This window comes from Streptomyces sp. NPDC026394, from assembly GCF_055567735.1.
In genome coordinates, this window is sequence record NZ_JBVHPX010000007.1 from 342,694 (window position 1) to 398,032 (window position 55,339).

Sequence of the window (55,339 nt, forward strand, 5' to 3'; positions counted from 1 at the left end):
GGAAGGCTGAATGCGTGCGGCCGATGGCGTGTCCCGCGCGCGGCGCACCGCGCCCCCACTTTGACTCCGGATATGGGAACGACAAACAAGATCATCCGACGGTGTGCGCTGCGCCCCGCCGTCCTGCTCACCGCCGCCCTGACCAGCCTGCTCGGTCTGCTGGCCACACTCCTCGCACCGGCCGCCGGCGCGGAGCCCGACCGGGCCGGGCCACGCGGCCCGAACGTGTTCCAGGGCTGGGCGTTCGACACCTGCAAGACACCCTCGCTGAGCACCTTGGCGGCCTGGAAGGGCTCCAAGTACCGCGGCGTCGGCGTCTACTTCGGCGGGCGCGGCCGGGCCTGCCCCAACCAGCCCAACCTCACCCGGGACTGGGTACGCGCCGCCCACCGCGCGGGCTGGCGGCTGCTGCCGTTGTACGTCGGTTCCCAGGCGCCCTGCGTGGTCAACAAGCACAAGCGCAAGGTGACCATCGGCAGTGATCCGGTGCAGGTGGGCACCGGCGAGGCGCAGGACGCGGTACGCCGGGCCCAGGCGCTGGGCATCGCCCCGGACAGCGCGCTGTACCTGGACATGGAGGCGTACAACCTGCGCGACGCGGCCTGTACGCGTAAGACGCTGGAGTACATCCGCGCCTGGAACCGGGAGACGGTCCGCCAGGGCTACGTGCCCGGTTTCTACAGCAGTGCCGACTCCGGCGTACGGCACATCGAGCGGGCCCGGCGCGCCGGTACGCGCGACCTGCCGTCGGTGATGTGGTTCGCGCGGTGGCACTCCAAGCCGAACCTGTACGGCGAGCCCGAGATGTCCGCTTCGGCGTGGCGTCCGCACCGGCGGATCCACCAGTACGCGGGCAATGTCGCCGAGACGCACGGCGGCCGCAAGATGACCATCGACCGCAACCGGGTGGACGCACCGGTGGCCGTGATCCGGTAGGGCGGCGGTCCGGGAGGCCGGGCGGGGTTCCGGCGCGCGGGCGCCGGAGCTCTGACGAAAGGGGGACGGGCACCCTGAGGAGGGACGAGCGGCTGTCCGCCTTTAGGAGGTAGGGGGAACCCCACCCGTACAACTTGAGGGGGAGGGGGCATCGGCACCTGTGGGCGATCCCTCGCGGTGTTCCGCGCTTCTAGCGTTGGAGCATGACCACGCCAGTGTGCACCAGCGCCTCCCGCGCCGCTGTGTTCCCGTCGTTCTCGTCGTACGTACGGGCCCGCGGGCCGGTGCTCTTGCGGACCGCCCGCTCGCTCACCGCCAACCCGAGCGACGCCGAGGACCTGCTGCAGACCGCGCTGACCAAGACGTTCGTGGCGTGGGAGCGGATCGAGGACCACCGGGCGCTGGACGGCTATGTGCGCCGCGCCCTGCTGAACACCCGCACCTCGCAGTGGCGCAAGCGCAAGGTCGACGAGTTCGCCTGCGAGGAGATACCCGAGCCCGACCCGGTGCCGGCGCCCGACCCGGCCGAGGCCCAGGTGCTGCGGGACGCGATGTGGCGGGCGGTGCTGCGGCTGCCGGCGCGGCAGCGCGCCATGGTCGTGCTGCGCTACTACGAGGACCTGAGCGAGGCGCAGACGGCGGAGGTGCTCGGGGTCTCCGTCGGTACGGTCAAGAGCGCGGTCTCCCGGGCCCTGGCCAAGCTGCGCGAGGACCCGGAACTGTCGGTGGCGGCGTAGCACCCGTTCGCTGCCGGCCCGCCGCCCCCGTACAGCCTCACACCAGCCGGACGGCGTCCCCCTGGCGCATCCGTCCCGGCCGTACGACCTGCGCGTACACGCCCGCGCACGGCTGCGGACCCATGGTCTCCATCGGCACCACCCGGTTGTGGCGCGCGGGTACCCGTAGCGCGTCCGGGTCGCGCGGCAGCCTGCCGTGCTCCAGCGTCGGTACGGCGCAGCGCGGTGTCCGGGCCACGACCCGGAGGGTGAGTTCGTCGCCGATGCGCAGTTCGCGGCCGGGCCAGTCGTTCTCGACGAAGCCGGCGGCCTCGGTACGGATCACGACGTTCGGGCGGTAGCGCTCGGCCTCGACGGTGGTGGCCCGGGGGCCGAGTTCGGTGATCCGGTCGAGCGTGGCGCGGGTGATCAGGTGCAGCGGCGCGTAGTCGAAGAAGGTGCCGGGCGGAGCCTGCGAGGCGATCTCCAGGGTCTCGTGCGCCACCTCGGCCGCCGCGCCGGCGGCCAGTACCTCTTCGGGGCGGGAGCGTTCCAGGGTGGCCTTCTCGGGCGGGGCGTCGGCGAGGGTGACGGACTGCCCGAGGTGGGCGGAGAGCGTACGGTCCACGTGCGCGTCGGTGGACCGTACGGTGCGGCCGGACGGCAGCGTGATCCGTACGGCACCGTCGATGATCTCGGCCCGCAACTTCAGCAAGTCGCGCCACAACCGTGGGTTCTTCGCGCTGGCGACCTGGCCGGACACCTGGTGCACCAAGGCGAGCGCACGGTCCCCCGCCAGCCCGCGGGCGTCCGCCGAAACGTCCGGAACCTCCTCACCCAGCAGCGATTTCACCGGATAGCGCCACAGCGTGGTCACCGTTCCCACCATCGTCCCCATACCTCCAGGCTGCCACGACCGTACGGCGCGAGACTCCTGATTTTCTGCTGCGGAGCGCGCGTAGCGCGTGGTAGGGGGTGGAGCGGCCGGGGCCACGGGCGGGGCTGGGTCCCTCCCCGACGCACCTGCTTGGAGAAATCAGCCCGACGGGGAGGGGCGCGTACGCCGAACCATGCCCTTGCGGTTTCGGTCCTGGAACGGCGACGCGCTGCGACCGTAGCGGTACGCGTCAGCCCGCCGCAAGGGTGCTACGGAGCATCATTGCCACTCGGCATAGGACAAAGCCCCTCCACCGTTTGGTGCGAGGGGCCTACTTGCTGGTCACGCGCCTTGCTTACGGTCGGTGATCGAATTCCCCGGCTTTGACGCCTGCGAGAAGTGCCGCAAACTTGCTCCGGTCGGCGACCGTTATGACGTTCGGTTCGTCACTCTCACGAATGAAGATCGCCTCTCCCCTCGTGGCTATCTCGACACAGTTCTCGCCCCCTGCTCCGGAGAACGACGACTTCTGCCACTGCTGTCCCATGCTTGGATGTCTCACAGTTCTCGCGCGATGTGATGGATGAGATTGCGGGATTCCTCGGTTCCGAGTGCTGCTCTCTCGGCGGTGTCGAGCAGGGCCCGGTACCGTTTCAATTCGACTTCGGCGTCCAGGAAGCGTCCTCCGAAAGCGCTGTCGATCTGAACCGAGTCCAGCCGTGGCACGACGCCGTTTGCGTACAGTACGGGCTGGGTGGCCTCGATGAAGTCTTCGCACGTGAACGGCAGCACTCGGACCTCCACGTTCGGCCACTCGGACACGGTGACCAGGTATTCGAGTTGGGCGCGTGCCACTTTGCGTCCGCCGAACCGCATACGCAGCGCCGCCTCGTGGATGACGGCGGTGAAGCGGGGCGGGGCGGCGCGTTCGAGGACGCTACGTCGGCGCATGCGGTACTCGACACGTGTGTCGATCTCGTCGGGCGGCAGGGCCGGAATGTGTCCGTGGTGGATGGCGCGCGCGTATTCCTCCGTCTGGAATATCCCCGGGATGTTCACCGACTGCATGGACCGCATGCGCGTCGCGTGGTGTTCCAGCTCGGCGATGTCCAGGAAGCCCGGCGCGAGCCGGCCGCGGTACTCGTCCCACCAGAACTGCCCTCGGTGTTCCGTCGCGATCACGCAAAGGGCGTCGATGAGCGCGGCGTCATCGCAGGAATAGAAGGTGGCGAGCCGGGTGAGGCGCTCGACCGAGACGCCGATCCGTCCGGCCTCGATGTGGCTGATCTTGGCCTGGTCGGTCGACAGCAGGCCGGCTGCTTCGCGTGCGGTCTTGCCTGCGGCCTCACGCATCTTCCGCAGCTCGGCACCCAAACGCGCCTGCCGTGCGGTCGGGTTGTCCCTCGCTGGCATGTCACCGTCCCCACTTTTCCTTGAGTCTGCCGTGCAACGGTGTCACGGGTCGACCAGTCGTCACCAGTATGAGTGGGCATCCTTGCTACGGAGCATGGTTGCCACTACCGTCCTTCTCAGTACCGCGCCACGCGTCGGATCGCCGAAGTGCAGTCACTCGCGCGCCCTTTGGGAGCGCACCTGGGGAGTGGCCAGGCCACGGCAGCGGGCAGCGCGCATCCTCGCGTTGGGAGACGTAGCCATGACTCTCGCACCCCCGAAACCAGCCCCCGCACCCCCCGTCGCACGCGACTCGTTCCGGTTCGATCTGCTCAACCGGGCCACCGCGCCGGGGATCGCCCGAGCCGTCGTGACCGACCTGATGACCCTGACCGGCAACGCCGAACTCGTCGACGACGTGCGCGTCTTGGTGAGTGAGCTGGTCACGAACGTACACCTGCACACCGACACGGCCGTCGTACGCCTCGACGTGACCGTGCACCCCACATCCGTACGCGTGGCCGTGTGGGACGACGCCCCGCGCAGCCGGCTCCTCAGCCTGCCCGCGCTGCTCGACGACGGGTCGGGGCGTGGCCTGCACCTGGTCGAAGCGCTGGCGTCGCGGTGGGGCGTGTACCGGCCCAACATCGACACCCGTCGGCGCAAGGGGGTGTGGTTCGCGCTCGACCGGGGCGGAAGAGGCGAAGCCGCTCTGCCCGACATGGCGAAGATGGCCTGATCGAGCCGTACCCCAGGAGCATGGCGGCACCCCCTCCGTACCGCTCACCGGCGGTGCGGAGGGCCGTCGGGCACCCGGACAACGGCCGAATCCGTACGGGCCGGGTAGTGACATACCGCGAGAAACACCAGGACAATCACCAGGAACTTACCCGCGCGTAACAGGCGCACCCTATGGGGAGGCTCCCGGTGCAGAGCACGATGCAAGACGTACCCCTGCTCGTTTCGAGGATCTTGACGCACGGTTCAACGATCCACGGGAAGGCCGAGGCGATCACCTGGACCGGTGACGGCGAGCCGCACCGCCGCAGTTACGCGGAGATCGGCGCCCGCGCCGCCCGGCTCGCCCACGCGCTCCGTGACGAACTGGGCGTCGACGGCGACGAGCGGGTGGCGACGCTCATGTGGAACAACGCCGAGCACTTGGAGGCGTACCTCGCCATCCCCTCCATGGGTGCCGTCCTCCACACGCTCAACCTGCGCCTCCCCGTCGAGCAGCTGATCTGGATCGTCCACCACGCCGCCGACCGCGTCGTCCTGGTCAACGGCACCCTCCTGCCGCTGCTGGCGCCGCTGCTCCCGCACCTGCCGACGGTCGAGCACGTCGTCGTGGCGGGGGCGGGCGACCGTTCCCTGCTGGAAGGCGTCCGGCCGCGTGTCCACGAGTACGAGGAGCTGATCGCCGGCCGTCCGGAGCACTACGACTGGCCGGAGCTCGACGAACGGCAGGCCGCCGCGCTCTGCTACACCTCCGGCACGACCGGCGACCCGAAGGGCGTGGCCTACAGCCACCGCTCTCTCTACCTGCACTCCATGCAGGTCAACAACGCCGAGGCGTTCGCCCTGGGCGGCAAGGACATCGCCATGCCGGTGGTCCCGATGTTCCACGTGAACGCCTGGGGCCTGCCGCACGCCTCCTTCATGGCGGGCGCCTCCCTGCTGATGCCCGACCGCTTCCTCCAGCCGGGCCCGATCGCCGAAATGATCGAGACGGTACGGCCGACCGTCGCCGCCGCCGTGCCCACCATCTGGCAGGGCCTGCTCGGCGAGCTGGACGCCACGAAGCGCGACGTCACCTCGCTGCGCAACGTCGTCATCGGCGGTTCCGCGTGTCCCCCGGCACTGATGCGCGCCTTCGAGGAACGCCACGGACTGCGCGTCGTACACGCCTGGGGCATGACCGAGACGTCCCCGCTCGGCTCGGTCTCGCACCCGCCGGCCGGCGTGAGCGGCGAAAAGGAGTGGGCGTACCGTGCGACGCAGGGCCGCTTCCCCGCCTCGGTGGAGGCCCGGCTGGTCGGCCCGGACGGCGAACACCTGCCGTGGGACCGGGAGTCGGCGGGCGAGCTGGAGGTACGGGGTCCGTGGATCGCGGGCGCGTACTACGGCGGCGCGGACGGCGCCGACCTGCGCCCCGAGGACAAGTTCAGCCCCGACGGCTGGCTGCGCACCGGCGACGTCGGCACGATCACGCCGGACGGCTACCTGACCCTGACCGACCGCGCCAAGGACGTCATCAAGTCCGGCGGCGAGTGGATCTCCTCGGTCGAGCTGGAGAACCACCTGATGGCCCACCCGGAGGTCGCGGAGGCCGCGGTGGTGGCCGTACCGGACGAGAAGTGGGGCGAACGGCCGCTGGCCGCCGTGGTGCTGCGGGAGGGCGCGAGCGCCGGTTTCGAGGAGCTGCGGACCTTCCTCGGCGGGCGGGTGGCGCGCTGGCAGCTCCCGGAGCGGTGGACGGCGGTGGCGGCCGTACCGAAGACCAGCGTCGGCAAGTTCGACAAGAAGGTGCTGCGCAAGCAGTACGCGGACGGGGAGCTGACGGTCACCCGGGTGGGGTGAGACGGGCGGCTGCCGGGCCGGGGGTCACCTGGGTGGACTGAGACGGCGGCGTACGCGTACGGGAGGGGGCGTCCGCGCGGGCGGCTCCGGGCCCGTACCCGCCGCTGCCGTACCGTCCCCCGGGGCCGGCTTCGCGTTGCGCAGGCGGATGCCGCTGAACCCCAGCGTGCTGGTGACCGCCGCGCTCCAGAAGCCCCGGAGGTTGTCGAGCACCCGGAGCTGGATCCCGGCGTCCCGGTGCAGCTTCAGCAGGTCGCCCACCGGTTCGGGCGGCCCGAGCGGTACGACGGGCTCCGTCGCCACGACCGCGCTCGGCACCGGTTCGCCGAACGGGCGGAAGGCGGCAGCCGGGAGGCGGTAGGCGAAGAGCTCGGTGGTACGCAGGCGGTCCAGCCAGTCGTACTCGATCACGTGCAGCCGCTCGCCGCCGCCCGGCCCGAGGAAGCGCGCGCGGTCCGCGGCGGACGTGCCCGGCACGCACCAGACCATGGCCCGCGGGCACTGGCGCGGGAACCAGTAGTCCGGCGCCCGGTCGGCGTCGACGGCCCAGACGTACGCCTCCTCCTGCCGGGCGGTCCTGGCGACGTGCGGCACGAACGTGCCGATCGTGGGGTCCTCCGAAAAGTGCAGGACTTCACCGGGGCGGGGGCGCATGGGGCGTTTCTACCGCAGGGCGGTGGCGGGCCGCCGGGCTTTTTCACGGCCGCCCGCCCCGGCGGCCCAGGCGTACGGGTTCCGCTCGGCCCGAAGCGGGCCGCTCAGTCCGAAGCGGGCCGCTCGGCCTGTGCCGGCCCCGTTCAGCCCGTACCGGCCCCGCTCGGCCCGTGTCGGACCGTACCGGCCCGCTCAGTTCGTGCCGGCCCCGCTCAGTTCGTGCCGATCTTGGCGAGCAGGTCGACGATCCGCGCCTGGACCTCCGAGCTCGTCGAACGCTCCGCCAGGAAGAGGACGGTCTCGCCCGCCGCGAGCCCCGGCAACTGGGCCGGGTCGAGGTCCGCCGACGTGTAGACGACCAGCGGGGTGCGGTTGAGCAGGCCGTTCGAGCGCAGCCAGTCGACGATCCCGGCCCGGCGGCGGCGTACCTGCATCAGGTCCATCACCACCAGGTTCGGCCGCATCCGGGTCGCGAGCGTCACCGCGTCCGCGTCCGTCGCCGCCCGCGCGACCTGCATGCCGCGCCGCTCCAGCGAGGCGGTCAGCGCCCCGGCGACGGCGTCGTTCTCCTCGGTCAGCAGGACACGCGGCGGGTGCTGCTCGCTGTCCCGCGGGGCGAGCGCCTTGAGGAGGACGGCCGGGTCGGCCCCGTACGCGGCCTCCCGCGTCGCCTGCCCGAGTCCCGCCGTCACCAGGACCGGCACCTCGGCCGCCACCGCCGCCGTACGCAGCGACTGGAGCGCGGTACGGGTGATCGGCCCGGTCAGCGGGTCGACGAACAGCGCCGCCGGGTACGCGGCGATCTGCGCGTCCACCTCCTCGCGGGAGTTGACGATGACCGGGCGGTAGCCGCGGTCGCACAGCGCCTGCTGCGTGGAGACGTCCGGGGCGGGCCAGACCAGCAGCCGGCGCGGGTTGTCCAGCGGCTCCGGCGGCAACTCGTCGTCCATCGGCTGCGGCTGCGGCTCGGTCACCTCGACGGCGCCGTTCGGGCCGTCCAGCGGCTCGGGGCCCTCGCTGCCCTCGTCGGGGGCGGAGACGGCGAAGGCGCGCCCCTCCGAGGTGTTCAGCAGGTGCTGCTGATGCGGTTGTTGTTGCTGGGGATGCTGCTGGGACTGCTGCGGGGATTGGGACTGGGGCTGTCCCGGCGCGTGGGTGCCGGGCTGCGGGTGCGGCCGGGCCTCGGCGGAGGAGGCGTCGGACGCGGCCGTACGCTCCCCCTCCTGCGGCGGCTGCGCCAGCTTGCGGCGGCGGCCCGAGCCCGCGGCGGGGGCGCCGGGTGCGGCGCTTCCGGGAGCGGGGGCGCCGGGTGCGGCGCCTCCGGCTGCGCCCGGTTGCTGCTGCTCGGCTCCGGCGAGCTGCTGCGAGAACGGCACGCCCTGCCCGAGCGTCCGCACACTGAACGCCCGCCCGTGGGAATGGCCCGCGGCGGGCCCGCCCGCCATGTCGTCACCCTCCGCCGTCTCCGGGGAGACGGGCGCGGGCATGGGCTGCCGGGGAGCGGCCGGGTCGGGTACGGGCGCGGCCGTGCCCTTCCCCTCCCGCGGTTCCTGCCCGGCGCCCTGCTCGGCCTCCACCGGGCTGGGGCGCCCACGCCGGCGCCCGGTCGGTGCGGGGGGCGCAGAGGGCGCGTCCGTGGCCGTCGGGGCGGTTCCCGGACCGTTCGTCGGAGCACTGCCGGGACCGGCCGTCGGCCCGCCCTCGACGGGGTGCGCCACCAGCCCCTCCGGACCGGCGACGAACGTACCCGTCGACTCCGAATCGGCCATCGCGGCGGCCGCCCGCTCCTCGGCGGCAGCGCGCCGCGCACGGCGCCGACCGGTCGGCTCGGGCCCCCAGCCACCCTCGGGCGCGCCCGGCCCGGGCACCGCACCGGCCGGGTCGCCGGCAGCGTCCGCCGTACCGGGACGCGCGCGACGGCGGCCCGTACCCGTACCTGCACTGGTACCTGCACCTGCACCTGCACCTGTGCCCGTGCCGCCCTGCGGGCCGTCGGCCGGTCCGGAATTCTGACCGGGCAGGACCGGCAACGCGGGCAGGGGGGACTGCGGAAGCTGGTCGGCGGCGGCGGGCGGCAGGGCGAAGGCCGAGTGCGCGGTACGGGCGGGGGCCTGCGCCTGGTTCGGGAAGGGGCGCTCGGCCGTGTCGGCCAGCGCCCTGCGCGCCCGGCGCCCGGACGGCGGAACCTGCCCCTGCCCCTGAGCCTGCGCCTGCCCTTGAGCCTGCGCCTGCCCTTGAGCCTGCGCCTGCCCCTGTACCTGCCCTTGGGCGTGCCCGGCCTGGGCGTGAACCGCCTGGCCCTGCCCCGGCCCCTGCCCCGGTCCGTGCTGCTGTCCTTGCCCGTGCTGCTGCCCCTGCGCCTGGCCCTGCGGGCCGCCGGTGGCGGCCGGGAGCGCGGCCCGTGCGGCTCCCTCCGGGCCGTCCTGCTGGAGCGGGCGCCGACCACCCGGCGGTACGACCTCGGCCCCGGCCATGCCCTGCGGCATCCCGGGCGCGCCGGGCATTCCCGGTTCCGCGCCGGGACGACCGGCGCCGCCCGCGCCTGCCCCACGTACGCCTGCGCCGGAACCGCCCGTGCCCTGAGACCCGGAGACATCCGCCTCACTACGGGCCCGGGGCACCTGACCGTGTCCGTTCCCGTTCCCGTGCCTGTTCCCGTTCGGGGCGCCGCTCTGGTTGCCGTTTCCGGGTGCCGCGGCGTCTTCCCCCTGCGACTGCTGCTCCGGCACGTCACCGTTCCGCGCCCGGCGCCGCCCGGTCGGCGTGCCCTCGGCCGCACCGTCCGTACGACCCGTACCGCTGCCCGCAGCACCGGGCGTACCGGGGCCGGTCGCCTCTCCTCCGGCCCGCTGCGCCCGCGCCTTCTGCCCCGGCGCCTCAGGCGTCCCAGGCACCCCAGGCGCCCCGGCCCCACCGGCCTGCCCCTGAACCGGCCCCCTGCCCTTGCCCTGGTCCTGTCCCTGCCCCTGCTGCTGCGTCCCCCGAGCCCGCTCGGCCGGCACCGGCATGACCGTCGTCTCGTTGCCCGTCACCTCGCGCGCCGGGCCCGCGGCGCCGGACACCGGCGCGCCACCGGCCGCCACCGGCACTTCGAGCACATACGCGCTGCCGCCCGCGCCCGGCACCTGGTGCGTCTGCAGCACACCGCCGTGCTGCCGCACGATGCCGCGCACGATGGGCGCGTGGACCGGGTTGCCGCCGCCGTACGGGCCGCGCACCTCGATCCGTACGACCTCGCCGCGCTGGGCCGCGGCCACCACGATCGTCGAGTCCCCGGAAGTGGCCTCGGAGCCGCTCCCGGCCTTGCCTGTGGCGTCCACGCCCGCGACATCCGCGATCAGGTGGGACAGCGCCTGCGCGAGCCGCTCCGCGTCCACCTCGGCGTCGATCGGCGGGGCGTGCACCGCGAACTGGGCGCGGCCCGGGCCGATCAGCTCGATCGCGCCCTCGACGCCGGCCGCCACGACCCGGTCGAGCGAGACCTTGGACCGCGTGAGCCGTTCGCCGCCCGCGTCCAGCCGCTGGTAGCTCAGCACGTTGTCGACCAGCGTCGTCATCCGCGCGTACCCGGCGGCCAGGTGGTGCAGGATCTGGTTCGCCTCCGGCCACAGCTGGCCGGCCGGGTCGGACGCCAGGGTGCCCAGCTCCGCCTTCAGCTCCTCCAGCGGGCCGCGCAGCGACTGGTCCAGTACGGCCAGCAGCTGTGTGTGGCGCGCCGCCAGCGCGTCGTAGGGACGCCGGTCGGTGAACGTCATCACCGCGCCGACGAGCTGGTCACCGTCGCGTACCGGCGCGGTCGTCAGGTCCACCGGGACGGACCGCCCGTCCTTGGCCCACAGCGCCTGGCCCCGTACCCGGTGCTTGCGCCCGGAACGCAGGGAGTCGGCGAGCGGCGTCTCCTCCCAGGGCAGCGGCGTGCCGTCCGCGCGGGAGTGGTGGATGAGCGGGTGCAGTTCCTTGCCGCCCAGCTCACTCGCCCGGTAGCCGAGGATCTGCGCGGCGGACGGGTTGACGAGGACGACCTTGCCCTCGGAGTCGACACCGACGACGCCCTCGGCGGCCGCGCGCAGGATCATCTCGGTCTGCCGCTGCTGGCGGGCCAGCTCGGTCTCGGTGTCGAGCGTGCCGGTCAGGTCCCGTACGACGAGCATCAGCAGCTCGTCGCCGGTGTAGCCGTTGCGGTGGTCGGCGTACGCGGCCTCGAAGGCGGACTCGTACGGGGTACGGCCGTCCTCCAGGTTCGCGCTGGTCACCTCGACCAGCAGCTCACGGCCGTCGGTACGCCGCGCCACCATCCGCGTGGGCTTCGTACGCGGGCCGTGTTCCTGCTCGTCGTGGCGCCGCATCGAGCCGGGGATGCGCTTGGAGTCGAAGGACGGCAGCAGGTCCAGCAGCCCGCGGCCCACCAGGGCGGTGCCCGGGGCCTCGAAGGTCTCCAGGGCGATGGCGTTCGCGTTGACGACCGTGCCGTTGCAGTTCACCAGCAGCAACGCGTCCGGCAGAGCGTCGAGTATGGCTGCGAGGCGAGCAGCGCCTCGGGATGGCCTGCTGCTCACGACGACGCTTCCTCCCTGCAGTTACCGCACCTTGCCGAGCCCGCCGCCACGTCCGCCGCGGGTCACTGGAAGGGAGTCTACGGGCACCGGATGGGGACGCGGAGACGGATGACGAGGAGGTAATGCCACGGGATTGTGCGACTCGTCGCACGCCCGACATGTGCCCCGCGTCCTGAACTGGCCCGCTTCTACGTCACGAAGCGACCGAGGGCAGCACCGGCACGAATCGGTTCCAGCGGCTGATCTCACATCCGTCGGCCCGGCTGAACTGGGCGTTGACCGGGCGTCCCGCCCACGTGCCGGTGATCCGCGCGGTGGCCGGTCCCCCGTACTGCATCGTGCACTTGCTGCCCTTCGGCACGCCCGCGAACAGGTCCTTGCCCCACCGCGACAGGCTGTCGAGCTTGGCGCAGGCGCCGCGCGCGTCGGTGTGGGTGCCGCGCGCCGGGTGGCAGTACAGCTCGTACGTACCGTTCGTGGCCGCCTTGCCGGAGTCGCTGACCGTGATCGTGAGGTGGTCGGAGGAGCGCGACAGGAGCGGGAGGGGCGCGGTGGCGGAGGGGGAGCCGACGGAGAGGTCGGCTGGGGTGGCAGGGGATGCGGGCGCGGCCGGGGCCGAAGCGGCGACCGGGGCCGTCAGAGCGAGGGTGGCGAGGGCGGCAGCGGTGGTCGTGGCAGCCGTGGCGAAGCGGGACAGCCGGTGGAACGGCATCGCGTACTCCAGAAGGTGCGAGGTACCGGGGCGGGACACGAGGTGCGAGGCGCAGGCGCGAGGTACGGGGGCAGGGCCACCGCTGCCGCCCTCACATCTCCGCAGCGTTTAACGCGCCGACGGGCCCGACGTTGCGCGCGGCTCGCCGCCCGCCGCGATGTTTGAACCCCGTTCGATTCGCGGGGCACTGATTCATGTGGAACGCCCTCGAACCACCCCGTAAAGGCCTTTGCCGGGCGGCCCGTCTGCCGAGTACCGTGGGGGTCGATTGGTGACAGCCCGCCGAGCTGTGCCATCATCTGGTCACGCCACATCGTGCTTGCGCGCGGTCGGGGTGTGTGGAGGCGTCGCCTAGTCCGGTCTATGGCGCCGCACTGCTAATGCGGTTTGGGTCTTAAAGCCCATCGAGGGTTCAAATCCCTCCGCCTCCGCTCGTTTCGTTCAGGCCCCGGTCACTCCGACCGGGGCCTGAACGCTTTTCTCCCCGGAAACAGCGCACGCCCACCACACGGGTCCCTCCGGTCCCCCTCCCGCGGGACCCTCCCGGCCCACCCTCGCCACACGTGACCTCCTCGGGCCGTCCCTCCCCACATAGGACCTCCCCGGCCCTTCCCTCACCACACGGGACCTCACCGGCCCCTCTCTCCGGCACCCCTCCCGCCCTCTCGCCACATGGGACCTCCCCGGCCCCTCCCCACCTGGCCGGAACGCTCCGGACGCGCAGCACGCTCCCGAGCGACCCTGTCCCCGTGACGCCCGAGCCCCGCCCTGAGCCGTGCCCCTCTCCCCCTCCCCCTCCTCCGTCCCCAGACCCCACCGCAACCCGCCGCTCCACCCACACAGCCCACACCACCCACACCCACGTCGCCGGCATCCCCTTCCCGGACTCCGCCCTGGCCGGAGAAGCCACCGAGCTGATCCGGAACACCACCGACGAGCTGATCTACCACCACTCCCGCCGGGTCTACCTCTTCGGCGCCCGGCACGGCCGCGAGCACAACCTGCCCTTCGACGCGGAAATCCTCTACATCGCCGCCCTCTTCCACGGCCTCGGCCTGACCGACCGGTTCCACGGCTCCCGGCAGCGCTTCGAACTGGACGGCGCCGACGAGGCCCGCCGCTTCCTGACTGCCCGCGGCGCCCCACCGGCCCGCACCCGCCTCACCTGGGAAGCCGTCGCCCTGCACACCACACCGGAGATCCCCCACCGCATGGCCCCGGAGATCGCTCTCCTCGCGGCCGGCTACGAACTCGACGTCCTCGGCATCGGCTACGACACCCTCCCGCCGGACACCCGCGAAGAGATCCTCACGGCCCACCCCCGCCCCGGCTTCAAGCGCCACATCCTCCGCGCCTACCACCGGGCCCTCGCCCACCGCCCGGAAACCGCCCGAGGCACCCCCCAGGCCGACGTCCTGACCCACCTCGATCCGGACCACACCCGTCCGGACTTCGTACGGATCCTCGAAGACTCCGCCTGGCCCGAGTAGCCCCCACCGCCCCACCTCCACCACGTTTCCGCAGGTCAGGGAGGGTGCCGTGATCGGATTTCGCCTCCCGGCGAGGTTCGTGTAATGTTCTTTCTGCAACGCCGACCGGCAAGAAAAACCGCCGGAAAGCCAAGCGCTCGTAGCTTAACGGATAGAGCATCTGACTACGGATCAGAAGGTTGCAGGTTCGAATCCTGCCGAGCGCACAGCAGGTCAGAGGCCCTGTCGAGTAATCGACAGGGCCTCTCGCTATGGGGTTGACGGCGGTCGTTGACGGCAACGCCTCCGGGGAAGCGGGCCAAACGTTTATGCGGCGGTCTCCGGCCCGTCGTCCTCATCCGAGTGACTGCCGTCACCCTCGTCCGCACGCAGGGCGTCACCGACGCGGCCGAAGGCCGTGCGCTGGGAGTCGAGCCGTACGAACGTGTAGATGTCCATGGTCACGCGGATGGAGCTGTGGCCCAGGACTTCCATGATCATGCGGGCATCGGCGCCCTGCTCGTGCAGCAGCGAGGCGCAGGTGTGCCGCAGGTCGTGAAAGCGCACCTTGCGGACGCCGGCCGCCGTGCACAGCGTCTCGAAGGAGCGGTTCAGGTTGCGCGGCTCGATGGGGGTGCCGTTGCGCGTGGTGAAGACCAGACCATGATCCGCTCCCTTCCACTTCTCACCGGCCGCCAGCTTGTCCGCTGTCTGCTGGGCGCGCTGTGCACGCAGGGCCGTGATGCACTCAGGGGGAAGGGCGACCCGCCGGGCCGAGCGCTGCGTCTTGGGAGCGACGAACAGCAGCTCACCCCCAACGCGCTGGAGAGCCTGCCGCACGGTGACGACACCCTCGCACAGGTCCACGTCGGACCACCGCAGCCCCAGCAGTTCGCCGCGCCGCAGGCCGATGCGCACCGCCAGTTCGTAGGCGGCCCACAGGCGGTTTTCCCGTGCTGCCGTCAGCAGCTTCCGTCCTTCCTGCGTGGTCAGCGGCTCAATCTCACGCTTTGTACCCATGCTCAGCTCCACATTCTTCGCCACATTGCGCGGCAACTCGTCTTCACGTACCGCGTGCTGGAGAGCTGCACGAAGCAGCACCAGGAGAAAGCGCACCGTTCGATCGGAGGGGTATTTCTTGCAGCACTTACCTATGGCGCAACAGCGTCGCTTGTGTTCGGGACGGTTCTTGTCTTTGTTCTGGGCGCAGCACTGGCACGTGTTCGCTGTCTTGACCAGGAAAGCCCGGATATCGCGGGCGGTGAGCCGAGCGACTTTCTTTTTGCCGATCGCCGGGGCGATGTAGTTTCGCACCAGCGATTCGTAGTTCACGTAAGTGGTTTTCCTTACCTTGACGCGTGCCACGTGCGTAAGCCAGTAGGTCAGGTACTCACCCAGCGTCATCTTGTTGGTGGCGACCGGAAGGCCCGTCTGAGAGTCGGCCTTCAAGCGCGTCAGCTTGTCATGGGCCTCGTCCCAGGTGCTGCCGTACACGCTCCGGCGCCGGTACGTCCCGTCTGTGGCCAGTACGTAGGCTGTCCCCTCCCAGCGTCCATCTTTCCGCTTGTAGATGCTTCCTTCGCCATTGTTGTTCTTCTTGGCCATCAAGCGGCCTGCCTTTCAGTCTGTGATGCGATGTATTCGAGGAGGGCGGACTGACTGATGCGTCGGCACCGGCCAATGGTGAAAGAGGCCAGTTCTCCCGAACGGATCAGGTTGTAGACCATCCATCGACTGACATGGAGTTGGTTGGCCACTTGGTCAACTGTCAGCAGAGGGGCGCTCACGTCGTCTCCCTTTCCTCGTAGCGGAATCGCCGCTCTTGCTCGATTTCGTGGCGTGTCTGTGCGGCTAGGAGTTCTTCGCCGGGGCGGTAGCCGGAGGAGAGGTAAGCCCATTCCGAGACGACGAGCGTGGTGTCTTCCTCGGGCTGGTCGCATTCGGTGTCGGAGCGGGCCTGTTCAGTTCGCCAGGCTTTGCGTACGTCGCGGAGAGCGCCGAGGGTGGTGGAGTAACGCCGGGACTTGGTGGAGAAGTGGCCGCGGAAGCCGAGCATGTGAGCCCACTTCCAGAGCTTGAGATTGGCGAACTCCGGGAGGTGACCGAGAGCCCAGGCAGTCCGGATCATCTGCCGTACGTGCTGCTGGACGCGGAGGTCCGAGAGGGGTTCGGCCTGCCCGGTGCCTTCGCACTCGGGGCACAGGTCGCGGAAGCCGTCGGGGCCGCGCAGGTAGCCGCGTCCGGCGCAGGGGGCGCAGAGCAATGAGCGATCCACGGTGCCGGTGTCCTCGGCGCTCTTGGTGGCGTACTTGGCCACGTATCCGGCGACGGCCTTGTCCGTGAGTTCGCCGTCTCCCAGGGCGGTGATCTCGCGGACGTCGAGGCGGTCACCCCAGCGAATTTCGCGGTCTCCGGTGTGGTCGGAGGAGACCGTAAGAACGGCGTTATGGGCGGCATCGGCGATGGCGAGCTGCAAGGCATCGACCGTGGCCCAAGCGGGCGGGGGCTCGTTGCTACCTTCGGGCCCGTCGAAGCGGATCACGGCGTGGAAGTGGACCAGGCCGCGCTTTTGGTACTCGGCGACCTTGGCGAAGGAGATGCGCAGGGCAGTGTTCAGGGCCTTTTGCGTCATGCCGAGATGCGCGGCCAGGGCACGGCGCAGGTAGGTGGTGAAGCGTGCCCACAGGGGACCTGCGTGCGCGTTCCAGAGCACGGCGCCGGTGTAGTCGTAGGTGCTGGGGTGCAGGGGCGTGCCCAGTTCGGGGGCGTCATCGGCGTGGTGGGCGCCGCAGGCGCAGGGGCGAGGCGTGCCGTGGGCGGTGGTGGGGCGGTTGTGGACGGGGCCGAAGGAGGGGGCGGTGAGGGTGGCGAAGACGCGGGGGTGGGAGCGGACGGAGTCGGGGACGCTCTTGCCGCCGGAAAGGCCGGCCTTGATCAGGTGATAGGTGTCGGCGGCGTAGACGCGCGAGCAGGCGGGGCAGCGGGAGGCGCGGCGGTTGCCGCATGTGGTCAGCAGGCGACCGGTGGGTTCGTGGGCGGTGTTGTAGGAGCGCAGAACGGTGCGGCTGGCGGCGTCGAGGGTGGTGGTATGGCCGACGAGGTTGACGGGTCGGGTGCACCCGGCGACCTGGCGGACTTGTTCGGTGACGCGGTCGAAGTTGTCGAGGTGGGCCAGTTCGATGAGGTCCCGCACGGCGAGGCTCTTCACGTGGTGCAGGTCGAGCAGGCGGGGCATGGAAGGCGTGTCCTTTCCGCTGAGGGGAGATGCCCCGGGCAGCACGAGGCGGGTGTGGTGCTGCCCGGGGCATGGCGGACCGAGCCCGGTCGGGCGAGGGGAGAGGAGAGATGCCGGGAGGCCGGCAGGAAGGTCAGGCCGTCAGGGCCTGGTGAGCGGCAGTGGCCAGCGGGAGACCGACACCAAGCCGGGCCTTGAGCTGGGCGGCCGTGATGGGCGCGTTGTGCTCGGCCTGGTGGGAAGCGGCAATCTTGCGCGCTTCCTCAAGCAGCGGAGCGGGCACCGAGGCAGGAGCCGCGGGGGCCGGAGCCGGGGCCGGAGTGTGTACCGGGGTGGGCGCGGAAATCGGGTCCGGAGTTGGGGCGGGTGCCGGGGTCGGCTCGGACGCGGTGGCCGGAGTTGCGTCGGTCTCTTCCGGAGCCGCGGTCGTTGGGGCGGTTTCGGCCGGAGCGGCAGCGGGTTCGGCGGCCGGGGCGGCGACGGTGTGGAAGTGGCGCAGGAGCTGCGGGCCGACTGCTCCCCAGCCGAGGAGGAGCAGGGGTGCGACCGAGTCCACGGCGGCGCGGCCCCAGTGGTGAGCGAGGAGGGGTTCGGCGATGTTGAGGGCCAGGGTCAGCAGTCCGGACAGGTGCATCAGCCGGGAGGCGGAGCGCATCTGTTCGGCGGGGATGCCGCGTAGGGCGAGATAGCGCAGGGCGACGAGGAGCCCGACTACGGACAGATCGACCATGGGGGCGATCAGCGGAGCGACCGGGGCGGGGACGCCCAGGCGCAGGGCCAGGGCCCAGACGTTGCCGAAGGAGAAGACGAACGCCAGGGCGGCGATGACGGCCATGACCACAGTGACCGTGCGCTGAGTGATTCGGTCTTCAGCCATGAGGGTTCACCTCCTTCCAAGCGCGTAGGCGTGCAGGAACGTTTCTGCGAACGGTCAGGCCGCGTTGGCGGCGTTGTGATTCCCCTTGGCGAGCAGGCCCCGCTGCGGGGAGCTGCCGGAGAGCTGTGCGGTCAGCAGGTCGGCCGGGTCGCGGGTCAGGTGCGCGGACTCCATCGCGATGCGCGCGGCGTCGGCTTCGGTGACGAACGGCGTACGGATGCGGGTGAAGCCGGGACGGCCCTGGTGCTGCATCACCGCCACACCGACGTAGGCCGGGTCTTGGAGGTTGATCGGATTGGCATCCGGCCAGTCGCGGATCGCCTCGCCCAGCGCAGCCACGGAGGCTTCGGCCGTCTTCTGCGCGAAGGACAGGCCCACCGGGCACACGTCCCGGATGAACGTGGGGATGGCATCGCCGGTGGTCTTCTGGGTGGTCAGGATGGTCAAGATGCCGACGCTGCGGCCCATCTTGACCAGTTCTTCGACCAGCCGGGCGTTTTCCGCCGCCAGCGCGGCGAGCTTCTTGGTCGTGGGATCGCTGCCCTTGTGCTCCCGGAAGTAGGTGTGGGCCTCATCGATGATCAGCACCGTCAGCGGCCACATCGCGGAGGGCCCGACGTGCCACATGTTCTTGGTGTTCAGCACCTCTTTCAGCGACAGCATGCGTGCTTCACGCAGCCTCACCAGCCGCTTGAACAGTTCGTTCGCTTCCTCCAAGTCGTTGCCGACGAATGCGAAGAGCCGATCGGCCACATCGGCGTAGTCGCCCACCTGGGAGGAAGTGACCTTTCCGTCTGCCACGGCGATCTGAATCGCAGGCGAGGGCGCACAGTCGCAGATCAGCCGGTTGACCAATGAGGACTTGCCGAAGCCGGGAAGGCCGGCCACGGTGACGCCGGGCACTTCCGCCAGGTCCACGGCGATGCTCTGGGCGTACTCATCCAACCCCAGTACCCATGAGGTCAGCTTCTGCGGGGGCTCACCGGACGGGATGTGCTCGGTGGGAGTGATGAGCGGATCGACGCGCACGCCACGGAGTACCACCCGCCCCGGGCCGTCGGGCATGACCGAGACCCGTTCACAACCCCAGGCGTCCGCCAGGTAGCGGGCAGCCTTCTGGAATTCCTCCAGGCCCACTTTGGGCAGGCAGTTGGCCTGCACCACGACCCCGTACGGGTCCGGCTTGACCTTCAACGTCGGGGTAAGGATGCGCGGCTGGAGAGGCTTGTTGCCGGTATTGGCTACCGAGGCGAACGCCGTCGGCGTCTTGTCCGTGACTGACAGGCCGCACATCCGTGCCAAGCGCTTCCAACCGCGCCGCACCCGTATCGCCTGACGGATGCTGGCCCGCATCGTCCGGTCCGCCGCGATATACCGGCCCAGCCACACCGAGGCCATTACCACCAACACGGCTACCCCGAACACCGCCGCTGCCATGGCGTACGAACCGAGTTCTTGCAAAGACATGCCTACCGCCGCTCACCGTAGAGAAGGGCCCACAAGGCCATATCGAGTTCGCCCCAGTCGAAGACGTTGGTGACCGCAGGGAAGCCGTGGGCGACCAACACGGCCGCCACGTCATGCGTCACCTGTGCACTGAACCGGGGGTCAGGGGTGGCGGCTGGGACCGGATAGGCCCGATCCCAGCCCGCAACGATGTCCCTCACTCGCCCGGCTCCCCGCCAACCGGGGCGTCGATGACCAGCTCACTAGCGCGGTAGGCCACACCCGAGGCCACCTGGCCGTTGAACAGGTTCGCCCACGGGATCGCCATCAGGTTCACCGCCTTGACCGGCATACCGGGCTTGAGGCCGTTGGGCAGGCCCGGCTGCGGCACGGTGACCTTCAGCGCCTCAGCGCGCTCGCCTTCCATCAGGAAGATCATCACCGTGGACAGCGGCGCACTGGTCTCCCGGTCCAGGGCGCGCTCTCCCTTCTCCTGGTCCGCCCACTTCGCCACGGGCAGGGCGCCCACCATGAGCAGGGTCTCGTCCGTCAGACCGACGCGGATGCTCGTACGAGCCATGTGCAACTTCCCTTCGTACGGCACCGCCGTGTGCGGTGCGCCGTACATCCATTTACACATAGCCCAGCTAGCTGAGTCAAGTCTGATATCCGGGATTGCCTAGCTAGGTGGGTGCTGCGAGGGCGTTTCCTGGGTTAGCAGGGCTATCGCGGGCTACCCTGAAGGCATGACGTCCCCGAGCCAGCACGACCCGCGCCCGCCCTATCAGCAGGCTGCGGAGGCCATCCGGCGCGACATTGAAACGGGCAAGCTCAAGCCCGGCGAGCAGCTGCCTTCGCATACCAAGCTGCAAGAGAGGTTCAACATCGCGAACATGACGGCGCGCTCCGCGCTGCGAGTGCTGCGCGAAGAGGGGCTGATCTACACCGTGCAGGGGCGCGGAAGCTACGTGGCCGACAGGCCCGGCGGGCGCGGTAGCGGCACCGAGGCGACCGGAGCAGGCGAGCACGCAGCGAAGAAGACGGTGACGGACTCGGAGGAAGGCCAACCCACCGAGTCCGTCACCGAAGCACTCCACGCGGTCCGTGACCAGCTCCGCGTACTGAACGCGGAATTCCAGGACCTGCGCAAGGAAGTGGACGCGCTGAAAGCGAAGCGAAGGCAGTCCTAGGCCGGCGCCTGGCCCTTGCGCAGCTCTGCCACGTCTTCCCGTACAGCCCGCATCTCGTTACCCACGCGTGTCGCCATCGCGCCCAGTTCCCGGATCAGAGCGAGCAGGTCTGCGTCCTGTCCGGCTGCCGAGAGCTTCGGTTCGTTCCCGTTCATCGTGCGCGTCCCCGCCTCGTACGTCATTTCCTCTTCCATCTCGGCCATCGCTCCCACGCCTACCGCCTGCTCACCGCACCGGGCCTTTGGGACAGCGGAAGCGGCACGACCGTCCCGCCGAGCACCGAGTAGCTGTGCTCCGTGCGGCATCGCTCGGCATCAGCGTGCGCCTTAAATGCGATGGGCATGGCAGCACTTCCCGTCGTGCGGCCTGTGCCGCTCCAGACGCCCACCCCCGCAGAAGAGATCTCCCACTCGCATCCCGCCTGACGCAACGTTTCTCCGACTGCTGCCGCATACACAGCCCCTTCCACGTCCCGAGCCGCACTCCGGCCCTTCTCTGACAAGCACATCACCGTTGTCGGACAGCCCCTTAAAAGAGCCCCCGCGATCGACCCCCGCTGCCGATTCGCGGCAGAGCCGGGCTATTTACCTGTCTAGGGGCCGGGGAAGCGGCTGCCGTGTGACCATGCGGGGCACCTTTCTTTCGGGGGCGTGCAACCGAAGCGGTATCCATGGTCCGAGCAATTGCCGGTTTCCCTAACCGGCGATCTCGTGGTATAAGCCCCCTCCCGTCGCCTAGAGCAAGAAGCCAGGCGATGGCAGATGTGGCCCGCGGCGCCCTCGTGTGACGTACAGCTCGGTGCAAAGTCCGCCCCTCCGGTAGTCGATGAACATCACTGGGGCCATCAAGTCATGGGAAGCGGGCACCTCCTGTGGGCGACGTTTCGGCGGACATAAGGGGAACCCAGAAGCGGGCGGATTGGGCACAAACCCCATGCGGCACCAGGCAAGTCAGACCTACGCGCAAGCCCGGACCGCACCCGCTCGAAATCGGTATGCAGGAACTCTCGCGCAAAGTGCCTGTGGATAAGTTTTGGCACCCAGTGGGACGAACTACCGCGAACCTATGCGACTCTGGCCGATGGGGTGTGAGTGACATGGATGAGGAGGCAACGGGGACACGCTCCGCGGCAGCAGCCAGAGCGGAGCAGCAGCCGAGCTGTTCAAAGTTTCTTTACTGGATCAAGGCGGCCCGCTACGCGGGCCGCGCGCGCGGGCGGCCCGTGGCCGCCAACGCTCCTGTCTACCGCCCCGCTTATGGCGGCCCCCCGCCGCTCAGCGCGCAAGGACGAGTAGCTGGCCGACAAGGCCCAGGAAGCAACCCGCCCAGCCCGGAGCGGCACCACCAGGCCAGCACCACGACAGCGAATCCCCGCAGCCACCACGACCAGGCGCACGCCCCCGGCAGCCAGGACAGGCCGATTCCGCGGTGACGCCACACGACCCACAGCCCAACCAAAAGCAGGGCAGCGTGGTACAGGCCGGAGGGGGCTCAGGTGACACACGTGACGGGTGCTCGCCACGCTGCGGGAATATCGTGGCTGACTTTCGGTGGCTAAGGTCCTTCCAGCGCAGCCACTAGCGTCCGCCGTCTCAACCAGCCGAAACAGTTCGACCACTCCTCTTTGTAGCCCGGATTCGTGCAGGGCTGGCCGAACGCGCGCACGACAACAGCCCCCGGTACCATCGGCACCAGGGTTCTGAACAGGAACTCTCCGACCGGACCGCCCCGCGTGCTGCCAGGCTCAGGGGTGGTCCGGTCTCTTGGTTACTGGCCGGCCTTTCCGGCGAGGCGGATCAGCGCGTAGGGCCACCGCCGACAATGCGGACGTTCCGCAGTTCGCGGTACAGGCGCGAAGCAAGCAACGCGCCTAGCCCCGGGTCGCCCATAGGCAAAAGAGCGTCCCGTTCGTGGGCCGACCAGCCGTCGGCGGTCAAGGTGTAGGGCGTACCGGAGAACCCCCACAAGCGAGGCGTCCTTACCCTTAGAACAACGAACTCCGTACGCGCGAGATGAGGACACTCGGCCATGGAGACGCGAGCATGGGGCTCGCACAGCGGGGGCATACCCGTCAACGCCCCCTCCGGCCATGTCGGAGGGTCGTAGGGCATTCGCCAGTCGAGGAACAGCCAGCCATCTTCGTTCCTCGACGCTGGCTCCCCGCAAACCTGGCACTTCATCGAATACATGGCGATGTACTGCCGGCCCGCGTGCATACTGTCGAAGATGGGGCGGCCAACACCAGGAGCTTGTTCCACCCGCCCCCACAGCACTCCATCACTGCCCGCACGGTCCTCCGGCCGCTCGATTCTGTAGCCGAGCCTCGGCCCGCGCCGCCCGAAGCGAATCACCAAGTCGCTTTCGTGACCGAGGCGTTCACCAGTCCACAAAGCGACATAGGGCACCATGGACGGTTTGTGCATACGGCACTCAGTCACTCGCGCCCTCCTGGTCGCCGACGACGGTAGAGGGCTCCGAGGCGTTATCCGTGCGAGCGACTGACGCCGGCGCGCTGTGCGCATCCACCGCACTCCCGACGATGAGAACGGGCGGCAGCAGGCCCAGTAGGCCCAGCACCGCGACGGCCAGGCCGGGGCGCGATGGAGTCTCCCGAACATGACGGCCGCTCACCGCGCACCCCCATCGCCGACCATCGCGCTCAAGGGGGCCCAGGTGAAAACTAGCTTTGCGCCATGGCGCTTGAGGTGGTCCAACTCTGGTGCGCGCAGGGGCAACGATGGTGACAAGGCATTGGGCCACCGCGTGAGGACCACATCAGCCTCACGCCGAGAGGCCATTTCCCGCACCCTCACCCAGCCGGGGCGCTTCTGAGGCTCCGGCTCCCCAAAGGTGTCGATGATCTCGGCGACGATCCGCAAGCGAAGCCTTTCGGCAACGCTGTGGCCTTCCTCAATCGCCCGCTGTTCAGCCAGGCCCGCAACCTCGCTGCAGCGCGTCGCGCAGATGTAGAGCACTGCCGAGGCCCCGGTGCCGGTCATCGTGAACCTCCCAAGCTGGAGGCGAAGAGACCGTGTGATGCACCGGGCCTGCATGGATGAACTGACCGCCCAATAGCCATGGAGTCAGCTTTGGTCCAGTCGCTGGGACGTTGGAACAACCGCCAAACCCCACTTCGGGACGTCCCGCGTCGGGTAGAACGTCCCTAGTGCCGTCCCCAGATGCAGGGAGAGACTGAGATGCCCAACGAGAGGCTACGTGCCGTCATGGCAGAGGGTGGCTGGACGTACGTCACCCTCGCGGACAAGGTCGAAGTCGATCCCAAGTCCGTTGAGCGATGGGTCAACCTGGGACGTACGCCGCGTCGAGCCACAGCCATGTTGGCAGCAGAGACGCTAGGAGAAGACGTGCACGCTCTATGGCCGGCCCTTCGCCAGGCACGCCCCGCCCGTGCGGTGAGCCCGGAACTCGTGGCGCTCTACGAGCAGCGGGCAGACATCCCTGTATCCGCCTTCGTGGACATGCTGGCCCAGGCCCACCGACAGATCGACGTTCTGGTGTACGCCGCTGTCTTCCTGCACGAGGCATACCCCCGACTCAACGATCTCTTGCGAGAGCGAGCGAACGCAGGCTGCGTGGTTCGAATCGCGGTCGGCGACGCGGACAGCGTCAACGTTCGGCAGCGTGGCGAGGAAGAGAAGTTTGGTCACGGGATCGAGTCCCGATGTCAGCTGGCCCTCATGCACTACCGCCCTCTCGTCGGGGTACCTGGCATCGAGGTGCGGACCCATGCCACCACGCTCTACAACTCGATCTACCGCGCGGATGACCAGGCAATGGTCAACGCTCACGTCTGGGGCGTGAACGCCTACGGTGCTCCGGTATGGCACCTACGGAGAAGCGGTGACGGCGGCATGTTCGACACCTACGCCAGCAGCTTCGACGCAGTATGGGCGACCGCCACACCAGTATGAGAGGGATGACCTTGGCGAGGACCGAGTACTACGATGACCCGAACGCCCCCAAGCCCAACAGCTTGGTGGTCGCGGCATCAGCCGTGGTCGTCAACGACGAGGGAAGCATCCTCCTCCAACGCCGACGTGACAACGACCTCTGGGCGCTGCCCGGAGGAGGTATGGAGATGGACGATTCGCTGCCGGGTACAGCCGTCCGGGAGGTAAAGGAGGAGACAGGGCTGGATGTGGAGATCACCGGGCTCGTGGGCACATACACCGACCCGCGCCACGTCATCGCGTACTCCGACGGGGAAGTGCGTCGGCAGTTCAACGTCTGCTTCACTGCCCGGCTGGTTGGGGGTGCACTCGCGATATCGGACGAGTCCACGGAGCTGCGGTTCGTTCGGCCAGAGGACATCGAGCAGCTGCCCATGCACCACACACAGCGCCTCCGGCTCCGACACTTCTTGGAGCACCGAGACGAGCCCTACCTCGGGTGATGCGGCGGTCAGCGCCACCAGATGTTGACGGCAACCGTGACGGCAACGGTGACACACACAGCCTGCCGATCACTGCCGGAGGCGTACGGACCGACTGGCCCAGCGGCCCCACTGCCGAGTCTTGCCCAAAGCTACGGATCAGAAGGTTGCAGGTTCGAATCCTGCCGAGCGCACAGCAGGTCAAAGCCCCCGCCGGGTTCTCCGGACGGGGGCTTTGTCGTGTCGTACGGCAGTGAAGGCCCGCGGTTGCAGTAATCCGTCGGTGTGGAGTCCTGCCCGCCCCCGTTTTTGGCCCGGTGGGCAGGGGGTGGGGGAACGATTTCCCTTTGGGGTGGGTGTGGCGTAGAGTCTGACGAACCGACGCGGGGTGGAGCAGCTCGGTAGCTCGCTGGGCTCATAACCCAGAGGTCGCAGGTTCAAATCCTGTCCCCGCTACTGCGAAGACCGGTCCGGCACGGAAACGTGCCGGGCCGGTCTTTTTTGCGTGGGCGCGCTCGGGTTACGGGGCGTCCGTGTAGTGCAGGGCCGGGCCGGTGGTGTGTGGGGCGAGGTCCGGGTGGAGGGCGAGGGTTTCCGGGTCGTAGTCGGGGGAGTTCTGGCGGCGGAAGGGGAGGGGCGGGGTCGAGGGCAGGTCCAGGAGGCGGGTGCGGAGGTGGGCGGCGATGTCCTCGTACGTGGTGGGGGACGTCCGGTTCGCCGAGGGGACGAGGAACGGTGGGGCCACGCTCATGCCCGTGTACCAGAAGGTGCCGTGGTGGAGGGGGAAGAGCAGGTCGTCGAGGTCACCGTTGACGCCGCGGGGGCCGATCGAGGAGGGGCGGGCGCCGGCGGTGACGACGGTCATGGCGCGCTTGCCGGTCAGCGGGCCGTCGCCGTAGCGGAGTGTCCGGCCGGTGGCGGGGTCGTTGATGCCGTACGCGAAGCCCCTGACGAAGACGCGGTCGAACCAGCCCTTGAGGATCGCGGGCATTCCGAACCACCAGAGGGGGAACTGGACGACGAGGGTGTCGGCCCAGGTGACCTTCTCCTGTTCGGCGCGGATGTCGGGGCTCAAGGTGCCGCTGGTGTAGGCGTGATGCGCGGCGCTGCTGATGTGGAGACGTTCCGTGGGGGAGTGGTCGAAGTCGTCGGCGCCGACGACCGGGTTCCACTTCATGGCGTAGAGGTCGGAGAGCTGGACCTCGTGGCCGTGGTCGCGCAGGGTGCGGATGCCTTCGGTCTTGAGGGAGCCGTTGAGGGAACGTTCCTCGGGGTGGGCTGCCAGCCATAGGACCTTCATGGGGGCTCCAAGGGAAGGGGGTGTTTTTTGGGGGTGGATCGATCTTCTGGTGGGGCGTGGGGGCCGGGCGAGTGGCCGGATGGCCAAGGTGTGTGAGGATCGGGCCATGGGTGTCTTCGCGGAGGACGGGCGGCATCGGGTCGCCGTACTGGTGCGACACGGCCTGCTGCCGATGGAGCTGGGAATCGTGCACCGGATCTTCGGGCAGGCCGAGACGGCCGACGGCCGGCGGTTGTACGAGGTGGTGACGTGTGCGCCGGAGCCGGGGGAACTCCGTACCGACGTGGATTTCACGGTCAATGTGCGGCACGGGCCCGAAGCCCTCGCGGAAGCGGACACGATCGTGGTGCCGGCCTCGCAGCAGGATTACGGGACGGACGAGGGGTGTCTGAGCGAGGCGGTGGCGCGGGCGGTGGCGCGCTTCCGTCCAAATGCGCGGGTGGCGTCGATCTGCACGGGGTCGTTCGTGCTGGCGGCGGCCGGCCTGCTGGAGGGGCGGCGGGCGACGACGCACTGGCGGTCGGCGGAGCAGTTCCGGCGGCTGTTCCCGGATATCGAGCTGGACGCGGATGTTCTGTACACGGATGAGGGGCGTGTGCTCACGGCGGCGGGTGTCGCTTCCGGGATTGACCTGTGCCTGCACATGATCAGGTGCGATCACGGAGCGGCGGTGGCCAATGAGGTGGCCCGCCGTACGGTCGTGCCGCCGCACCGGGAGGGCGGGCAGGCCCAGTTCATCCGCCGACCGGTCCCCGAACCGCAGTACTCCTCCACGGCCGCGGCCCGGGCCTGGGCGCTGGAGCACCTGGACCGGCCGGTGACCCTGCGGGAACTGGCGTCGTGCCAGGCCATGAGCGTACGGACCTTCACCCGGCGGTTCCGGGAGGAGGTCGGGGTCTCGCCGTTGCAGTGGCTGACGCAGCAGCGTGTCGAGCGGGCGCGGCAGTTGCTGGAGGAGACGGAATTGACCGTGGACCGGGTGGCGTCGGACGCCGGGTTCGGTACGGCGGCCTCGCTGCGGCAGCATCTCCAGGCTGCGATCGGCGTGTCGCCGAGTGCGTATCGCAGCACTTATCGGGGGGACGGTGGGGTGGAGGCGGGTGTCGGTACGTGAGTGAGGCGGCGGCGGGTGGCTGGTGGTGCACGGGGCCGAGTTGGGACGGGGACGAGCCGGGGCTTGGTTGGTGTGCCCCAGAGCGGGGTGTACGGCGGCGCAGCGCCCTGCCCGCCGGCAAGGCCCTGGCCTTCGCGGTGGTGGGTGAGCGGCGGTGCCTCGGGGTGCGGAGGGGCGCGCGGTGGACGGTCTGCCCGTACGGGGCGGTGATCGACGGCGGGCGCGCGCGGGACCAGTGCGCGGACTGTGCGCGGCTCGACCGTTCGCGGTCGGTGGCGGCGGACACGATGGCCGACGATCCGCGTACGTACGGCGTCTACCTGGCGTACTTCGGGCCGGGCCTGCTGAAGGTGGGGATCACGGCGGCCGAGCGCGGCGCGGCGCGCCTGGTGGAGCAGGGGGCGATCACGTACGCATGGCTGGGGTACGGGCCGCTGATGGCCGCGCGGCGGGCGGAGGCGCTGTTGGGCACCGCCCTGGACGTACGGGACCGGTTCGGCAAGACGGAGAAGCGGGTGGCGCGTACCGCGCTGCCGCCGGTGCCGGAGCGGGCTGCGGCGCTGGCCGGACTGCATGGCGCGGCGCGGGAGCTGGCGGGGTGGCCGGAGGCGCTGGAACCGGTCGCGTTCGCGTGGACGGACCATGCGGAGGTGTTCGGGCTGGATCGGATTCCGGCGGCGGGGGTCGGTGAGATCGCGGGATTGGCCGCGGGGGACGAGGTGGTGGGGACTGTGGTGGCCGGGGTGGGGGCTGATGTGTATGTGCGGGATGCCGGGGGAGCGGGAGGGGCCGGAGTGTTTGTGGTGGATGGGCGGTTGTTGGCGGGGTGGGAGTTGCGTGGTGCGGTGGATGGGTTGGGCGGGGGCAGAGTGACTACGGCGAAGGTGCGGGCGGCCGGGAAAGAAGAGGCGGGTGGTGTGGAAGGGGCGCAGGGGAGTTTGTTCTGAGGGGGGAGGGGCCGGGTGGGAGGGAGGGGGCGTGTGCATGGTGGTGGACGGTGATGAGCGGGTCGAGGCTTTCTGGCTGGGGCTGGGGCTGGTGCTGCCGGGGCTGATCGACGTGCACACGCACTTCATGCCGGAACGCGTGCCGGCCAAAGTGTGGGCGTACTTCGATGCGGTCGGGCCGCTGGTGGGGCGCGCGTGGCCGATCGCGTACCGCTACGAGGAGGCCGAACTGCTCGCCGTGCTGCGCGGCTTCGGAGTCCGCGCCTTCGCCTTGATGATCTCTCCGCACAAGCCGGGCACGGCCCAGTGGCTCAACGGCTGGGCGGCCGGCTTCGCGGCCCGTACGCCGGACTGTCTGCGGACCGCCACGTTCTTCCCGGAGGCCGGGGCCGAGGACTACGTACGGGCTGAACTGGGCGCCGGAGCGCGCGTGTCAACGGCACACGTGCAGGTGGGGGCGTACGGCCCCGGGGACGTGCGGCTCGACGTGGTGTGGGGGGCGCTCGCTGAGGCCGGGGCGCCGGTCGTCGTGCACTGTGGGTCCGGTCCCGCGCCGGGCAAGCACACCGGGCCGGAGCCGGTCGGGCGGCTGCTGGCCCGGCATCCTCGGCTGCGGCTGGTCGTCGCGCACATGGGGATGCCCGAGTACACCGATTTCCTCGGCATGGCCGAACGGTACGAGGGCGTGCACCTGGACACGACGATGGCGTTCACGGACTTCGCCGAGCGGGCCGCGCCCATCCCCCGCACGGAGCGGGGGCGGCTCGCGGACCTGGGCGGGCGGATCCTGTTCGGCAGCGACTTCCCCGACCTCCCGTACGGATACGCGCACGCGTTGGAGGTGCTGGCGCGGCTGGAGACGGGGGACGACTGGCTGCGCGGGGTCTGTCACGGGAACGCCCGGCGGCTGTTCGGGCTCTGAGCGGGGCGTACGGCCGCCTCGGTCAGCGCTGCCAGGGCTGTGCGGAGGTCCTGGAGGGTGGCGGGGTCGGTGACGGTTCCGGTGGCCGGGTCGGTCTTCGGGCCGATGGCTGCGAGGTCGCGGCAGGCGTCCGGGACCACGGCGGCGGACATCGTGCGCAGGGTTTCGCGCAACTGCTCGTGTGCGTACGCGGCGCCGGTCGGTGAGGGTGACGCGGTCAGTACCGCGGTCGGCTTGTCCAGGAGTTCCGCGCTGCTGACCAGCCAGTCGAGAGCGTTCTTGAGGACGCCGGGGACGCCATGGGCGTACTCCGGGCTGACGATCAGTACGGCGTCCGCGTCCGCCACGGCGCGGCGCAGGGCGGCCGCCGGGGCGGGCGGCGTGGCGCCCTCGGCGTCCTGGTCGGGCTGGAAGTGGGGAAGCGCGGCGAGGTCGGCGGTGGCTGACGTGGCGTCGGTGAGGGCGAGGGCGGACCGCAGGACGGCGCCGTTGCGGGAAGGGGTGCGCAGGCTGCCGTTGAGGGCGAGGATCTTCATGCGGTGACGGTACGGATTGACGTCGGGGTGAAGGGAAGGGGCGGGAGCCGGACGCCCCTGGGAGGGTAAATGCGCAGGTCAGGGCGATTGTCAGTGGTGGGTGCGATGCTGATTCCAGTGGTGACCGGCTGGACCGCGCGGGGGGCGGCCCAGTCCGGTTCCACCGCAACCGTGCTGTGGTGACGGGTGTTTCTCAGGAGATTCACAGATACGCGCAAGACGGCTCTCAGAGGGGGTGGTCAGCCTCGACAGCATGACCGTGACAGCGTCCACATCCACCGCCAAGAAGCGTGCTGAGCTGCTGCGTCCCGACGGGAGCCCGGTGCGGGTGCTGGTCGTCGACGACGAGGCGTCGCTCGCCGAGCTGCTCTCCCTGGCGCTGCGTTACGAGGGCTGGGACATCCGCGCCGAAGGTGACGGCACGGCCGCGCTGCGGGCGGCACGTGAGTGGCGGCCGGACGCGGTGCTGCTCGACGTGATGCTGCCGGACATGGACGGCCTGACCGTACTGGGACGGCTGCGCCACGAACTGCCCGAGGTGCCGGTGCTGTTCCTGACCGCGAAGGACGCGGTCGAGGACCGGATCGCCGGGCTGACGGCGGGCGGCGACGACTATGTGACCAAGCCCTTCAGCCTGGAGGAGGTGGTGGCACGGCTGCGTGGTCTGCTGCGCCGGGCGGGCGCGGCGGCGGGCCGCAGTGAGTCGCTGCTCGCGGTGGGCGACCTGCTGCTCGACGAGGAGAGCCACGAGGTGTGGCGGGGCGGCCGGGAGATCCACCTGACGGCCACCGAGTTCGAGCTGCTGCGTTACCTGATGCGCAACCCGCGGCGGGTGCTGAGCAAGACGCAGATCCTGGACCGGGTGTGGAGCTACGACTTCGGCGGCCAGGCCAATGTCGTGGAGCTGTACATCTCGTACCTGCGCCGGAAGATCGACGCGGGCCGCAGCCCGATGATCCACACACGCCGGGGCGCCGGGTATCTGATCAAGCCCGGCGGGTAGCGGGTGTCCGGGGCAGCGGGGGCTGGAACCGGGCCGCCGGCTGCCGGGCGGGCGGATGACGCTGGTCCGCCGAGGGTGGTACGGGCGGCCGGTGCTGGTCCGCCGGTGGCCGAACGGGCGGCGGGTGCCGGGCCGCCGGCTGCCGGGCGAGTGCCGGATGTTGGGCCGACGATGGTGGCACGGGCGCGGGGTGCTGGTTCGCCGACTGCCGGACGGGCGTCGGGTGCCGGTCCGCCGGGGGCGGTAAGGGCGGCGGGCGTTGGCCCGCCGATCGCCGGGCGGGCGGCGGGTGCTGGTTCGCCGACTGCTGTCCGGGCGAGCGGCGGGGCCGTTCCCACCGGACCGCGTGTGCACCGGCACCGGCGTCCCCGGCAGTTCAGGCTGCGGCCGCGGCGGTGGAGTCTGCGGACTCGGCTGGTGGTGTCGGCGGTTCTGCTGATCGCGGTGGTGTGCGCGGTGATCGGTACGGTCACCGCCATCGCGCTGCACTCGTACCTCCAGAATCAGCTCGACGGCAAGCTGCGCGAGTCGGCCCAGCACTCCGTCGGCCGGCAGGGAGACTTCACCGGACACCGTGACCTCGGGTTCATCGCCGGTCCCGGCCAGCCGATCGGCACGGTCGGGGCGCGGCTCTCCGCCGAGGGTGACATCACCGCCGCCGCCCGCAGTATCGACGCGCGCAACCCGCTGCCCGCGCAGAACCTGGTCACGCTGACCGACGAGCAGAAGCAGGCACTGGCCGCCGTGCCGCGGGACGGGCGCCCGCACACCGTCTCCCTCCCCGACCTGGGCGACTACCGCGTCGAATCGGCGCCGGACGACTCCGCGCTGGTCGGGCTGCCGACGGGCGAGGTGCAGGACGTCGTCACGCGGCTGGTCGTCGTGGAGGTCTGTGTGACCGCCGCGGGCCTGGTGGCCGCCGGTCTCGCCGGCGCCGCCACGGTCCGTATCGCGCTGTGGCCGCTGCGCCGGGTCGCCGCCACCGCCACCCGCGTCTCCGAACTGCCGCTGCACCGGGGCGAGGTGGCACTGCACGAGCGCGTCCCGGCCGCCGAGGCCGACCCGCGTACGGAGGTCGGGCAGGTCGGCGCGGCGCTCAACCGCATGCTCGGGCACGTGGGGTCGGCGCTCGCGGCCCGGCAGGAGAGCGAGACACGGGTCCGCAGATTCGTCGCGGACGCGAGCCACGAGCTGCGGACACCGCTGGCCTCGATACGCGGGTACGCCGAGCTGACCCGGCGCGGCCGCGAGCAGCCGGGGCCGGCCACCCGGCACGCCCTGGGGCGCATCGAGTCCGAGGCGGAGCGGATGACCGGTCTGGTGGAGGACCTGCTGCTGCTCGCCAGGCTGGATTCCGGGCGCCCGCTGTCGTACGAGTGCACCGATCTCGTGCCGCTCGTCGTGGACGCCGTCAGCGACGCCCGCGCCGCCGGGCCCCGCCACAAGTGGCGCCTGGAGCTGCCGGCCGACCCGGTGCCCGTACGGGCCGACGCCGACCGGCTGCACCAGGTCCTGGTCAATCTGCTGGCGAACGCCCGTACGCACACCCCCGAGAGCACCACGGTCGTCGCCTGCCTGCGGCGCGAGATGCCGATGCCGGGGGCGGGGCACTTCGTCCGGCTGGAGGTGCGGGACGACGGCCCCGGTGTGCCGCCCGAGCTGCTGCCGCATGTCTTCGAACGGTTCGCCCGCGGCGACGCGTCCCGTTCCCGTACGGGCCGCGGCAGCAGCAACGGGACGGGCGGGACGGGGGACTCAGGCAGCACAGGCAGCACAGGCGGTACAGGCGGTACAGGCGGCGGAGACGGTACGGGGAGTACCGGCGGTACGAACAGCACGAGCGCCCGTAGCAGCGGCAGTACGGGCCTGGGGCTGGCGATCGTGGAGGCCGTGGTCGCGGCGCACGGCGGCACGGTCGGGGTGGAGAGCGTCCCCGGGCGGACCGTCTTCCGGGTCCGGCTGCCCGCCGACGGACCGGCGCGCGGCACCACACGCGCCCCCCCGGCATTCCCATGCGCCCCTTGAATACGCCCATTCACAGGCCGGGCACAGCGGCACCACACAAGGGTGACAGCGCACTCCGGAAGCGTCGGTGTCATGACGACGACACAGCCGGCCCACACCCCCCTGGGCTCCCTGCCGCCCCGTGAGCATCTGCGCCTCGGCCAGATCGACACGGTGCTCGATGTCGTGATCCCCGTCTACAACGAGGAGTCCGACCTGGAGCCGTGCGTCCGCCGGCTCCACGACCACCTCTCCCGCACCTTCCCCTACGGCTTCCGGATCACCGTCGCGGACAACGCGAGCACGGACCGCACGCCCGAGATCTCCGCGTCGCTGGGTGAGACGATCGACGAGGTGACGGCCGTACGCCTGGAGGAGAAGGGCCGCGGCCGGGCGCTGCGCACCGTCTGGTCCCTCTCCGACGCCCCGGTGCTCGCCTACATGGACGTCGACCTGTCGACCGACCTGAACGCGCTGCTGCCGCTGGTCGCCCCGCTCATCTCGGGCCACTCCGACCTGGCGATCGGCTCGCGCCTGGCCCGCAGTTCGCGGGTGGTGCGCGGCCCCAAGCGGGAGTTCATCTCCCGCTCCTACAACCTCATCCTGCGCGGCTCGCTGGCCGCCCGCTTCTCCGACGCGCAGTGCGGATTCAAGGCCGTACGGGGCGATGTCGCCGAGCGGCTGCTGCCCATGGTCGAGGACAGCGGGTGGTTCTTCGACACCGAGATGCTGGTGCTCGCCGAACGTGCCGGGCTGCGCATCCACGAAGTCCCCGTGGACTGGGTGGACGACCCGCACAGCACCGTGCACATCGTGCGGACGGCCACCGAGGACCTCAAGGGCGTGTGGCGTGTGGGGCGCGCGCTGGCGACCGGAGCGCTGCCGCTGGACCGGCTCGCGCGCCCCTTCGGCGACGATCCGCGCGACCGCGAGCTGGCGGGCGTACCGCGCGGGCTGGCCCGCCAGATCATGGGCTTCTGCGTGGTCGGCGCCCTGAGCACCCTCCTCTACCTCGGCCTCTACTCGCTCTTCCGGCTCGGCGTCGGGCCGCAGCCGGCCAACGCCGCGGCCCTGCTGCTGTCGGCCATCGGCAACACGGCGGCGAACCGCCGGCTGACCTTCGGCGTACGGGGCCGCGAGCGCGCCGTACGCCACCAGGCCCAGGGGCTCGTCGTCTTCGGCATCGGGCTGGCCCTGACCAGCGGATCGCTGGCCGCGCTGGACGCCGCGACCGGCGATCCCGCACACGGCACCGAGATGGCCGTGCTGGTGGCCGCGAACCTCGCGGCGACGCTGCTGCGGTTCCTGCTCTTCCGGGCATGGGTCTTCACGGACCGGGATCGGGACCGGGATCGGGACCAGGACCGGGCGCGGAACGGTGGGGACGCCGTACCCGTACAGGACCGCCACACCGCCGTAGCGGACCGCCCCGCGGCCGTACGGGAACACCCCACCCCCGTACCCGACCACCCCACTCCCGTACCGGACCACCCCACCCCCGTAAGGAACCACCCCACCCCCGCGCCGGATGTCCCGCACCCCACCGCCGCACCGCACCACCCCGGCAGGAGCACCCGATGACCACGCACCACCCCCGCCTCACGGAACCGGCCGAGCCGTCCGGGCCCGGCGCCCAGGAGGCCGAGCCGCCTGAGCCGTCCGAGGCGCGCGAGCAGTCCGAATCCACCCAAGAGGGCGTCCGGGAGGCCACCCAGGAGACCCCCCAGGAGGCCACCCCACCACCACCCGACTCCCCCCGCTGGGCCCGCCCCGCCCTCGTCGCGCTGCTCCTGGCGTCCGCCGTCCTCTTCCTCTGGGACCTCGGTGCCTCCGGGTACGCGAACCAGTTCTATTCGGCGGCCGCCCAGGCCGGTTCCGCGAGCTGGAAGGCGCTCTTCTTCGGGTCCTCCGACGCCGCTAACTCCATCACCGTCGACAAGCCCCCGGCCGCCCTGTGGCCGATGGCCCTGTCCGTACGGCTCTTCGGGCTCAGCTCGTGGTCCATCCTGGTGCCGGAGGCGCTGATGGGCGTCGCCACGGTCGGGGTGCTGTACGCGGCCGTACGACGCCGTTTCGGCGCGGGCGCCGGGCTGTTCGCGGGGGCGCTGCTCGCCCTGACACCGGTCGCCGCGCTGATGTTCCGCTTCAACAATCCGGACGCGCTGCTGTGCCTGCTGATGGTCTGCGCCGTGTACGGCGTGCTGCGCGCGCTGGAGGACGCCCGTACGAAATGGCTGCTGCTGGCGGGTGTCTGCTTCGGTTTCGCCTTTCTGACCAAGACGTTGCAGGCGTGGCTGATCCTGCCACCGCTGGCACTCGTGTACGCGGTGTGCGCGCCCACGCGCCTGCGCCGCCGGTTCGGTCAACTGCTGCTCGGCGGGCTGGCGATGGTCGTGTCCGGCGGCTGGTGGGTCGCGATCGTCGAGCTGTGGCCGGCCGGTTCGCGACCGTACATCGGAGGCTCGCAGAGCAACAGCTTCCTGGAGCTGACCTTCGGCTACAACGGGCTCGGCCGCATCAACGGCAACGAGACGGGCAGCGTCGGCGGCGGCCGCCCCGGCGGAGGCGGTGGCGGGGGAAGCTGGGGCGACACCGGCTTCACCCGGCTCTTCGGCTCCGACATGGGCGGCCAGATCGCCTGGCTGCTGCCCGCCGCTGCCCTCCTGCTGGTCGCGGGGCTGGTCGTGCTGCGGCGGGCCGGGCGGACCGATGCCGCGCGCGCGGCGTTCCTGGTGTGGGGCGGCGCGCTGCTGATCACGTTCGCGACGTTCAGCTTCATGTCCGGGATCTTCCACCAGTACTACAACATCGCGCTGGCCCCCTACATCGCGGCGCTGGTCGCGATGGGGGCGACGCTGCTGTGGCGGCGGCGGGACCGTACTGCCGCCGTGCTGGTGCTGGCGGGGACGGTCGCGGTGACGGCGGCCTGGGCGTACGTCCTGCTGGCCCGCTCGCCGCAGTGGCTGCCGTGGCTGCGCTGGTCGGTGGTGGCGGTGGGCGCGGTGGCGGCGCTGGGTCTGCTGCTGTCCGTACGGCTGGGCCGGCGGCTGGCCGTGGTGGCCGCGGGGCTGGGCGTCGCCGCCGGGCTGGGCGGGCCGGTGGCATACGCGGCGAACACGGTCGCCACTCCGCACACCGGGTCGATCGTGACGGCGGGCCCGAAGGTCGAGGGCGCCGGGGGCCGGCACGGCGGCATGATCATCGTCGGCGGGCCCGGACCTGACGGCAAGGGGAACACGGGAGGCCAAGGCGGCAAGGGGGGGCAGGGGAGCAGGGGAGGTCAGGGCGGCCCGCCGCCCGGCGGCCAGAGCCAAGGCCAAACCCCGGGATGGCAGGGCCAGGGCCGGGCCCAGCCCACCGGACCCGCCGGCCCCGGAGGCCGCCCCGGCAACCCTTACAACACCCTGGGCGGCCTCCTCAACGGTCAGCAGGTCAGCGCCAAGGCCAAGGCCGCCCTCCGGGAGCACGCCGCCGACTACACCTGGGCCGCCGCCGCCATCGGCTCCCAGAACGCCGCCAGTTACCAGCTCGCCACCCAACTGCCGGTCATGCCCATCGGCGGGTTCAACGGCAGCGACCCCTCACCGACGCTCGAACAGTTCAAGGAGTACGTACGCCAAGGCAAGATCCACTACTTCGTCGGCGGGGGCGCGGGCGGCGGCTTCTTCGGGTCGAACGGTGCCCAGAAGTCCACGTCGGCCGACATCACGAGCTGGGTCGAGAAGAACTTCAAGAAGGTGACCGTCGGAGGTACGACGCTGTACGACCTGACGAAACCCGCCTCGTGACGTAGTCGAGAACGCCCGACCGTGCTCCCCGATAAGGAGATGTACGGCGTATAGCACTCCCTGTACGGTGTAGATGTCCCGCTGATCCGCTCGCCTGATCCGCTCGATCACTCCGTACAGGGAGCCTGTATGTCCTCCGTGGCCTCCGGCGCCACCCCACCCCTGAGCCCGGCCCGCAATCCGACCCGCTGGCTCATCCTCGCCGTCATCTGCCTCGCGCAGCTGACCGTCCTGCTCGACAACACCGTCCTGAACGTCGCGGTCCCCTCGCTCACCGAGGAGATGGGCGCGACCACCGCCGACGTCCAGTGGATGCTCAACGCGTACTCCCTGGTCCAGTCCGGCCTGCTGCTCACCGCCGGCAACGCCGCCGACCGGTACGGCCGCAAGAAGATGCTCGCCGCCGGCCTGGTGCTGTTCGGCGTCGCCTCGCTCGCCGCCTCCCTCGCCCAGTCGCCCGGCCAGCTCATCGCGGCCCGCGCCGCCATGGGGGTCGGCGGCGCGCTGCTGATGACGACCACGCTCGCCGTCGTCATGCAGATCTTCGACGACGCCGAGCGCCCGAAGGCCATCGGCATCTGGAGCTCGGTGAACTCGCTCGGCTTCGCCGCCGGGCCGCTGATCGGCGGCACGCTGCTGGCCCACTACTGGTGGGGCTCGCTGTTCCTGATCAACATTCCGGTCGCGCTCATCGGTTTCGTCGCCGTGCTGCGGCTCGTCCCCGAGTCGAAGAGCTCCCACGGGGACCGTCCCGACCTGGTGGGCGCGCTGCTCTCCATGATCGGCATGGTCGGTGTGGTCTTCGCGATCATCTCCGGTCCCGAGAGCGGCTGGCTCTCCGGCCGGGTGCTGATCTCCGCCGCGGTCGGCGTCGTCGGCCTCGCGGTCTTCGCGCTGTGGGAGCTGCGCATACCGAACCCGATGCTGGACATGCACTTCTTCCGCAACAGCCGGTTCATCGGCGCGGTGTCCGGCGGCATCCTGGTGGCGTTCGGCCTGGGCGGCTCGATGTTCCTGCTCACCCAGCACCTGCAACTCGTCCTCGGGTACGGGCCGCTGGAGGCCGGACTGCGGATGGCGCCGCTGGCGCTGATGGTCGTCGCGCTGAACTTCACCGGTCTGGGCGTCAAGCTGCTGCCCAAGCTGGGCACCCCCGGCATGATCGTGGTCGGGATGAGCCTGCTCGCCGGCGGGCTGACCGCCATCGCGACCCTCGGCAGCGACAGTTACGGCGGCATGCTGCTCGGGCTGCTGCTGATGGGCGTCGGTGTGGCGTTCGCGATGCCCACCATGGCCAACGCCATCATGTCGTCGATCCCGGTGGAGAAGGCCGGTGTGGGCGCGGGCGTGAACGGCACACTGATGGAGTTCGGCCAGGGCCTGGGCGTCGCCGTCCTCGGCGCGGTCCTCAACTCCCGCTTCGCCGCGCTGCTGCCCGCGGTCGCGCTGGGCGCCGGTTCACTGCCGGCCGCGCTGGCCATGGCCCGTACGGACGCGGACCGGGCGGCCGTCCACGACGCGTTCGCCTCCGGCATCGGCACCAGCCAACTGGTGGGCGCGGCCGCCGTCTTCCTCGGCGGCCTGCTCGCGGCGTTCCTGCTGCGCCGCGCGGAGCGTGGGGGGCCCGTCGCCGGTTCCGGCGCACCCGCGTCCGCCGCCCCGGGAGCCGAACCGGAGGCCGAACCGGAAGCCGCCCCGGGAGCCGGACCGGTACGCCCGGGACCGGCCGCCGCCCGGCCGGAATAGCATCGACTCCGTACCACTGCGTGAACGAAAGGGAGGGCGCGAGATGGCAGCCACTTCGAGTCGCGCCGGGAAACAGCCGAAGAGTGTCTGGCTGACCGAGCGCCCCCCGGTGAAACGGAAGGCGGACCAGCCGGCCGGACTGGACCTCGACAAGATCGTCGCGGCCACGGTCCGGCTGCTGGACGCCGAGGGCCTGGCGAAGTTCTCCATGCGGCGTCTCGCCGCCGAACTGGGTGTCACGGCCATGTCCGTCTACTGGTACGTCGACACCAAGGACGACCTCCTGGAACTGGCCATGGACGCGGTGGCCGGCGAGCTGGACCTGCCCGACGAGTCCGAGGAGGGGGCCGACTGGCGCGACCAGTTGCGCCACCTCGCCTTCGAGTACCGCAAGCTGCTGCTCGCCCACACGTGGCTGCCGAAGCTCCTGGGGGAGTACCTCAACTTCGGGCCGCGCTCGATGGCGTTCTCCAACGCGACGCTGCGGGTGATGGCGCGCAGCGGCCTGTCGAAGGAGTCGACGTCGGGCGCGCTGGCGGCGGTCTACCAGTTCGTCTACGGTTTCTGCAGCATCCAGGGCCAGCACCGGGCCCGCTGCCGGGCCGAGGGCACCACCCTGGACGAGTACTTCCACCGGGTCGTGGAAGCGGCGCAGGGCCATCCGCGGTTCGCGGAGACGCTGGAGCTGTCCGGCAACGGCACGTACACCCGCGAGGGCATGTCCGCCGAGCGGATGCTGGACGACGACTTCGCCTTCGCCCTGGAGCTCCAGATCGCGGGCATCGAGGCGATGCGGGAGCGGCAGCGGGCGGCGGCTGCCGCGGCCGCGGACCGCTCCGACGGTGCGGGGGACGCCGACGGTGCGGGTGACGCCGACGGTGCGGGCGACGTCGGCAGTACGGGTGACTCCGACAGTACGGACCAGGGCACCGCGAACCGGTAGCCCCGGCACCCGAGGTGGCCACGGCCCGGCACCCGAGGGCGGCCACGGCCCGGCACCTGAGGTCGGCTGTGGTCAGGCCCCCAAGGCGGCGCGCAGCCCGGCACCGAGGCGGCCCGCAGCCCGGCCCTCAAGGCCGGCCCCACCGCCCCTACCACTCCCCGCCTCACCCCGTGCTCCCCGCGCGTCCGAACGGATGAAGGGGCCCCGCCGAACGTGGGCATCGACGGGCGCGGCGGTTTTCGACCACCGCGCCGTGTCTACCTCTTATCTGATCATTTCTCAGCGCAGCGTAAGGAGCTCCACATGCGCGTTCGTACCACCATCAGCGCGGGTGTCCTGACCGTCGCGGCCGTCCTCGGCAGCGTCGGTACCGCCGTCGCCGACGCCGGTGCGGGGGCCAAGGTCGCCAACTCGCCCGGCATCCTGTCGGGCAACGCCATCCAGGTTCCGATCGACCTCGGCCTGAACCTGTGCGGCAACACCATCGACGTCATCGGACTGCTGAACCCCGCCACGGGCAACAAGTGCAAGACCAACTGACGGAACCCCCTGCACGACGGTGCCCCGCCCCTTGCGATGCAAAGGGCGGGGCACCGTCGCGTGCGGCCCCGGTCGGTCGGGGGGTGGGGCCGCGGGTCGTCAGGCCGTGGGCAGGGTCTCGCCCTGTACGGCCTGGATGTCCAGCTCGACGCGCAGGGTCGTGCCGATCGCCGCGATACCGGCGGCGACGACCTGGTTGTAGTTCATCTTGAAGTCCTCGCGCCGCAGCTCCGCGGTGGCGTTGAAGGCCGCCCGCACGCCGCCCCACGGGTCGGGGCCGGTGCCGAGGTAGCTCAGGTCCAGGTCCACCGGGCGGACCACGCCGCGCAGCGACAGGTCGCCGTGCACGGTCCAGCGGTCCGGGCCGGCCGGCTCCAGGCCGGTGCTGACGTAGGTCATCTCCGGGTACTGCTCGACGTCGAGGAAGTCCCCGGTCCGCAGGTGCCCGTCGCGCATCCCGTTGCCGGTGTCGATCGAGGCCGTCTTGATGACCGCCCGGACCGACGACTTGTCCAGGTCCTCGGCGATCTCGATGCGGCCCGCGAAGTCCAGGAAGCGGCCGTGCACGCTGGTGATGCCCAGGTGCTGGGCGGTCGCCGCGACCGTCGAGTGCATCGGGTCGATGGTCCAGGCGCCGGGCGGCGGCAGCTCGGCCCCGCCCTGGCGTGCCAGCGTCACGTTGCCGACATCCATCCGGCCGCTGGCCGTGACGATCGCGCTGGAGGCGACCGGCGCGTAGCCGACAGCCGTCACGATCACGGTGTACGGGCCGGGGGCCAGCGGCTGCGTGTCCCGTACGGCACCGTCCTCGTCGGCCGCCGCGCGCAGCACCTGGGTGCCGGTCATGTCGGTGACGGTCAGCACCGCGTGCTGCACCGCCCAGCCGTCCCGTGTACGGACCTGTGCGCGTACGCCCGCGCCGTTGGCCGCTCCCGCTGCCGCGCCCGTCGAAGTCATTCCCACTCCCGTTCTTGCCTCTCACATGTCGGGCTCCGGGCGGCGGCACGCAGGCCGTCCCCTGCCTGTGCGCGTACCGCCGCCGGAGCCCTGGGGTCCGGTCCGTGCTGCCTCTCCGCTCAAAAGGACAGCGGACCGGGGTTCGTGCGCCCCGGGGTGAGCCGGGGCTCCCGGGGGCCCGCCGCCGTGCGGCCGGCCCCCGGGCCCGGGATCACTCGCCGGGGTGGGCGAGCTCGACGTCGTAGCCGTCGACCCCGCGCGCGTCGACCGTCAGGCCGTTGGCGACCGGCGGGTAGCCGCTCGCGATGACCGTGTAGTCGCCCGCGTCCAGGTCGGTGAAGGCGTACGCGCCGTCCTCACCGGTGGTGGAGGTGGCCACGACGTTGCCCGCCGCGTCCACGAGCGTGACCCGCGCGTCCGGCAGCGGACGCCGGTCGGCTCCGGCCCGTACGACGCCCTGTACCCGGGCGCCGGCCAGCAGCTCGATCTCCATCCGGGTGGTGCCCTGCCCGCCGACCTCGACCGGCAGTGCCGTCGGCCGGAAGTCGGCCGCGTTGACGGCGACGGTGTAGGTGCCGGGGGCCAGCTCGTCGAAGGAGAAGAAGCCCTCCTCGCCGGTCTTGCCGGTGGCCAGCACCTCGCCCCGCACATCGGTGACCACGACCATCGCGTCCGTCACCGGCTCGCCGGTGACCGCGCTGCGGACCTGGCCGCCCAGGCCGCTGGTGCCGCTGAGCAGGATGTCGTAGGCCAGAGCCTGCTCGCCGACGACGACCGTGGACGCCTGCGGCTGGTGGCCGTCGGCGGCCGCGATCAGCACGTACGAACCGGCGCCGGGGGCGTTCAGTACGTACGAGCCGTTGGCCTGGACCACCGAGCGGCCCAGTTGGCTCCCGCTGAGCGAGATCAGCGTGACCGCGGAGTTCGCGACCGGGTGGCCCTCCGCGTTGCGGACCGAGCCGTGGATCGCCGGACCGGCCGGGACCTCGTCACCGTCGCCCGCCGAGGCGTACGCCGCCAGCGGCTGGGTGGTGGCCGACGCGGACGGCTGCTGCGCCCAGGAGGGCGCCTGGCCGTCGTCCTGGCCCACCGGGGCACCGGCGCCCACGAGGGCGGGCTCCGGCTGCGGCGCGACCGCGGCGGCGCCGGTGGCGGCCGGAGCCGCCTCCGTCTCGCCCGCCTGGGCCAGGCCGCCGCTGGTCTTCAGCGCGACCTCCTTGATGAACAGCGTCACCAGGAAGGCGAGCAGCGCGCACGGAGCGGCGTACAGGAAGACGTCGGCGACGCCGTGCCCGTAGGCACTCTCCATGATCGTCCGGAACGGGGCCGGGAGGGCGTCCAGGTCCGGGATGCCGCCACCGCCGCCGGCGCCGCCCTGCGCGAACTTCGCCGCGGCCTGCGGGCCGAGCTCCTGGACGCCGTCCTTCACGTAGTGCGTGACGCGGTTGGCGAGCACCGCACCGAGCGCCGAGACGCCGACCGCACCACCGAGGGAGCGGAAGAAGGTCACGACGGAGGAGGCGGAGCCGAGGTCCTTCGGGGCGACCTGGTTCTGCGTGCAGAGCACCAGGTTCTGCATCATCATGCCGATGCCGAGGCCCATCAGCGCCATGAAGATCGCGATGTGCCAGTACTCGGTGTCGTACCGGATGGTGCCCAGCAGACCGAGGCCCGCGGTCACCAGCACGCCACCGGAGACCAGCCAGGCCTTCCAGCGACCGGTCTTGGTGATGATCTGACCGGAGACGGTCGAGGAGATGAACAGACCACCGATCATCGGGATCGTCATGATCCCGGACATGGTCGGCGACTCACCGCGCGCCAGCTGGAAGTACTGGCTGAAGAAGACGGTGCCGGAGAACATCGCGATACCGACGAACAGCGAGGCCAGCGAGGCGAGGGTGATCGTCTTGTTGCGGAACAGCCGCAGCGGGATGATCGGCTCGCTCGCCCGGGACTCGACGAACACGAAGATCGCGCCGAGCACGATCGCGCCGCCGACCATGGCGAAGGTCTGGCCGGAGATCCAGTCGTACTTGTCGCCCGCCAGGGTCACCCACACCAGCAGCAGCGAGACCGCGGCGCTGATGAAGAAGGCACCCGCCCAGTCGACCTTGACGTCCCGCTTGACCACGGGGAGCTTCAGGGTCTTCTGGAGGACGATCAGGGCGATCACCGCGAACGGCACGCCGACGTAGAAGCACCAGCGCCAGCCCATCCAGCTGGTGTCGGTGATGACGCCGCCCAGCAGCGGGCCGCCGACGGTGGCGACCGCGAAGGTGGCGCCGATGTAGCCGCTGTAACGGCCGCGCTCCCGCGGGGAGATCATCGCGGCCATGACGATCTGGGCCAGCGCGGACAGACCGCCCACGCCGATGCCCTGGACGACACGGCAGGCGATCAGCATGCCGGAGTTCTGCGACAGACCGGCCACCACCGAGCCCGCCACGTAGATCACCAGCGCGACCTGGACCAGCAGCTTCTTGCTGAACAGGTCGGACAGCTTGCCCCACAGCGGGGTGGTCGCGGTCATCGCCAGCAGCGACGCCGTGACGACCCAGGTGTAGGCGCTCTGGCCGCCCTTGAGGTCGTGGATGATCTCGGGCAGCGCGTTGGAGACGATCGTCGAGGACAGGATGGCGACGAACATGCCGAGCAGCAGCCCGGATATCGCCTCCATGATCTGACGGTGCGACATGGGCGCCCCGTCGGGAGCCGGGTGGCCCCCGTGCTTGGCGTGGCCGCCCCGCACACCGGATGGTGTGGTCGTAGCCATGTAGTTCCTTTTCATTCCGCGGGTGTGCGGGTGGTGGGTTCGTGATGCGCCCGGGTCCGGCAGTCGCCGAAGCTCGTACGGAGCCTGGCGAGCAATTCGTTGAGACGGCCGACGTCGCTGTCGGACCAGTCGTCCAGATACCGGGCGAGTGATGCTGTGTAGCGCTCGGAGAGCTCCGTGAGGAGCGACCGGCCGCTCGGCGTCAGGCGCAGCAGCCGCGACCGCTTGTCCAGCGGGTCGGGCTCGCGCTCGATCCAGCCGCGCTCGGCGGCGTGGGCCACGTGCCGGCTCGTGACCGACATGTCGATCGCGAGCAGCTCCGCCAGCTTGCTCATCCGCATCTCGCCGTACCGGTCGAGCAGCGTGAGCACACCGGCCGAGGCGGGCGGGCAGTCGGGCGGCAGAATCCGCCCCATCTCACGCTTGACGGCACCGATGGCACTGAGCTGCCGGGCCAGCTCCTCGTACTGACTCTGAGCGGCCATGGGCACCTCCGCACTTCTTCTTTTGTTGCCTTGAGCAACCGTAGAACCACTTGGTTGCTGAAGGCAAACGATTTCGGGGCGAGGAAGGTAAAGGAACCCAAAAGGTTGGCAAGATCAACGGTCAAGGGGATCGGGTGGGGGTGTAAAGGCGCAGGTGGGGGCGGGTGCTGCCGCCCCCACCTGAACGGAGCGAGGGCTCCGGCCCTCGCTGTACCGCCGTGCCTGCACTACTCCGCAGGGGCGGCCGCCGACGGCGCCTGCCGCGCCCGCAGCCCCTCGACGATCAGGTCGAGCCCGAACTCGAAGAGGCCGGTGAAGTCTGTGCTGGTGAGGGTGGGGAGGGTGGCGCTGAGGTGGGGGTATCTCCCGGCGGTCACCGCGTCGCGGAGTGCTCCTGCGTCCTCGGTGCTCTCGTCCTGCGCCTGGAGGGCCGCCTGCTCCTCCAGCGTGTGGCCCACGGTGTAGTTGACCACCGTGTAGAGCGCCCGGGCCGCCGCGTCGTCGCTGAAGCCCGCCTCGCGCAGGACGCCCACGAGCGCGTCGGCGAAGCCGAGGACGCTCTCGCCGGTCGCGTGCGTACCCGCGAAGACGCGGGCGCCGTCGCGGTGGGTGAGCAGGGCGCTGCGCGCGGCGCGGGCGAGGGCGGTCAGCCGCTCACTCCAGTCGCCGCCGTCCGCCGTGGCCGCCGATGCGGTGACGGCAGCCTCGGCGGCGCCCTCCATCATCCGCTCCGCCATGGCGGTGAGCAGATCCTGCTTGGTCGCGAAATAGCGGTACAGGGCGCCGGCCTGTACGCCCATCGCGTCGGCGAGCCGACGCATGGTCAGTGCGTCGAGGCCCGATCGATCCAGCAGGGCGAGGGCGGTTCGCAGGGTGCGTGTGCGGTCGAGCCGGGCGGGGCGGCCGCGAGCCGGGGTTGACGGGGAGCTCATGACCCTCACTATAGTGAACGCTGTTCACGTGAACGTTGTTCACTAAATAGGGAGGGTCACTCCGATGAATGTTGATGTGGCTGTCGTGGGCGCGGGCCCCACCGGCCTGCTGCTCGCCTGCGAACTGGCGCTGGCCGGCGTACGCACCCGCGTCTTCGAGCGCCGTACCGAGCCGCAGCGCGACTCGCGGGCCCTGAGCCTGCACCCGCGCAGCGTGGAGCTGATGGACCAGCGCGGACTGCTCGACCGTTTCCTCCCGCTCGGCCGGCCCGTGCCCGGCTGGCACTTCGCCCAGCTCCCCACCCACCTGGACTTCTCCGTACTGGACTCCCGGCACGGCTACACGCTGTTCCTCGCCCAGGCGCACACCGAGGCGCTGCTGGCGGAGCGCGCCCGGGAGCTGGGCGTCGAGATCGAGCGCGGTCACGAGGTCGCCGGGATCGGCCAGGACGGCGACGGAGTCGATCTGAAGGTGCGTGGCCGGGACGGGAGCGTCGCGACGATACGGGCCCGTTACGTCGTCGGCTGCGACGGCGGCCGCAGCGTCGTACGGCAGTCCGCCGGAATCGCCTTCCCGGGTACGGACGAAACCCTCACCGGCGTACTCGGCGACTTCGCGGTCACCGACCCCGCCGCCCTCGACGCCGCCCGCGAGCGGGGCGTACTGGTCGCCCCGATGGAGGACGGCATCGTCCGGCTCGTCCTCATCGACCCGGAACGGATGCGCGTGCCGGCCGGAGAGCCCGTGACCCTGGAGGAGTTCCGCGAGTCCCTGACCCGGCTCTGCGGTACCGACTGCGGTGTCGCCGAACCCCGCTGGCTCTCCCGCTTCGGCAACGCCACCCGGCTCGCCGAGAGCTACCGCGCGGGCCGCGTCCTCCTGGCGGGCGACGCCGCCCACATCCACTTCCCCGCGGCGGGCCAGGGCCTCAACACCGGCCTCCAGGACGCCATGAACCTCGGCTGGAAGCTGGCCGCCGAGGTCAACGGGTGGGCCCCGCCCGGCCTGCTGGACACGTACGACGGGGAGCGGCGGCCGGTCGGGCAGTCGGTCACCGAGAACACCGAGGTCCAGACCCTGCTGGCCGAACTGACCCTCGTACCGCGGTATCAGCGCCCCGCCGCGGCCCTGCGTGCCCTCTTCGACGAACTCCTCGGCATGTCCCAGGTCAATCGCACCCTCGCCGCCCGGGTCTCCGCCCTCGGCACGGCCTACCCGCCGACCACGCCCGGCGCCGATCCGCTGGTGGGGCGCCGGATGCCGGACATCGGCCTGGCCGCCGCCGGGTCGGAGGCGGTACGGGTGTACGAACTCCTCCCGGCCGGCCGGTACGTCCACCTCGACCTCGCGGGCGACGCCCCGGGCCTCGGGTCGGCGGTCGCCGCGGGCTGGGGCGCCCGCGTCACCCCCGTCACCGTCACCACTCGGGACACCCACCCCGACCTGGACGGCGTCACCGAGATCCTCGTACGCCCCGACGGCCACGTGGCCTGGGCCACCCGTACCACCGACATCCGCGCCCGTCAGGCCGAACGGCACGAGGCGCTCACGGCCTGGGCGGGTGCGCCGTCGTGAACCCCAGGCCCCGAGAGGGCAGCGCCGTCACGCCTCCACAACGCCTCAATCCGTCCGCCCTACCCGACCCGGCACCCTTGATCAGCCAAGTCGTCGTCACCGAAGGCGTCCGGCTGGCGCACCTGTCGGGGCAGGTCGCCTGGGACGCCGACGGACGGCCCGTCGGACCCGGCGATCACGCGGCCCAGGCCGCCCAGATAGCCCGCAACCTGGATACGGCCCTCGCGGCGGTCGGCGCCACCCGGGACGACATCATCAAGGAAACCGTCTACGTGGTGGACTACACCCCCGCCCTGCTCCCCGAGATCTTCGCCCCGCTGCGAGCGGGCACCACCAAGGCACCGGCGAGCACACTGGTGGGCGTCGCCGCCCTCTTCGCACCTGAGTACCTGCTGGAAGTCGAAGTGGTAGCGGCATTGCGCACACGGTAGGGCCCGTGGAGCCCGGGGCCGGTGGAGCCGGTGGAGCGGATCGCCGGGCGACTGTGCTGTGACGCACGAGGCCCAGGGGTGTGCCGCTCATGCCGGGTTCGCTAGTGTCCTGGCCTATGGCGAACTACCAGCAGAACCCGGCCAACGGCCAGCAGGACCCGGCCGGCAGCACGCAGATGTTCCGCGCCTTCGTGGACGAGGGCGCCCCCCAGCAGTCCGGTGGCCGCCGGGCAGCGGCTCAGCAGCAGTCGTCCGGCGGCCCCCGCGTCGGCGTCGTCATCGGCGTGATCGTCGCGATCGCGGTCGTCGTCGGCGCGGCGTGGCTCGCCCTGAGCTGACGGCCGCTCCCGGCCCGCGCGTCCCGTACGGGGCCGGTCCGGCCTGACGTCCCCTCACCCGGCCGCCGCCAAGCGGCCGACGCCCCCCTTCCGCTCGCACCGCCCAGGCCGGGAACCCGCCGGCCTCGGCTGTCGGCCACCCGCAACGTGTCGTGCAGTGCCTCGACCAATCGATTGGCGAGAAAGCGCAGTTCACCGGCCGATGCGTCGGGTTCGCCCAGCATCGCCCCGGCGTGATCGAGCAGCTCCGTACCCATGTCGAGCTGTGCTGCCTCCATGTCGTCCGCGAACCGCGCCACGTAGCCGTCGCCGTCCGTCGACAGCAGACATCGCTTCCCGCCCTCCTGCGACCAGGGCAACAGGCGCATGCCCGGTACGGGTCCTTCCGGCGCGCTCGTACGGCGAACTCCCCGTGCATCGTGCGCATGCGCGCGAAGCGTCGAGCTTGCTGATCGCCGACCCGCACTTCGCAGGCGGTCAGGTACGGGCGTACGAGGGGGGCGTCGACGTTCAGGGGGGTGTCGAGCGGGTGGGAGGCGGCTCGTTCGCGCCTTGCGGTGGGGGAGGGGCGCAGGGGCGCGTGGGGGGCGTGAAGGGCGTGATGGGCGGCGGCGAGATGAGTTTCCCCGCCCATGCCGCCAGTCGAAGAATACGGTGACGCATGTCGGCGCTCCTTGCGCGGCGTTGGCCACGCCCCGGGAGTGGGCTAGCACTCGCCGGGGTCTACTGTCCGTGGCCCTAGTAGCCCTGCTGCCCCCTAGCGACCAGAGCTACCAAAGCGACCGAACTAGGCCTCGCATGCCATGTTGCAGTCTGCTGACCTTGGTCCTGTGATCGAATTTGCCCCTGACGTGCCGCGGTGGCGACAAGTCGCGCGGGTCATCCGCGAGCGCATCGAAGACGGCGTCTATCAGCCAGGAGCGCGAGTTCCCTCGGTGACGGAGATGCTGGACGAGTTCGGGATCTCCACGTCCACGGGCCAGAAGGTGCACCGTGGCCTCCGCGCGGAGGGCCTGATCTACACGGAGCCGGGCGTGGGGTCCTTCGTCTCCAAGGATCTGCCGAGGCAGCGCGACGAGGGCCCCGGCGGGGCGTGAGTGGTCGCCCTCACGATGAAGTTCGACCCGACGCGGCCCAAGTGGATGCAGATCGCCGAAGTGATCCGGGAGCGGATCTCCGACGGTACGTACGGCCTCGGGGAACGCGTCCCGTCGGTCCTCCAACTCGAGGAAGAGTTCGGCATCGCGGCTGTCACCGCCCACAAGGTGCACCGTGGGCTGCGGGCGGAGGGCTTGATCACCACCGAACCCGGTCTCGGGTCTTTCGTCTTGCGGCAAGCGGCGGCGGGAAACGAACAGGTGCAAGCAGCGTCCGCGCTCGAAGTGGGAGCAGGTCGCCGACGAACTACGGTCGCGCATCACCAGCGGTGCGTACCCGCCACGCCACCTGATCTCCGAGGTGAAGCTTGAGCAGGAGTTCGGCGTGGCGCGTGTGACCGTCCGGAAGGCCACCGCCGCGCTCCGGGAAGAGGGGCTGATCATCACGACACCCGGCACGGGGTCATTCGTGGCGGCCGAGGGAACGACCGGCGGGGGCCGGAGTCCCGAGAGGGAGTAGCCCGCCCGGTGGAAGTGGTGGTGACCAAGCCGCGCGGGCAGTCGTTCGTCGCTCGTGGACACGGCTCGAATCGGTACCGTACTGGGAGTCACCATCGCTGCGTACGCAAGCGGCCTCGCCGTCGCCGTACCGGCCTTCGCGGGAGGCGTCGGCGCCTTTCTCTCCCCGGCGTTCGGTACGCGTTGCGTCATCCAGGACACCGCGCCCCACGCCGTAGGCGCTGCCACGCGCGGTGCGGGAACCGGTGACGGCAACCTGGCCGCGCTCCCCTTCGGAGGGTCGGTCAACCAGTGCGGCGGCACCGACATCGCCGACATCGATTTCCTGGGACGCATCGTCCAGTCCGGGACCGTGGACTGGAGCTGACAGGCACGGCTGTACGGGCGATCGGTCACCGGAGGGCCGGCGTGGTGCGTGGTGGTCCGCCGCCTGCCGTGCGGGTCACAAGACGCTGGTGTCCAGGTCCAGGGCGAACGGGTCCGGGATGTGCAGCGAGGCGCCGTACGGCAGCGGGCCGGTGATCCGGGTGCAACCGAGACGGCCCGGTTCGGCGAACAGGGTGGGGGCGCGTTGCTGGCGGTCCACGAGCAGGTACAGGGGCGCACCGTACTCGGCGGAGCGGCGGCGCTCGACGACGCGGTCGGTGTCGGCGTCGGAATGCGACGTGACCTCCACGACCAGCAGTGTCTGGTCGGAAAGAAGGGCGCCGGCGCCCTTGGCCGCGGCGGCCGGACGACGGCGAGGTCGGGTACGTACCAGTTGGGGGAGCCGGGCAGGCCGAGGCTGCCCGAGCCGATCATGCAACCGAGTTCGCGGGCGCGGGCGCGAACCCGGTCACGGAGGATGTCGGCGGTGGATCAGTGGTCCCAGGTTGGCGACACCGGCTCGATGATTCCCTCAATGACCTGGACCCGGTCGCCGCGAACATGCTGGACCGCGCACTTCAGGGCATGTTCTGGATAGACGCCGCGGCTGTGGTCGGCCGACTCGACGCTCATGTGCACATCCTCCCGGAGAGCGACGGGTGGCCACCTGGCCATTCAACGCCACCACCCGTCCGTAAGGTACGTCGAAGGCGGGCTCTCACCCGGCCGAGTTCGTACGGCACCGGGGCGGAGCCATGGGCGCGGGCTACTCGGCCCGGAAGGGAAACGGTCCCCCCGGACCCAGCGCGCGCTCGCAGGCGGTGTCCAGGGCCGCCTTCTGATCCTGCCCCGCGGCCTTCAGGAACTCCTCGTCCAGCTCGGCGACGATGGCCCGGGCCCGGTCGAGCAGGGTATGGCCCTCGTCCGTCAGCTCCAGCCGCGCGCGGTGCCCCTGCCCCTGCAGGTCGCGCCGTACCGCACCCAGTTCCTCCAGCATGAGGACGGTGGCACGCATGCTCTGGCTCGTCACGCCCGCGCGACGGGCCAGATCGCTGTACGACAGGTCGGGGTCGCGGGAGATGTGCCCGAGCGCCCCGAAGAGCCGCATCGACAGGCCGATGCCGGTAAGCCGCGTTTCCAGCCGCTCCTGCAGACGCCTTCCGGTGGCGATCACCATCATGACGGTCGACAGGGCACTCTCCGGCGCCTTGCTCACCTGTGACTCTCCCTACCGGTGTGCGTGAGTACGGGGCTCTTCCGGTACCAGTGTCCCAGGTGGCGGGGGCCGGGCCCGGCGTGGTCGGCTACCGCGGCCCGGTCTCCTCGTCCCGGTACAGCTCGGGTACGGACACCTTGATCGGCTCCTGCGCCGTGCGGGCGAGCACGACGACTGCCGGTTCGTCCGGGCCGGGGTTCTCTTCGCGGTGCGGGACGAAGGGCGGGACGAGTACGAAGTCGCCGGGGTGCGCGGCGATCCGTACCTCCTGTTCGCCGTCGTGGTGGACGAAGACGGGATGGCCGCTGACGACGTGGATTCCCGTTCCGGACGCGCCGTGGTGGTGGTTGTCCGTCGAGCTGAGCGGCGGGTTCTCGGCCCTTCCCGTCCAGAGCCGCTTCGAGCCGACGGTGCCGCCGTTGATCGCCGCGTGGCCGTCCAGCTCGCCGGACCGGACGAGGCGGACGCGGTTGCCGCGTGGCGCGTCGGGGTCGGTTCCGGCGTCCGGTGTGGTCCCGGTGTCGTGCCGGCTGGTCATCGTGGTGCCCCCTGGTTCGCGCTACGGCCTTCAGCGGGCAACAGGTTGCGCCCGCCTCCACGGGCCGGCAAGTTCCCTTGCCGGATGGGCAACTTGGGACCGGTGGACGGTTAACCGATCGCCTGCGGTGGCGGTGGCTGCGATCATGACGCGAGGGGCGGGCCCGAGGCACCGGCCCGGTCCGTATCCCACCGCTCACCCCCTATGAGAGGGCGCTGCCCCATGCCACTAGTCCCCGCTGACCCGAACGTCGTGCACCCGATGCCCGGCCAGCCGCGGGTGGTGCTGCTGAAGCCCCTCGTCACCTCGCCGCTCATCGAGGTCGGCGACTTCTCGTACTACGACGACCCGGACGACCCGACCGCGTTCGAGACGCGGAACGTGCTGTACCACTACGGGCCCGAGAAGCTGATCATCGGCAAGTACTGCGCGCTGGGCGAGGGCGTGCGGTTCATCATGAACGGCGCCAACCACCGGATGGACGGGCCCTCGACGTTCCCCTTCCCGATCATGGGCGGGTCGTGGTCCGACCACTTCGACCTGATCAGCGGGCTGCCGGGCAAGGGCGACACGGTGGTCGGCAACGACGTGTGGTTCGGGTACCGGTCCATGGTCATGCCGGGCGCACGGATCGGCCACGGCGCGGTCATCGCGTCCGGCGCCGTCGTCGTGGACGACGTACCCTATTACGGCATCGTCGGCGGCAACCCGGCCAAGCTGATCCGCCGCCGCTACGACGAGGCGGACATCGGCCGGCTGCTCGAACTGGCCTGGTGGGACTGGCCGGTCGAGCACATCACCGAGCATGTGCGGACGATCATGTCGGGGTCGGTGGCGGAGCTTGCGGCGGTGGCGCCCAAGCCGTAAGCCGTAGGCCGCGGGGCGTGGGGTGTGGGGTGTGCAGCGTGGGACGCGGGTCAAGCGGTGCCAAGAAGACGGCCTGGATCGACCGGCGCTTCATGGGGAGCATGCCGGTAAGTTCCAAGGAGCGCGAAGCCGTGAGGGTGTTCATCGGCACACGCCATGCAGAAGGCAGGACCGCTCATGACCTCGTGTGAGGTGGACACGTGTCCTTCGTACTTGTCGCGGCCGCCGTCCTGGCGGTGGAGGCCGTCATCCTGATGATCGCCTGTTTCGGCGTCGAACAGCGGGACTGGCGCTACGCCGGAGAGCCTCGCGGGGAGGACGAAGCCGCTCCCCACCAGCGTGACGACGTCAGGCCCGGCCCCGGCCTGATGTACGCGGTCGCCGCGCTGGCCATGGTCGGCACCGGCGTGCTGAGCGGCACCGACTTCGAGTTGAGCATCCGCACCCTCGGCGTGCTCGGCGTACTCGGTGTCGTGGTGCCGGGATACGCGGGCCAGTCCGTGCTGCTGTTCAGCACTCGGGGCCTCAGGGCACCGCGCACGGGTTGGCGGGGGGCGCCGGCGTACGTACTGGCCGCGCTCGGCGGGGCCGCCGCGGTCGCTTTCAACTGACCACTCGCGTCACGTGCCGACTGCCTGGCGGAGGATCGGGTTGGCGGCGCGCACCCCCGGCAGCAGTGCCGGTACGTCGGCGAACGCCGCGTCGGCGGGCTGACCGCAGACCTTTCCGGCGGTCTCGCCGGCGAAGCTGAAGATGCCGGCGAGTTCAGGGCCGCGCCGCCCCCAGGTCACCAACGGGCTGCCGCTGTCACCCTCGCACATGGTGGTGGCGGTGCGGCCCGGCAGGTCGGCGCGCGCATCCCGGGCGCAGAAGACCGATACCTCGTCCACCACCGCGGGTGTCTGCGCGGCGCACTGCTCGTGACGTCGTACGGTGAGGTCGCCGCGGCGCAGGACGTCGCCGCGTAGCTCCACGCCGGGCCGGGACGGGTCGGGCGCGGCCGTGGTGCCGTGGCTGAAGATCGATACGGGGGTGCCGGGGCGTGGCCGGTGCTGTGCGACGGGGAGCGGCTTGACGCCGCGTATCGGTGCGCTGAGCCGTAGTTCGGCCAGGTCGTGGGCGGCCGAGGACAGTTCCGGGTGGTCGGGGCCCGCGGGGGACGGCAGGAGCTTGTAGCGCGGGTGCAGGGTGGCGCTGCGTACGTCGCGTACGGTGCCGGGGTCCTGCGAGAGGACCGAGGAACCCAGGTGGACTTCCATGCGGTGAACGTCCACACCGTCCACGCAGTGGGCCGCGGTGAGGACGCGGTCGGGCGCGACGAGGACGCCGCCGCAGGACGCCCGGTCCAGCAGCGGGGTGTCGCCTTTCTTGGCCAGCATCGCCAGCCAGGGTGCGGCGCCTGGCCGGGGTAGCTGCGTGCCGCCGGACATGGCCCGGGCGGGGCCTGCGGTGCCGATGGCTGTGGCCAAGAGGGTGACGGCGGTCAGGGCGGCCGCCCCCAGCGCCACACCGGCCCGCCCGCCCGCCCGGCGCTCCGCGAGCCCGTACCGTCGTTGCTTCTGCCCCACGTGCCGCTCCCCGCTCCCGGCAGGCTGGGGCTTGCTCGGCCCGTTCCTGCGCCCCTGACTGTTACGGGAGTTGAAGATAGCGCGCAGGCATGCGGAAGGAGTCAGCCTGCGGTCGCGTCAGGGGTCAGCCTGCGGGGTGACGACCCTGATGCGCTCTCGGGGGCGCACGCCTGGACATCCGTACCCCCTCGGCTCCTTACGGGCCCACCGGCCAGCTCGGCCCGTCCTCCGAGCCGAACCACGTCCGGTGCTCGGCACCGTCCACCGTCATGCCGAACTCGAACTCCTCCGGGCTGTCCGTCTCCAGCCACCACGCGTAGGCCCGTTCGGCCTCGGTGGCCAGGTCGCGGTCACCCCACTGGTACGACTCCCCGGCGCACACGTAGGCCCAGGCGGCGTCCGCGGACAGCCACCAGGCGGGGGCGGCGTCCGGCGTGAGCGTACGGATCGCGTGAACGTCGGGCAGTTGGAGGCCGAGGGCGAAGCGGGCGTGGAAGTCGTCGAGGAGGTCCGGCGGGAGGGCGGACGTCCCGTACCGGCTCTCCGCCCATCGCCGCGGGGTGCAGACGCGCGGGAGCGGATTGTCGGTGCGGCGCCGGCCGCGCAGATCCATGAAGGTCAGCGGTATGCCGAAACGGCCGCCGGCGACGCGGCGGTCGGTACCGAGGGTCAGGACGGCCAGGCCGGCGGGCTGGAGCGTGGACTTCCACGGCGTGACGATGCGCGCGCCGGGGGCGGACTGGGCGATCCAGGCGGTGGGGACGCGGGACGACGACGCCGTGCAGAGGACCCGGTCGTACGGCGCGTCCTGCGCATGGCCGCGCTCACCGTCCGCGCAGGCCACGCGGGGCCGGTAGCCGAGGCCGGGCAGCCGCGTGCGGGCCGCGTCGGCCAGCGTCCGGTCGATCTCGACGGTGGTGAGATCGGCGTGGCCGACCCGCTCGCACAGCAGCGCCGAGTCGTAGCCCGTACCTGTACCGATGTGCAGTACGCGGCTGCCGGCGTCCGGGTCGGTGGCGGCGAGGGTGGTCAGTACGGCATCGGCCGCGCTGAGCGAACTGGTGGGCAGCCGGCCCGTACCGTCGGCGTGCACCGGCCGGCCGACGTCCACCGGCCGGCCGACGTCCACCTGCGTGACCACGGGCTCGGTGGGGTGGTGAACCGACGCCGCCCACCGTTGCTCGTCGTCGACGCGGGCGACGGGGTGGTTGCGGTCGTCGTCGGGGTGCCACACCCAGACGGTGTCGGGGGCGAACGCGTCCCGGGGGGGCGTCGCGGAAGGCCGCGCGCATCCAAGGGCGCTCGAACGCGCCCCGGGCGTCGAGCAGACGCAGGGTCCGGGTGTGGTGGTGCGACAGGTCGGTCGTCACCGGTGCTTGCCGCCACCGGGCTCGGACACGTCAGGGTGCTGCCCGTCACTGTCCCGTGGCGACGGCTGCTGAGGCCGGGGGGGCGGGGGAGGCGGCTTACCGTGTGAGCCCATAGGTTCCAGCTCCTTGTGCCGGCAGCGTGTGCCGCGGTTCCGTCTGCCCCGCCCCCGATCACTCCGCCCCGGCCGCCCTGGTCCGTCAGCGCCAATCGACATCCACGTCCCGGGTCTCGATGTGCATCCCCAGAGGTACGCGCCAGGCGGACACGCAGACGCGCCAGGTGGCGGTGCGGCGGGCGTGGCCGGTGAGGGGGGCCGGGAGCGGGTGGGTGGAGGTGCGGGTGGCCCAGTCGATGCCCAGGGCGCCGATGATGTGGGTGCCGAAGGTGATGGTGCCCGAAGTGACGGGCCGGTCGCCGGTGTTGTGC

At 71.0% G+C, this 55,339-nt stretch carries 52 protein-coding genes, 3 tRNA genes and 1 pseudogene (1 of these 56 cut by a window edge); 30 read left to right on the forward strand and 26 right to left on the reverse strand.

Going from position 1 to position 55,339, the window contains the following annotated elements; translation table 11 throughout:
* Positions 1-72 precede the first annotated feature (72 nt).
* Together ACZ4QV_RS19660 and ACZ4QV_RS19665 are read left to right on the forward strand one after the other, a co-directional pair.
* Complete coding sequence (locus tag ACZ4QV_RS19660) at positions 73-936, forward strand: DUF1906 domain-containing protein (RefSeq protein ID WP_361152848.1); 864 nt, start codon at positions 73-75, stop codon at positions 934-936.
* A gap of 203 nt (positions 937-1,139) precedes the next feature.
* Complete coding sequence (locus ACZ4QV_RS19665; RefSeq protein ID WP_361152845.1) at positions 1,140-1,673, forward strand: SigE family RNA polymerase sigma factor; 534 nt, start codon at positions 1,140-1,142, stop codon at positions 1,671-1,673.
* A gap of 37 nt (positions 1,674-1,710) precedes the next feature.
* On the opposite strand, the gene ACZ4QV_RS19670 is transcribed toward ACZ4QV_RS19665, so the two are convergent.
* The 3 genes from ACZ4QV_RS19670 to ACZ4QV_RS19680 form a co-directional block, all read right to left on the reverse strand.
* Positions 1,711-2,550 (reverse strand): MOSC domain-containing protein, encoded by an 840-nt coding sequence (locus ACZ4QV_RS19670; protein ID WP_361580624.1) that lies wholly within the window; start codon positions 2,548-2,550, stop codon positions 1,711-1,713.
* 334 nt (positions 2,551-2,884) lie between these two features.
* A complete protein-coding gene (locus tag ACZ4QV_RS19675) occupies positions 2,885-3,076 on the reverse strand; it encodes a DUF397 domain-containing protein (RefSeq protein ID WP_361152841.1) in 192 nt (63 codons plus the stop codon).
* A gap of 11 nt (positions 3,077-3,087) precedes the next feature.
* Complete coding sequence (locus tag ACZ4QV_RS19680; protein WP_361580620.1) at positions 3,088-3,942, reverse strand: helix-turn-helix domain-containing protein; 855 nt, start codon at positions 3,940-3,942, stop codon at positions 3,088-3,090.
* Positions 3,943-4,183: 241 nt separating this feature from the next.
* Here ACZ4QV_RS19680 and ACZ4QV_RS19685 point away from each other — a divergent pair, with 241 nt between their 5' ends.
* Complete coding sequence (locus ACZ4QV_RS19685; protein WP_361152836.1) at positions 4,184-4,660, forward strand: ATP-binding protein; 477 nt, start codon at positions 4,184-4,186, stop codon at positions 4,658-4,660.
* Positions 4,661-4,848: 188 nt separating this feature from the next.
* A complete protein-coding gene (locus ACZ4QV_RS19690) occupies positions 4,849-6,501 on the forward strand; it encodes a long-chain fatty acid--CoA ligase (RefSeq protein ID WP_467763162.1) in 1,653 nt (550 codons plus the stop codon).
* 24 nt (positions 6,502-6,525) lie between these two features.
* On the opposite strand, the gene ACZ4QV_RS19695 is transcribed toward ACZ4QV_RS19690, so the two are convergent.
* The 3 genes from ACZ4QV_RS19695 to ACZ4QV_RS19705 form a co-directional block, all read right to left on the reverse strand.
* Positions 6,526-7,155: a DUF6886 family protein gene (locus ACZ4QV_RS19695; protein WP_361152832.1), complete on the reverse strand. Its 630-nt coding sequence runs from the start codon at positions 7,153-7,155 to the stop codon at positions 6,526-6,528.
* A 212-nt stretch (positions 7,156-7,367) separates the two neighbouring features.
* Entirely contained in the window at positions 7,368-11,711 is a 4,344-nt protein-coding gene (locus ACZ4QV_RS19700) for a response regulator (RefSeq protein WP_467763163.1), read from the reverse strand.
* 193 nt (positions 11,712-11,904) lie between these two features.
* The gene (locus tag ACZ4QV_RS19705) at positions 11,905-12,423 is read right to left on the reverse strand and encodes an SSI family serine proteinase inhibitor (RefSeq protein WP_361152826.1); all 519 of its coding nucleotides are present in this window, start codon (positions 12,421-12,423) and stop codon (positions 11,905-11,907) included.
* Positions 12,424-12,763: 340 nt separating this feature from the next.
* Here ACZ4QV_RS19705 and ACZ4QV_RS19710 point away from each other — a divergent pair.
* The 3 genes from ACZ4QV_RS19710 to ACZ4QV_RS19720 all read left to right on the forward strand — a co-directional run bounded on the left by ACZ4QV_RS19710 (position 12,764) and on the right by ACZ4QV_RS19720 (position 14,119).
* A tRNA-Ser gene (locus tag ACZ4QV_RS19710) sits at positions 12,764-12,854 on the forward strand.
* A gap of 441 nt (positions 12,855-13,295) precedes the next feature.
* Positions 13,296-13,913: an HD domain-containing protein gene (locus ACZ4QV_RS19715; RefSeq protein WP_361581273.1), complete on the forward strand. Its 618-nt coding sequence runs from the start codon at positions 13,296-13,298 to the stop codon at positions 13,911-13,913.
* 133 nt (positions 13,914-14,046) lie between these two features.
* Positions 14,047-14,119, forward strand: a tRNA-Arg gene (locus tag ACZ4QV_RS19720).
* A 100-nt stretch (positions 14,120-14,219) separates the two neighbouring features.
* On the opposite strand, the gene ACZ4QV_RS19725 is transcribed toward ACZ4QV_RS19720, so the two are convergent.
* The 6 genes from ACZ4QV_RS19725 to ACZ4QV_RS19750 all read right to left on the reverse strand — a co-directional run bounded on the left by ACZ4QV_RS19725 (position 14,220) and on the right by ACZ4QV_RS19750 (position 20,030).
* Positions 14,220-15,497, reverse strand: coding sequence for a site-specific integrase (locus tag ACZ4QV_RS19725; RefSeq protein WP_467763164.1), 1,278 nt, complete (start codon positions 15,495-15,497; stop codon positions 14,220-14,222).
* Positions 15,497-15,790, reverse strand: a complete 294-nt coding sequence (locus ACZ4QV_RS19730) for a helix-turn-helix domain-containing protein (protein WP_467763165.1) — start codon at positions 15,788-15,790, stop codon at positions 15,497-15,499. The genes ACZ4QV_RS19725 and ACZ4QV_RS19730 overlap by 1 nt, the downstream gene beginning before the upstream one ends.
* Positions 15,676-17,127, reverse strand: a complete 1,452-nt coding sequence (locus ACZ4QV_RS19735) for a replication initiator (RefSeq protein WP_467763166.1) — start codon at positions 17,125-17,127, stop codon at positions 15,676-15,678. Before ACZ4QV_RS19735 ends, ACZ4QV_RS19730 begins: the two co-directional genes overlap by 115 nt.
* A gap of 133 nt (positions 17,128-17,260) precedes the next feature.
* Entirely contained in the window at positions 17,261-18,004 is a 744-nt protein-coding gene (locus ACZ4QV_RS19740) for a DUF2637 domain-containing protein (protein ID WP_467763167.1), read from the reverse strand.
* Between the two features lie 54 nt (positions 18,005-18,058).
* Positions 18,059-19,471, reverse strand: a complete 1,413-nt coding sequence (locus ACZ4QV_RS19745) for an FtsK/SpoIIIE domain-containing protein (protein ID WP_467763168.1) — start codon at positions 19,469-19,471, stop codon at positions 18,059-18,061.
* Positions 19,472-19,667: 196 nt separating this feature from the next.
* A complete protein-coding gene (locus ACZ4QV_RS19750; protein WP_467763169.1) occupies positions 19,668-20,030 on the reverse strand; it encodes an SCO3933 family regulatory protein in 363 nt (120 codons plus the stop codon).
* Positions 20,031-20,196: 166 nt separating this feature from the next.
* Here ACZ4QV_RS19750 and ACZ4QV_RS19755 point away from each other — a divergent pair, with 166 nt between their 5' ends.
* Positions 20,197-20,640, forward strand: coding sequence for a GntR family transcriptional regulator (locus tag ACZ4QV_RS19755; protein WP_467763170.1), 444 nt, complete (start codon positions 20,197-20,199; stop codon positions 20,638-20,640).
* Here ACZ4QV_RS19755 and ACZ4QV_RS19760 read toward each other — a convergent pair.
* Both ACZ4QV_RS19760 and ACZ4QV_RS19765 read right to left on the reverse strand, forming a co-directional pair.
* Entirely contained in the window at positions 20,637-20,843 is a 207-nt protein-coding gene (locus tag ACZ4QV_RS19760) for a hypothetical protein (RefSeq protein WP_467763171.1), read from the reverse strand. The two genes, ACZ4QV_RS19755 and ACZ4QV_RS19760, sit on opposite strands and share 4 nt — an antisense overlap.
* A gap of 2,424 nt (positions 20,844-23,267) precedes the next feature.
* Positions 23,268-23,639 (reverse strand): hypothetical protein, encoded by a 372-nt coding sequence (locus ACZ4QV_RS19765; RefSeq protein ID WP_467763172.1) that lies wholly within the window; start codon positions 23,637-23,639, stop codon positions 23,268-23,270.
* 198 nt (positions 23,640-23,837) lie between these two features.
* Here ACZ4QV_RS19765 and ACZ4QV_RS19770 point away from each other — a divergent pair, with 198 nt between their 5' ends.
* The 3 genes from ACZ4QV_RS19770 to ACZ4QV_RS19780 all read left to right on the forward strand — a co-directional run bounded on the left by ACZ4QV_RS19770 (position 23,838) and on the right by ACZ4QV_RS19780 (position 25,489).
* The gene (locus tag ACZ4QV_RS19770) at positions 23,838-24,572 is read left to right on the forward strand and encodes a helix-turn-helix domain-containing protein (protein ID WP_467763173.1); all 735 of its coding nucleotides are present in this window, start codon (positions 23,838-23,840) and stop codon (positions 24,570-24,572) included.
* A gap of 11 nt (positions 24,573-24,583) precedes the next feature.
* Positions 24,584-25,054 carry an NUDIX domain-containing protein gene (locus ACZ4QV_RS19775; protein WP_467763186.1) on the forward strand — a complete coding sequence of 157 codons (471 nt, stop codon included), beginning with the start codon at positions 24,584-24,586 and terminating at the stop codon, positions 25,052-25,054.
* A gap of 361 nt (positions 25,055-25,415) precedes the next feature.
* Positions 25,416-25,489: transfer RNA gene (locus tag ACZ4QV_RS19780), tRNA-Met, on the forward strand.
* 64 nt (positions 25,490-25,553) lie between these two features.
* On the opposite strand, the gene ACZ4QV_RS19785 is transcribed toward ACZ4QV_RS19780, so the two are convergent.
* Positions 25,554-26,333, reverse strand: a complete 780-nt coding sequence (locus ACZ4QV_RS19785; protein WP_361152821.1) for an NAD(P)H-dependent oxidoreductase — start codon at positions 26,331-26,333, stop codon at positions 25,554-25,556.
* A 79-nt stretch (positions 26,334-26,412) separates the two neighbouring features.
* On the opposite strand from ACZ4QV_RS19785, the gene ACZ4QV_RS19790 reads away from it, so the two are divergent.
* From ACZ4QV_RS19790 to ACZ4QV_RS19800, 3 genes are read left to right on the forward strand one after another with little or no spacing between them, the layout of a single operon-like run.
* Positions 26,413-27,447 (forward strand): GlxA family transcriptional regulator, encoded by a 1,035-nt coding sequence (locus ACZ4QV_RS19790; protein ID WP_361152818.1) that lies wholly within the window; start codon positions 26,413-26,415, stop codon positions 27,445-27,447.
* Positions 27,444-28,394: a DUF2797 domain-containing protein gene (locus tag ACZ4QV_RS19795; protein ID WP_361580607.1), complete on the forward strand. Its 951-nt coding sequence runs from the start codon at positions 27,444-27,446 to the stop codon at positions 28,392-28,394. Before ACZ4QV_RS19790 ends, ACZ4QV_RS19795 begins: the two co-directional genes overlap by 4 nt.
* 37 nt (positions 28,395-28,431) lie before the next feature.
* Positions 28,432-29,316 (forward strand): amidohydrolase family protein, encoded by an 885-nt coding sequence (locus ACZ4QV_RS19800; RefSeq protein ID WP_361581270.1) that lies wholly within the window; start codon positions 28,432-28,434, stop codon positions 29,314-29,316.
* On the opposite strand, the gene ACZ4QV_RS19805 is transcribed toward ACZ4QV_RS19800, so the two are convergent.
* Positions 29,283-29,852 carry an NADPH-dependent FMN reductase gene (locus ACZ4QV_RS19805; protein WP_361152813.1) on the reverse strand — a complete coding sequence of 190 codons (570 nt, stop codon included), beginning with the start codon at positions 29,850-29,852 and terminating at the stop codon, positions 29,283-29,285. The two genes, ACZ4QV_RS19800 and ACZ4QV_RS19805, sit on opposite strands and share 34 nt — an antisense overlap.
* A gap of 253 nt (positions 29,853-30,105) precedes the next feature.
* Between ACZ4QV_RS19805 and ACZ4QV_RS19810 the strand changes: the two genes are divergently transcribed.
* The 7 genes from ACZ4QV_RS19810 (at position 30,106) to ACZ4QV_RS19840 (ending at position 39,876) form a co-directional block, all read left to right on the forward strand.
* Entirely contained in the window at positions 30,106-30,855 is a 750-nt protein-coding gene (locus tag ACZ4QV_RS19810; protein WP_361152811.1) for a response regulator transcription factor, read from the forward strand.
* Positions 30,856-31,236: 381 nt separating this feature from the next.
* Entirely contained in the window at positions 31,237-32,880 is a 1,644-nt protein-coding gene (locus tag ACZ4QV_RS19815) for a sensor histidine kinase (protein WP_467763187.1), read from the forward strand.
* A 72-nt stretch (positions 32,881-32,952) separates the two neighbouring features.
* Positions 32,953-34,440: a bifunctional glycosyltransferase family 2/GtrA family protein gene (locus ACZ4QV_RS19820; RefSeq protein WP_361580603.1), complete on the forward strand. Its 1,488-nt coding sequence runs from the start codon at positions 32,953-32,955 to the stop codon at positions 34,438-34,440.
* Positions 34,437-36,647, forward strand: a complete 2,211-nt coding sequence (locus tag ACZ4QV_RS19825; RefSeq protein ID WP_467763174.1) for an ArnT family glycosyltransferase — start codon at positions 34,437-34,439, stop codon at positions 36,645-36,647. The genes ACZ4QV_RS19820 and ACZ4QV_RS19825 overlap by 4 nt, the downstream gene beginning before the upstream one ends.
* A gap of 129 nt (positions 36,648-36,776) precedes the next feature.
* Positions 36,777-38,393, forward strand: coding sequence for an MFS transporter (locus tag ACZ4QV_RS19830; RefSeq protein ID WP_361152803.1), 1,617 nt, complete (start codon positions 36,777-36,779; stop codon positions 38,391-38,393).
* A 43-nt stretch (positions 38,394-38,436) separates the two neighbouring features.
* Positions 38,437-39,336, forward strand: coding sequence for a TetR/AcrR family transcriptional regulator (locus ACZ4QV_RS19835; protein WP_361580597.1), 900 nt, complete (start codon positions 38,437-38,439; stop codon positions 39,334-39,336).
* Positions 39,337-39,639: 303 nt separating this feature from the next.
* Positions 39,640-39,876 (forward strand): chaplin, encoded by a 237-nt coding sequence (locus tag ACZ4QV_RS19840; RefSeq protein ID WP_361152799.1) that lies wholly within the window; start codon positions 39,640-39,642, stop codon positions 39,874-39,876.
* Positions 39,877-39,975: 99 nt separating this feature from the next.
* Here the strand turns inward: ACZ4QV_RS19840 and ACZ4QV_RS19845 are convergent, their stop codons facing one another.
* From ACZ4QV_RS19845 to ACZ4QV_RS19860, 4 genes are all read right to left on the reverse strand, one after another.
* Entirely contained in the window at positions 39,976-40,833 is an 858-nt protein-coding gene (locus ACZ4QV_RS19845; protein WP_361152796.1) for a YceI family protein, read from the reverse strand.
* A 211-nt stretch (positions 40,834-41,044) separates the two neighbouring features.
* Entirely contained in the window at positions 41,045-43,531 is a 2,487-nt protein-coding gene (locus ACZ4QV_RS19850) for an MFS transporter (protein WP_467763188.1), read from the reverse strand.
* An 89-nt stretch (positions 43,532-43,620) separates the two neighbouring features.
* Positions 43,621-44,094 (reverse strand): MarR family winged helix-turn-helix transcriptional regulator, encoded by a 474-nt coding sequence (locus ACZ4QV_RS19855; protein WP_361152792.1) that lies wholly within the window; start codon positions 44,092-44,094, stop codon positions 43,621-43,623.
* A gap of 227 nt (positions 44,095-44,321) precedes the next feature.
* The gene (locus tag ACZ4QV_RS19860; RefSeq protein ID WP_361580590.1) at positions 44,322-45,026 is read right to left on the reverse strand and encodes a TetR/AcrR family transcriptional regulator; all 705 of its coding nucleotides are present in this window, start codon (positions 45,024-45,026) and stop codon (positions 44,322-44,324) included.
* A 64-nt stretch (positions 45,027-45,090) separates the two neighbouring features.
* On the opposite strand from ACZ4QV_RS19860, the gene ACZ4QV_RS19865 reads away from it, so the two are divergent.
* The 7 genes from ACZ4QV_RS19865 to ACZ4QV_RS19895 all read left to right on the forward strand — a co-directional run bounded on the left by ACZ4QV_RS19865 (position 45,091) and on the right by ACZ4QV_RS19895 (position 49,354).
* Positions 45,091-46,602 carry a monooxygenase gene (locus tag ACZ4QV_RS19865; RefSeq protein ID WP_361580587.1) on the forward strand — a complete coding sequence of 504 codons (1,512 nt, stop codon included), beginning with the start codon at positions 45,091-45,093 and terminating at the stop codon, positions 46,600-46,602.
* Positions 46,603-46,679: 77 nt separating this feature from the next.
* Entirely contained in the window at positions 46,680-47,033 is a 354-nt protein-coding gene (locus ACZ4QV_RS19870) for a RidA family protein (protein WP_361152785.1), read from the forward strand.
* A gap of 116 nt (positions 47,034-47,149) precedes the next feature.
* Positions 47,150-47,371, forward strand: a complete 222-nt coding sequence (locus ACZ4QV_RS19875) for a hypothetical protein (RefSeq protein WP_361152782.1) — start codon at positions 47,150-47,152, stop codon at positions 47,369-47,371.
* A gap of 803 nt (positions 47,372-48,174) precedes the next feature.
* Entirely contained in the window at positions 48,175-48,468 is a 294-nt protein-coding gene (locus tag ACZ4QV_RS19880; protein WP_361152777.1) for a GntR family transcriptional regulator, read from the forward strand.
* 15 nt (positions 48,469-48,483) lie between these two features.
* On the forward strand, positions 48,484-48,840 hold the full coding sequence (locus tag ACZ4QV_RS19885) for a GntR family transcriptional regulator (RefSeq protein ID WP_361152774.1): 357 nt from the start codon (positions 48,484-48,486) through the stop codon (positions 48,838-48,840).
* Positions 48,818-48,988: a GntR family transcriptional regulator gene (locus tag ACZ4QV_RS19890; protein ID WP_467763189.1), complete on the forward strand. Its 171-nt coding sequence runs from the start codon at positions 48,818-48,820 to the stop codon at positions 48,986-48,988. The genes ACZ4QV_RS19885 and ACZ4QV_RS19890 overlap by 23 nt, the downstream gene beginning before the upstream one ends.
* A gap of 54 nt (positions 48,989-49,042) precedes the next feature.
* Positions 49,043-49,354: a hypothetical protein gene (locus ACZ4QV_RS19895; protein WP_361580582.1), complete on the forward strand. Its 312-nt coding sequence runs from the start codon at positions 49,043-49,045 to the stop codon at positions 49,352-49,354.
* Between the two features lie 75 nt (positions 49,355-49,429).
* Here ACZ4QV_RS19895 and ACZ4QV_RS19900 read toward each other — a convergent pair.
* The 3 genes and pseudogenes from ACZ4QV_RS19900 to ACZ4QV_RS19910 all read right to left on the reverse strand — a co-directional run bounded on the left by ACZ4QV_RS19900 (position 49,430) and on the right by ACZ4QV_RS19910 (position 51,107).
* A pseudogene (locus tag ACZ4QV_RS19900) lies at positions 49,430-49,986 on the reverse strand (Uma2 family endonuclease).
* Between the two features lie 133 nt (positions 49,987-50,119).
* A complete protein-coding gene (locus ACZ4QV_RS19905) occupies positions 50,120-50,569 on the reverse strand; it encodes a MarR family winged helix-turn-helix transcriptional regulator (protein WP_361580579.1) in 450 nt (149 codons plus the stop codon).
* Between the two features lie 88 nt (positions 50,570-50,657).
* Positions 50,658-51,107 (reverse strand): cupin domain-containing protein, encoded by a 450-nt coding sequence (locus ACZ4QV_RS19910; protein ID WP_361633832.1) that lies wholly within the window; start codon positions 51,105-51,107, stop codon positions 50,658-50,660.
* Positions 51,108-51,329: 222 nt separating this feature from the next.
* Here ACZ4QV_RS19910 and ACZ4QV_RS19915 point away from each other — a divergent pair, with 222 nt between their 5' ends.
* Both ACZ4QV_RS19915 and ACZ4QV_RS19920 read left to right on the forward strand, forming a co-directional pair.
* Positions 51,330-51,974: a CatB-related O-acetyltransferase gene (locus ACZ4QV_RS19915; RefSeq protein WP_467763175.1), complete on the forward strand. Its 645-nt coding sequence runs from the start codon at positions 51,330-51,332 to the stop codon at positions 51,972-51,974.
* A 200-nt stretch (positions 51,975-52,174) separates the two neighbouring features.
* Positions 52,175-52,585, forward strand: coding sequence for a hypothetical protein (locus ACZ4QV_RS19920; RefSeq protein ID WP_361152762.1), 411 nt, complete (start codon positions 52,175-52,177; stop codon positions 52,583-52,585).
* Positions 52,586-52,594: 9 nt separating this feature from the next.
* Here ACZ4QV_RS19920 and ACZ4QV_RS19925 read toward each other — a convergent pair whose 3' ends face one another.
* From ACZ4QV_RS19925 to ACZ4QV_RS19935, 3 genes are all read right to left on the reverse strand, one after another.
* Complete coding sequence (locus ACZ4QV_RS19925) at positions 52,595-53,542, reverse strand: S1 family peptidase (RefSeq protein ID WP_361633838.1); 948 nt, start codon at positions 53,540-53,542, stop codon at positions 52,595-52,597.
* Between the two features lie 196 nt (positions 53,543-53,738).
* Positions 53,739-54,776 carry a methyltransferase domain-containing protein gene (locus ACZ4QV_RS19930; RefSeq protein ID WP_467763176.1) on the reverse strand — a complete coding sequence of 346 codons (1,038 nt, stop codon included), beginning with the start codon at positions 54,774-54,776 and terminating at the stop codon, positions 53,739-53,741.
* A gap of 334 nt (positions 54,777-55,110) precedes the next feature.
* Positions 55,111-55,339, reverse strand: the 3' end of a protein-coding gene (locus tag ACZ4QV_RS19935) for a hypothetical protein (protein ID WP_467763177.1). It continues 386 nt past the right edge of the window; the window shows 229 of its 615 coding nt (coding positions 387-615); the start codon falls outside the window, past its right edge; the stop codon is at positions 55,111-55,113.

Bases quoted from the DNA above. Each gene is read 5' to 3' on its own strand.
- ACZ4QV_RS19660 (WP_361152848.1), top strand. From the start codon at position 73: ATGGGAACGACAAACAAGATCATCCGACGGTGTGCGCTGCGCCCCGCC.
- ACZ4QV_RS19665 (WP_361152845.1), top strand. From the start codon at position 1,140: ATGACCACGCCAGTGTGCACCAGCGCCTCCCGCGCCGCTGTGTTCCCG.
- ACZ4QV_RS19670 (WP_361580624.1), bottom strand. From the start codon at position 2,550: ATGGGGACGATGGTGGGAACGGTGACCACGCTGTGGCGCTATCCGGTG.
- ACZ4QV_RS19675 (WP_361152841.1), bottom strand. From the start codon at position 3,076: ATGGGACAGCAGTGGCAGAAGTCGTCGTTCTCCGGAGCAGGGGGCGAG.
- ACZ4QV_RS19680 (WP_361580620.1), bottom strand. From the start codon at position 3,942: ATGCCAGCGAGGGACAACCCGACCGCACGGCAGGCGCGTTTGGGTGCC.
- ACZ4QV_RS19685 (WP_361152836.1), top strand. From the start codon at position 4,184: ATGACTCTCGCACCCCCGAAACCAGCCCCCGCACCCCCCGTCGCACGC.
- ACZ4QV_RS19695 (WP_361152832.1), bottom strand. From the start codon at position 7,155: ATGCGCCCCCGCCCCGGTGAAGTCCTGCACTTTTCGGAGGACCCCACG.
- ACZ4QV_RS19705 (WP_361152826.1), bottom strand. From the start codon at position 12,423: ATGCCGTTCCACCGGCTGTCCCGCTTCGCCACGGCTGCCACGACCACC.
- ACZ4QV_RS19725 (WP_467763164.1), bottom strand. From the start codon at position 15,497: ATGGCCAAGAAGAACAACAATGGCGAAGGAAGCATCTACAAGCGGAAA.
- ACZ4QV_RS19730 (WP_467763165.1), bottom strand. From the start codon at position 15,790: ATGGGCTTACCTCTCCTCCGGCTACCGCCCCGGCGAAGAACTCCTAGC.
- ACZ4QV_RS19735 (WP_467763166.1), bottom strand. From the start codon at position 17,127: ATGCCCCGCCTGCTCGACCTGCACCACGTGAAGAGCCTCGCCGTGCGG.
- ACZ4QV_RS19740 (WP_467763167.1), bottom strand. From the start codon at position 18,004: ATGGCTGAAGACCGAATCACTCAGCGCACGGTCACTGTGGTCATGGCC.
- ACZ4QV_RS19745 (WP_467763168.1), bottom strand. From the start codon at position 19,471: ATGTCTTTGCAAGAACTCGGTTCGTACGCCATGGCAGCGGCGGTGTTC.
- ACZ4QV_RS19750 (WP_467763169.1), bottom strand. From the start codon at position 20,030: ATGGCTCGTACGAGCATCCGCGTCGGTCTGACGGACGAGACCCTGCTC.
- ACZ4QV_RS19755 (WP_467763170.1), top strand. From the start codon at position 20,197: ATGACGTCCCCGAGCCAGCACGACCCGCGCCCGCCCTATCAGCAGGCT.
- ACZ4QV_RS19760 (WP_467763171.1), bottom strand. From the start codon at position 20,843: ATGGCCGAGATGGAAGAGGAAATGACGTACGAGGCGGGGACGCGCACG.
- ACZ4QV_RS19765 (WP_467763172.1), bottom strand. From the start codon at position 23,639: ATGACCGGCACCGGGGCCTCGGCAGTGCTCTACATCTGCGCGACGCGC.
- ACZ4QV_RS19770 (WP_467763173.1), top strand. From the start codon at position 23,838: ATGCCCAACGAGAGGCTACGTGCCGTCATGGCAGAGGGTGGCTGGACG.
- ACZ4QV_RS19785 (WP_361152821.1), bottom strand. From the start codon at position 26,333: ATGAAGGTCCTATGGCTGGCAGCCCACCCCGAGGAACGTTCCCTCAAC.
- ACZ4QV_RS19790 (WP_361152818.1), top strand. From the start codon at position 26,413: ATGGCCAAGGTGTGTGAGGATCGGGCCATGGGTGTCTTCGCGGAGGAC.
- ACZ4QV_RS19800 (WP_361581270.1), top strand. From the start codon at position 28,432: ATGGTGGTGGACGGTGATGAGCGGGTCGAGGCTTTCTGGCTGGGGCTG.
- ACZ4QV_RS19805 (WP_361152813.1), bottom strand. From the start codon at position 29,852: ATGAAGATCCTCGCCCTCAACGGCAGCCTGCGCACCCCTTCCCGCAAC.
- ACZ4QV_RS19810 (WP_361152811.1), top strand. From the start codon at position 30,106: ATGACCGTGACAGCGTCCACATCCACCGCCAAGAAGCGTGCTGAGCTG.
- ACZ4QV_RS19820 (WP_361580603.1), top strand. From the start codon at position 32,953: ATGACGACGACACAGCCGGCCCACACCCCCCTGGGCTCCCTGCCGCCC.
- ACZ4QV_RS19825 (WP_467763174.1), top strand. From the start codon at position 34,437: ATGACCACGCACCACCCCCGCCTCACGGAACCGGCCGAGCCGTCCGGG.
- ACZ4QV_RS19830 (WP_361152803.1), top strand. From the start codon at position 36,777: ATGTCCTCCGTGGCCTCCGGCGCCACCCCACCCCTGAGCCCGGCCCGC.
- ACZ4QV_RS19835 (WP_361580597.1), top strand. From the start codon at position 38,437: ATGGCAGCCACTTCGAGTCGCGCCGGGAAACAGCCGAAGAGTGTCTGG.
- ACZ4QV_RS19840 (WP_361152799.1), top strand. From the start codon at position 39,640: ATGCGCGTTCGTACCACCATCAGCGCGGGTGTCCTGACCGTCGCGGCC.
- ACZ4QV_RS19845 (WP_361152796.1), bottom strand. From the start codon at position 40,833: ATGACTTCGACGGGCGCGGCAGCGGGAGCGGCCAACGGCGCGGGCGTA.
- ACZ4QV_RS19850 (WP_467763188.1), bottom strand. From the start codon at position 43,531: ATGTCGCACCGTCAGATCATGGAGGCGATATCCGGGCTGCTGCTCGGC.
- ACZ4QV_RS19855 (WP_361152792.1), bottom strand. From the start codon at position 44,094: ATGGCCGCTCAGAGTCAGTACGAGGAGCTGGCCCGGCAGCTCAGTGCC.
- ACZ4QV_RS19860 (WP_361580590.1), bottom strand. From the start codon at position 45,026: ATGAGCTCCCCGTCAACCCCGGCTCGCGGCCGCCCCGCCCGGCTCGAC.
- ACZ4QV_RS19865 (WP_361580587.1), top strand. From the start codon at position 45,091: ATGAATGTTGATGTGGCTGTCGTGGGCGCGGGCCCCACCGGCCTGCTG.
- ACZ4QV_RS19875 (WP_361152782.1), top strand. From the start codon at position 47,150: ATGGCGAACTACCAGCAGAACCCGGCCAACGGCCAGCAGGACCCGGCC.
- ACZ4QV_RS19880 (WP_361152777.1), top strand. From the start codon at position 48,175: ATGTTGCAGTCTGCTGACCTTGGTCCTGTGATCGAATTTGCCCCTGAC.
- ACZ4QV_RS19885 (WP_361152774.1), top strand. From the start codon at position 48,484: ATGAAGTTCGACCCGACGCGGCCCAAGTGGATGCAGATCGCCGAAGTG.
- ACZ4QV_RS19910 (WP_361633832.1), bottom strand. From the start codon at position 51,107: ATGACCAGCCGGCACGACACCGGGACCACACCGGACGCCGGAACCGAC.
- ACZ4QV_RS19915 (WP_467763175.1), top strand. From the start codon at position 51,330: ATGCCACTAGTCCCCGCTGACCCGAACGTCGTGCACCCGATGCCCGGC.